Genomic DNA, 57,671 nt, shown 5'->3' with positions numbered 1-57,671 from the left:
TGACAAAAAGCGAATAAATCAATCTATAGGCTATTTTGATCTTTTCAAGATTAAAGAAGAATTCCGCGTAGTCGAAGCTTCTTTTCCAAAGTACTCGATTTGGGTTCTTCCTGTATTTCTTGCTTCTGGAGTATTCACTCCAATTAATCTTATCTTTTCATCTTTCCCATTAGGGTTCCTCACCCAAAAAGTATCTCCGTCTACAAATTTTGCGATTTCTAAGAACTCTGATTTGTTTTGAGCGATAGAATGGGCTGAGAAAATAACTAAAAAAAGGAGCGCTATTGGCCAACGGAGTATATTAATCACTTTTGTCTTCAAGGGGCTACTTTTTATAGCGTCAAAATTTAGATTGTTTTCAAATATAGTTTGCTTCCTGCTTGATTGGTGATTACCGATTTAATCTTGGTTGGAATTCCTTTTATTGCTATGCTAAGAAGGGCTAATGGTTGAGTGTTGTAATTTATACATGTAAGAAGGAGGGAAAGTTGGCTGCTCTTTATAACTGAAGAATATGCAAGCCCAGTTGTGTTCCAAGAAGAATTTGTAGTTCTTTAGACGCTTCAAAGCTAATACAGGGAATATTTTAATGATGTCCAGATACTTTGATCAGTGGTTTAAAGAATTTCAAATTAAACTCTTATTTTTAAACATCATCTATTTTTCTGAAATGCGCCAAGCCACTAAAAACACACTCTGGGTTATAGTAGACAAGACTAGTAGGTAAAATAGCGGCTGCCTAAAAAGTAAGAAAAGCTACAAAACGATGATAGACAATTAGGAATCTCAAATAAAGAGGAGAATTAATAACAAATGGCAATAAAGAAATCGGAATTATACAGCAGTCTTTGGGAAAGCTGTGACAAGTTAAGAGGAACTGGTGGCATGGATGCTTCCCAGTATAAAGATTACGTGCTCACCATGCTTTTTGTGAAGTATGTGTCCGATAAGTATGCTGGCAATCCAATGAGTTTGATTGAAATCCCTCAAGGGGCTTCTTTTGATGATATGGTGGCTCTTAAGAATCAACCAGATATTGGTGACCGAATCAACAAAGAAATACTTAGACCATTATTTGCTTCCAATGGATTAGAAGGTTCATTGGAAATTGTCGATTTCAACGATGATGAAAAACTAGGTAGCGGTAAGGAGAAGGTAGATTTACTGTCTAAGCTGATTGCCATTTTTGAGAATCCTGCTCTGAACTTTAAAAACAACCGTGCAGAAGATGATGATGTACTGGGTGATGCGTATGAGTTTTTGATGCGTCACTTTGCTACGGAATCTGGCAAGAGCAAAGGACAATTTTATACACCAGCTGAGGTATCTAGAATACTATCTAAAGTCATTGATGTACATAAAGCTGATAAGCCTTCTTACACTGCTTATGACCCAACCTGTGGTTCTGGTTCTCTATTGTTAAAAGTTGCTGGTGAAGCACCTAATGGTTTGACCTTATACGGTCAAGAAAAGGATGTAGGTACCAAAGGTTTGGCAATTATGAACATGTGGCTGCATGGTTATCCAGAGGCTGCTATTGCTGGAAAGAATACGATATCATCACCTCAGTTTACAGAAAATGGAAAGCTGAAACGTTTTGACTTTGTGGTTGCCAATCCTCCTTTTTCTGTAAAGAATTGGGACAGTGGTATTGTGCCACTGGATGATGAGTATAATCGTTTTAGAGGTTTTGGGGTGCCGCCAGATAAGAATGGTGACTATGCCTTTTTACTACACATTTTGGCTTCTTTAAAAAGCACTGGTAAAGGTGCTATTATTCTACCTCATGGTGTTCTATTTAGAGGAAATGCAGAAGCTGAAATTCGAAAAAACATCATTGAACGCAAATGGATAAAAGGTATCATCGGACTACCTGCCAACTTGTTTTATGGTACAGGTATTCCTGCCTGTATTATTGTGATTGATAAAGAAAACACAGAAGAACGCAAGGGCATCTTTATGATTGATGCCAGCAAAGGCTACATAAAAGATGGAAACAAAAACCGTTTGCGAGAACAGGACCTTCACAAAATTGTGGATGTGTTCAACTTCCAAAAACCAGTGGATAAATACGCTCGATTTGTCCCTTTTGAAGAAATTGAAAAGAACGAGTTCAACCTCAACATCCCACGATACATCGATACCCAAGAGGAAGAAGATATACAAGACCTGAATGCACATTTAAGTGGTGGTATTCCAAATAAAGACATTGAAGGGCTGAATCGCTACTGGGAGGTTTACCCAAGCCTTAAAGCGGATTTATTTGCTCCATTAAGAGAGGGTTATTCCAAACTAAATGTAGAAGCGACTGAAATTAAAAACACCATTTACAATCATCCAGAATTTACAGGCTATAGCGATAAACTGAATGCCGTATTTACTTCATGGAAGGATAAAGTGTACCAAGAATTGCAAGGTATAAACGATACTACTGCTCCTAAAAAGTTGGCTCATTTGGTTTCCGAAGCACTTTTGGATGAATACCACGATAGGCCATTGGTAGATAAATACAACATGTACCAACACTTGATGGATTATTGGAACGAGATCATGAAAGATGATGTGTACCTGTTGGTGGAAGATGGATGGGTTGCCAAAACCAAACGAGTGCTAGAGAAAAACCAAAAAGGGAAAGAGGTAGATAAAGGCTGGACTTGCGACCTTATCCCGAAGCAATTGGTAATAGACAAATATTTGGCTGCTGAACAAAGTGAGTTGTATGACCTAATGGCAAAACTTGAAAGTATTCAAGCCGAAATAACTACTTACCAAGAAGAACATGGGGGTGATGAAGGTTTGTTGAGTGATGCTACCAACGATAAAGGAAGTATTACCAAAACAACACTTGCCCAATTCATTAAAGAGATTAAAGGCAACCGAGATGAAAAAGAAGCCTTGACCATGGCAAACGCTTTGTTGAAACTCTTCACCGAAGAGGCGGAACTTAAAAAACAAATAAAAGCAAAAGAAACAGCCTTGGATGACTTAACCTTAAAGCAGTTTGGGTTACTTACCGAACCAGAAGTAAGAACCTTAGTGATGGATGATAAATGGATTGCCTCATTAAGTGCATTGATGCAAAGTGAAATAGATGCCATCTCGCAACGCTTAACTGGACGCATTAAGGAATTGGCTGACCGCTACGAAAACACTTTGGGAGAGTTAACCACAAGTACCAAAGCCCTAAAAGAAAAAGTAAGTGCTCACCTTGAAAAAATGGGATTGGTATGGAGTTAACTAAAACAAAATTCAAGAAAACCGAACTGGGGTTGATTCCAGAGGATTGGGATTCCTTAGACCTTAATGAATTAGGAGCAACAGGACGGCCTGTTATAAAAGCTGGTCCTTTTGGTTCTTCATTGAAAAAAGAATATTATGTTTCTGAAGGTTATAAAATTTATGGTCAAGAACAAGTTATAAAAAATGATGCGTTCTATGGTGACTATTTTATAAACCAAGAAAGGTATAGAAAACTTAAATCATGTGAAGTTATACCAGGGGATATTTTACTAAGCTTAGTTGGGACCTTTGGAAAGATTTTAGTAATCCCTGATAATGCCTTAAAAGGAATTATCAACCCTAGGTTATTAAGGATTTCAGTAGACAAGACTAAATTTCACATAGAATATATTTCACATTTTTTAAAGTCAACGAAAGCTTTAGAGTTTCTTGAAAGTAAATTGCAAGGTGGAACAATGGGCGTTTTAAATGCTGGTATTCTAAAATCTTTTCAAATCCCACTCCCTCCAACCCTCACCGAACAAAAAGCCATAGCCACTGCATTAAGCGATGTAGATGACCTTATTGCCAATTTGGATAAACTCATCACCAAAAAGAAAGCCATTAAACAAGGTGCTATGCAGCAGCTTTTAACACCGAATGAGAAGTGGATTAATACTTCTTTAATTGAGTTGGCTGAGAATAAAAAAAATCAATTTGATGATGGGGATTGGATTGAATCAGAATACATCATATCTCAAGGTGTAAGATTAATTCAAACTGGAAATATTGGTATAGGTGTATTCAAGGATAAGGGAAATAAAAAGTATATCTCGGAGGAATCATTTAACAAGTTAAACTGTAAAGAAGTCCTTAAAGGTGATTTATTGATTTGTCGCCTTGCTGAACCAGCTGGAAGAGCATGTGTAATGCCAAGTATTGGCGAAGATAAAGTGGTAACCTCTGTTGATGTGTCAATTTTTAGAGGTAATCCAGAAATAATTAACAGAGATTTTTTATCTCAACTTTTCACAACAAATGGTTGGTTTCAAAAAGTTATTGAAAAAGTTGGTGGTACAACACATAAGCGAATTTCAAGAGGTGCATTAGGAAAGATAAACATAGAAGTCCCTCTATTTGAAGAGCAAAAACGCATTGCTCTTGTCCTTTCCGATATGGACGCTGAAATCGAACAATTAGAAACTAAAAAAGCAAAATACCAAGACATCAAACAAGGTATGATGCAAGAATTATTAACGGGTAAAACAAGGTTGGTGTGAAAGATCGAATTTGTAATATGATATAACATAGTTAATATATGAGCAACAACTTACTGAAAATCTCACCGGTTCAAGATTTACTGTCAAAAAAATACTTTATCCCTGCATATCAGAGAGGTTATCGTTGGGGGCCTATGGAGGTAGAAGCTTTGCTAAAGGATATTGTTGAATTTAAAGATTCACCAAAAGGCCAATCAAACGAGGAAGGGAAGGAGCCTTTCTATTGCCTCCAACCGGTAGTGGTTAAAAAGTCAGGTAAGGATGTTTGGGAAGTGATTGATGGACAACAGCGCTTGACGACCATACTGCTTATCCTATTCTATTTTAATCAAACAGAATTTAAGAAACCCAAACCTCTCTATTCATTGAAATATGAAACGCGGGAGGATAGTGAGAATTTCCTAGCAAAGATTGAAGAAGAGGATTTTGCCAGAGATAATGTGGATTACTTTCATATTCATAGTGCGTACAAAAAAATTGATGATTGGTTTACTAAGATAGAAAAATCTAATCAGGCCATAAAAGGCGATTTTTATTCAAGCTTGATTAATCAGGTCAAAGTAATTTGGTATGCAATTGAAGATGACAATCAATCCGTTATTGATATTTTCACTCGCTTAAACATTGGGAAAATTCCTCTCACTAATGCGGAATTAATCAAAGCCATGTTTTTGCGAAAAGATAACTTTGATCAAGCAAGAGCCAGCCTAAAGCAAATTCAAATAGCTGCTGAGTGGGACAGTATCGAGCAAACGCTTCAGCAAGATGAGTTTTGGTATTTTGTTTATGACACATCTAACCCACTGAAATACGAGAACAGGATCGAATACATTTTTGATTTGATGTATCATCGAAAAAGGGAGCACGAATACTACTATACATTTTTGGAATTTGTAAAGGAAGTAGAAAAGACCAAAGACAAGAATGGAAAAGCGTTAATCGACACACTTTGGCTAGAAATTAAGGAGTACTTTCTGATCCTTGAAGAATGGTACAGCAACAGAGAATGGTATCATCTGATAGGATATTTAGTGGCTTGCGGCAAGAGTGTCAATGATTTGAAAAAGGAAACTAAGAATAAAACAAAAAGTGAGTTTAAGGTACATCTATATGATTTGATCAAGCAGCAAGTGAATTTTATAATTGACGATTTGGAGTATGGCAGATCAAAGGACAATGAGAAAATCCGGAAGGTACTCCTACTTTTCAATATTCAAACATTAGTAGTCAATTCCGGTGCAGATATGCGGTTCCCTTTTCATAGATACAAAAAGGAAAATTGGGATATAGAGCACATCTATTCCCAAACAGACCAGGAGCTGAAGGGAGTTAATCAAAAGAAAGCTTGGATAAAGGATATGCTGGAATATATCACCGGAAAATCGGTGAATGACCTTTCTTTTGAGGGTGCTTCTACCAATGAATCAGAACATCATTCTTCTTATGATCCTGTGGAATCCCTTACCAAGAAATTACTTGATAATTACCGAGAGGAGGGAATTACAAACGAAATATTCGATCTATTAAAAAAGGAGGTAGAGGCTCATTACAAGGTAAATACCGATGAAATAGAGTCAAAAGATGGCATTAGCAATTTGGCCTTGTTAGATGATTTCACCAACCGGAGCTATAAAAACGCTTTGTTTTTTATCAAACGAAAGAAGATTGTCGAAAACGATCAGGTAGGTAAGTTTGTGCCAATTTGCACCAAAAATGTATTCCTAAAATATTACTCCAAGCAACTGGACGAAGTGATGCATTGGAAATCATCGGATGCTGAGCACTACCTCAATGCAATACATAATACGCTAAGCGAATTTTTACCAAAAGAAGATAAGCGATGAATCCACCTAATACACAAATAGAAAGTGGTGAAAGGCTGTCCTTTTACCAGTTGTTCGCAGAAAAAAAACTAACTATTGAAATTCCAATTATACAACGAGACTATGCACAAGGAAGGAATACAAGCAAACAGGTTAGAGAAAGGTTTTTGGAAGCACTTTACGATTATTTAGAAGATAATGTACCAGGACGAGATCTGGATTTCATCTACGGAAGCATATCCAATATAGGAGGTAATGAAATATTCATTCCGCTTGATGGTCAGCAGCGTCTTACCACACTTTTCCTGTTGCATTGGTATCTAGCTGCTCTAACAGATAGGAAAGATGAGTTGAAAGCACATCTGGCAACAAACGTGAAGTCAAAATTCACCTACGAAACAAGAAGTAGTGCAAGAGAATTTTGTGATGCCTTGATGATTAAGGATTTAACGAAAGAAAACGATATCGAGGATCATAAACTTTCTGATATAATTCAAAATGAAAGTTGGTTTTTTCTTTCTTGGAAAAATGATCCTACCATTCAGTCAATGCTAGTAATGTTGGATGCAATCGAGCGAAAATTTAAAGGAAAAATTGATCATTTTGATAAGCTGATCAATCTTACACAACCAATAATTACTTTCCAGTTTCTTGACCTCAAGGAATTTCTCCTTACAGATGATTTATACATCAAAATGAACTCAAGAGGCAAACCTCTTACCCCTTTTGAGAATTTCAAAGCCAAACTGGAACAGAAAATAGAGGAACTATTCAAAGATGATTCAGAGCTGTTCGAACTTAAAATCAAAGATCATACTCGATCAGTTAAAGCTCATGAGTATTTCTCAAAAAAAGTCGATACAGTTTGGTTGAATTATTTCTGGGAATTTGGAGGACGGAACCCCAAAGCTGTAGATGAACAAATTATGAGTTTCATTAGAGTTATCTTTGCTAATTATATAGCAATTCGAGATTATGATAAAATAAGTGGAGAATCAATTCAAAGACCATATAATTTTAGAGTTTTAATCGATTCTCAAGACATAAGGAAGAAGAGAGATACAGAGAATTTATCATTTTTTGATTTTCTGGAGCTTGGGGCTATTTCAAAAGAGTCCATCCAGTACCTTATCAAGGCTTTTATTAGGCTTACAGAAATTGATTCTGACATAATTAAGAAACACATTGATCCTTTTCACTACAACTATGATTCTATTCTAAAGAAGGTTCTAAGCAATAGTTTAACGGCCCAAGAAAGAGTCAAATTCAGTGCCTTTATAGGTTATATTATCCAAAATGGTGATCAACTTGATGGGCTAAGGCAGTGGATGAGAGTGACACATAATCTAGCAGAAAATCATCGTATTGATGATGCAGATATTTTGATAAGCAGTTTGCAAGGAATAAATCAGATGGCTATTCATTCTCATTCTATTTTAAATAAGCTGCGCTCTAAAAAGTTTGTAATAGGAGGTTTTTACGGGCGACAAATTGAAGAAGAAAGAATTAAAGCTCGCCTCATTTTATGGAGGGATCATTGGGAAAAGGAAATTCATTCAATTGAACAGACTTCCTTTTTCAATGGTCAAATAGGGTTTCTCCTTGATTTTTGTGGAATCATAGAAGAGTTTCTTCGACCGGGGGATTTTGATTGGGATGATTCAGAAGATCAAGAGTATTTGGATAAGTTTTCCAATTACTCCAAAAAGGCTGTGGCCATTTTCAGTGAAATTGGTAGTGCTATTAATCAAGATTTTCTGTGGGAACGAGCCGTATTAACAAAAGGAAATTATTTATTGTCGACTACTTACAATCGCTTGAATTTCCTTCAATCAACAGTAAATATTCGAGACAATAGCTGGAAACGTTTATTAAGATTAAATCCAGAAAGCCAATCAGATGATACTTTAGTATCAGACAAAAGAAATTTTGTTAAGGATGTTTTTGATGACCCTCGTTTTGATGCCAATGATGCTTGGGGTTCATGTAATCAAATAATTAAAGATGAGGCAGATAATTGGCGTAAATATTTTATCACCAACCCGCGATTGATCAGAGTTTGTGAACATGGATTTATAAGGTTCGATGATGATTTAAATATCAAACTTCAAACTAAAACCAAGTTGACCTATTATTGTGAATTAAGAACGTATAACCTCTATACTCTAGTTATAGTTGACAAGTCTTTCCCTCCATTTAATGATTCGAAGTATAATTGGCTTTATGGCAATGAAGAAGGTATTTGCTCAATATTCTTTGGCCCTTGGACTTACCAACGTAAGGAATATGAGCTAAGAATATATTTTGAATCGTCCTACGGTTTTGGAATACAGTTTACCAAGAGCAAAGGAGATCGCAGTGAAAGCCAATACGATGATGATCTAGTTAAAATATTAAAAAATCAAGGCTATCAATTTGATCTTGAAGAATGGAATAGCTTCTATATCACTGATTTTACTGAAAGTGGTATCGTTAAGAAGTTAAATAATCTCTGTTTGCATTTAAATAAACTAAGCTGATGAGTTCAATAGGTAAATCAGAACTTGAGTCTCAAAATAGAGTGATTCAACTTTTTCAAGAGGAACTGGGATATACCTATATGGGAGACTGGGCTGAAGAAATTCGTACTCAACCCATAGAAGAGGATTTACTGTTAAAGTATTTAACCAAGGACAATAAATATTCCTCTGAGTTGGCACAAAAAGCAGTAGATACCATTGTAAAAGTAGCTACCAATCTTTCTGATGACTTATATGAAGCCAACAAAGAAGTCTACAAGCTGCTTCGTTATGGTGTTACGGCTCGTGAAGAACTTGGGCAACCAAAAGAAACGGTTTGGTTAATCGATTGGAAGAACCCAACAAATAATGATTTTGCCGTAGCGGAAGAAGTAACTGTAGCTGGTAAGCATAAAAAAAGGCCAGATGTGGTGCTATTCGTTAATGGAATTGCCATCGGTGTTATCGAGTTAAAAAGAAGTAAAGTTGGTGTTGAAGAAGGTATTCGCCAAAACTTAGATAATCAGAAGCCAGAATTCATTGAGAAGTATTTTACCACCATGCAACTCGTTATGGCTGGTAATGACACCCAAGGCTTACGATACGGGACTATTGAAACTTCTGAGAAGTACTATTTAAAATGGAAAGAAGAAAGCGATAAGGAATTCGATTACTTATTGGATAAGCACATCTCACAGCTTTGTGAAAAGTCCAGAATACTAGAGTTGATTCATGACTTTGTGGTATTCGATAAAGGGGTCAAAAAACTATGCAGACCTAACCAATATTTTGGAATAACAGCTGCTCAAGAAAACATCCGTACTAAAGAAGGCGGGATTCTCTGGCATACCCAAGGTTCTGGTAAATCCTTAACCATGGTTTGGTTAACGAAGTGGATTCGTGAAAATGTAAAGGATAGTAGAATACTTATCATCACAGACCGAGAGGAGCTGGATGACCAGATAGAAAAACTCTTCACTGGTGTAGATGAAAATATTTACAGAACCAAAAGTGGTAGAGATCTCATCAATGTCCTGAACCACAAAACCGAAATGCTAATTGGTAGTTTGGTTCACAAATTTGGAAGGAAATCAGATGAAGGTGATTACGATAGTTTCATTGAAGAATTAAAAGCAAGTTTAGGAAGTGACTTTAAAGCCAAAGGTGATATCTATGTTTTCGTAGATGAATGTCACCGTACCCAATCTGGGAAGCTCCATGATGCAATGAAGCTGATTTTACCAGATTCATTATTCATTGGATTTACAGGTACGCCACTGCTTAAAAAAGATAAGCAGAAAAGTATTGAGGTATTTGGACCATACATTGGTAACCCTTACAAATTCGATGAAGCAGTTGAAGATGGTGTAGTTCTGGATTTATTGTATGAAGCCAGAGACGTAGAGCAATTTATTACCGACCAGCAAAGCATAGATGAATGGTTTGATGCTGAAACCAAAGGCTTAACCGATGTTGCTAAGATTGAATTGAAAAAACGATGGGGAACCATGCAAAAAGTACTTGGTTCAAAATCAAGACTAGAGAAGATTGTTTTCGATATCGTAAAAGACTTTAAAATAAAACCAAGATTATCCACTGGAGAAGGAAATGCCATGCTGGTATCAGGTTCAGTTTATGCAGCGTGTAAATATTATGAGTTATTTCAGAATGCAGGATTTAAAAATTGTGCCATCATCACATCCTACCAACCCCATCATGCTGATATAAAAGGAGAAGCAACAGGAGAAGACAATCCTACCGATAAGCTATTAAAGTACGAAGTGTACACTAAAATGCTGAAAGGTAAAACCACTGAGGAATTTGAAGCAGAAGCAAAAGCCAAGTTTATAAAAGAACCCAGTAAGATGAAATTGCTTATCGTTGTGGATAAGCTTTTAACTGGTTTTGACGCACCATCGGCATCTTACCTATACATTGATAAGAAAATGCAAGACCATGGCTTATTTCAAGCAATATGCCGAGTTAACAGGGTTGACACAGAGGATAAAGAGTACGGATATATTATTGACTACAAAGATTTATTTAAAAGCCTTCAAAATTCCATACAAGATTATACCTCAGAAGTTTTTGACAACTACGATGAAGATGATGTAAAAGGACTGTTGAAAGACAGGCATACTGAGAGCAAAGAGCGATTAGAAACATCTTTGGAAGCAGTAAGAGCCATATGTGAACCTGTTCATCCTAAAGATGAGCCAACCTTCATCAAATTCTTTTGTGGCAATACAGAGAATCCACAGAACATTAAAGACACAGAAGAGAAGCGAGTGGCATTGTATAAAGCAGTGGTTTCGCTAATAAGAGCCTATTCCAATGTAGCTAACGAGATGCAAAAATTGGGTTATACCGACCAAGAAGCTAATTCAATTAAGGAAGAGGTAAAGTATTATTCTGATCTGAGAGAAACCATTAAGCAAGCCAGTGGTGATTATCTTGACCTAAAACGATTTGAACCTGGTATGCGTCAGTTGATGGATATGTATTTGGATGCTAAATCAAGCAACAAAATATCTGACTTTGAGAATAAATCATTGGTTGATTTGATTGTGAAGCTGGGTGATGAGGTAAACGGTACCCCAGAGGATCAAAAGAAAAAGAGACAAGAAGCTGTTGCTGAAACCATTGAGAACAATGTTAGGAAAGTAATCATTGAGGAGTCCCAGACTAATCCTAAGTATTACGAAAAGATGTCCCAGTTGCTGGATCAGATTATCCAATTGAGGAAAAAAGAAACATCAGATTACCAAGAATACCTTAAAAAGATAAAAGATTTAGCCCATAAGGTTGCAGAACCCTCTAGTGGTGAGTCTTATCCTAACTCAATTAACACCAGAGCGAAACAAGCACTTTATGATAACCTAGAAAATGATGAATCATTAGCGATGGTACTTGATGAAGCTGTGCACTATAATAAACTGGATGGTTGGCGTGATGGTGGAATCAAAGAAAAGAAGCTGCGAATTGAGGTGAACAAGATTATAAATGACCCAGAAAAAACTATGGAGTTAATGGCAATAATAAAAGCACAAAGTGAGTACTAGAATAGAAAAAATATCAGTTGCCAACTTAGAGATTGACATAGTTCGCAAGGATATCGAAAATATGCACTTGGCGGTATACCCACCACATGGGCGTATTCGATTGTCTGCTCCTGCTGCAACAGATGATGAGGTATTGAGGCTATTTGCTATCTCTAAGTTAGGCTGGATAAAAAAACATGTAAAGAATTTTAAAGAGCAAGCCAGAGAAACGAAACGTGATTATGTTTCTGGTGAAAGTCATTACTTCAGCGGTAAGCGATATCTGTTAGATGTGCAGCATCACGATGGTCGCAATAAAGTTAAACTCATAGGAATCAATAAAATCCAGTTATGGGTAAAACCAGAAGCAACCGTTCAGGATAAAGCTGCCATCATGAAAGAGTGGTATCGCAAACAACTTAAAAAACAATTACCTGAGCTTATTGTCAAGTGGGAAAAGGTGATTGGCGTGAAATGCAATGATTGGGGAGTAAAGCAAATGAAGACTAAGTGGGGTGCTTGCAACACCGATGACAAACGCATCTGGTTAAACCTTGAATTAGCTAAGAAACCGACTATTTGCCTAGAGTATATCTTGGTTCATGAGTTAGTCCATCTACATGAGAGAAATCACAATGATAGGTTCGTTTCATTAATGAATCAATTTATGCCTAAATGGAGATTATACAGGGATGAGCTAAATAGTTTACCTATCGTACATAATGATTGGGGGTATTAATTGGTGATACTTTATCTAGCGGTTTGGAGAACTTTTTATGTCAAATATTTATCCCTTCACTCAAAATCCCTCAACAAATCCACTCCGGCATTGAGGAGCATTTTTGAAAATTCAAGGCCGTCGATCAATTGGACTTGATTTAGAGCTGCTGTTTTTTGAGCTTCTGAATTAATAGAATCAGCAGTTGTGATGACCCAGGCTATTCGACTGTAGCCGTCATCCAATCGGTCTTGCTGGGATACATAATCCAGAACCTGATTTGCTGCCCATTGATTGATCTGCCCACTTAGGAATTTTGCCTGCACATAGATGATCAGCTTCATTTTCTCAAAGACAGCAATGATGTCTGCATCACCTTCTTTATCCCGCGTATTTTTGGCAGGAATAGTGACTTGGGTAGCTCCAATGGTCTTAAAATAAATGCTGATTACCTTTTCAAACTTACTCGGGTTGAGTTGTGTAGTGAGGGACTCCAGTACCAGCCCGGCTGTTTTTTCAAGTAGAATGGAGTGTAAGTGAATTGGTTTGTTTGCCTCATAGTTCTTGATGGCATTTTCGATATTCAATTTAAGATCTGAAATACATGAGTTTGTTTGACGGATTTTCATTCTTGCAGTAAGCGCTGCATCAGCAAATTTCTCTCTGGAAATATCTCGTTGCAGGATTTTCACTTTTCTCACAAAGCCCAAGTCAAATCTTACGCCTTGATTGGAGTATAGATAAGTACTTTCTGAATCAACAGGCTTTCCATCCCATGTTGTTAGTAGATCTAGTTTTAATTCTTGAATCAATAAGGGTGTGTCATCAATGATTTCACAAACGGTGAAGTTTCCTTTCCCGGGAATTAGAACCAAATCTCCTTTTTGAAATTGAAAAAATCTCCAAAGATTTTGGCGCATTTGCGGCACGTACCCCCAGTAATCTTGAAATTGTTGATCAAAGTATGATCTATTTCCCTGCAATGCCTGGGAGAGAAATTCCTTGCTGGAAAAATCAGAAAAACCAATGGATAAATATCCTTTATTTAAAAGTGGACGTGACAACTCTGCATGGTGAGAAATTCGATGAAGCCAATAGTTCATGTTAATTTATTTTTCAATGGAAAATAAGTTTGATTTGAAGGCTACTGATTCATACCCAGTTTTAGTTTTTTATAAAAACTTCAGTGTTTTCTTTCAACCAGTTCACTTGTTTTGGACTCTTTTTATGGAGATAATCTTTCCATTTTTGCCAAGGGAAGTACTTACTTGGATGCTTGATGAAAATCAATTCAATGGATTCCCCATTACCATTTTGGACCGTTGCAGTCTTTGCATAAGAAGTTCCAATGCGTTCCTCCCATCTCACTCCCTTTGTTGAAAATCCAGTTCCTTTAATTCCCAATTCCAATGTATTTGCGGCGGTGGTTCCAAGAAATATACAAGTAGTAGGTTTGGTCAGCCCAACCAAATGAAAAAAGGTCTTCCATCCACCGATATAATCCGTTTTTAAGGGTCTATCCACATTGGTAGAAAGCGTTCGCTGGATAAAATTATGGTAGGAAAGCATTGCCCAAAGTTTAGTGCTGTCAAACGCTTGGTTCCCAAAAAGCGCCCGATACAAATTGGGGAAGATCTTTGTTCCATAGTACAACCGATCAATTGCCAATTCTCTGATTACTGCTCTTGTATATTCAGGGTGATTGTGTTTTTCTATCGACTGAGGTGTATTGTCATGGTAATGGCTTTCACCAATAATCATTATTTTCTGATCTGAAGGGAGATTTGAAAAGGTATCTCCAATCCATGGAAGCCATTTTAAGCCATCTATTTTATTAAAAACTGAGTCGTTCATACTGATTTTTTGAATTGGTTTTATTTGATTTTTGATTCCATAATATTTTTAGCTTTCTCCTTTACCATCTCCTTCAATCGCTCCGGTTCTTCTACTTTGACCTCATCGCCATGTGACAAAATCACTGAGATCAACTCATAGTTGATTTTTACACGGAGACAGATTTTGAGGATGTTGCCGTCATCGACTAAAATCTGCTGGGTAGGATGTATAGGCATGGATTTGATATAGCGACCTTTGAACTCAGTAAAAGTCAGCACCACTGTTTCTACCGTTTCTTTGGAGTTATTGATAATTCCGATCGTTTCCAGAAATCTTGACTCTAAATCTGGGGCAGGAGGGATGCTGACCTTTCCGGGGATTAGTTCCAAAGATTTGATTCGATCCAAACCAAAAAAGTGGAGTTGATCCTTTTCGGTCCAAGCCATCACATACCAGCGATTCAGGTATTCCTTGAGTGCTACAGGGCGTAATTCCCGTATCTCAGATTTCCAAAGCCAGTATTTTTCATATTCCACCAGAATTACCTCCTGATTTTCGATGGCTTCTAAGATTGGCTTCAGATATTCCGTACCCCTAGCCAATCGCTTTTCAAAAAACACTTTTCCGCTCAGTCGATTAGCCCGCCTGAAAGCTTGAATCGTCTCAAAGGATTCCAGAAGCTCAAGATGGTTTTCGCTACTTTCCTCGATATTGATCCGATAGCGGGACGACTTGAAATCATATTCAATGATCAGCCCAAAAAGCTCTTCAATCTCCTTTAGATCCCTATTTAGGGTACGCTTAGAAATCAAGAGATCCATTTCCTTGTCATTGGATTTTTCTTCCAAATTACTTTGTAGCTGATCCCATGTAAATGGTCCTTTTTTAGCTGTTTTAATGATTTGAAGTTGACGATAAAGCGAGTTGAGTTTGCTCATAGTTCAAAGTAAGGGTTAGCTTCAGCCAATATGTGGCTGAGTATAGAAAAGTATCATTTTTTTTTAAGCAGGACATGTTTTGACTGAGGGTACTTTGACTTTAGGGGTATGAATGATATTTCCCATTTTCAAATGGCTAGAAAGGCCCTAAAAAAACTCTATCCTTCTTGGTTACTTTTCATAGATGAGGTGATGGATTTGATACAACCATTTTGGTTGGGACTCCAATCTAAAGAACATGCTCATTTCATTCATCTGATAGGATATGGGAAGAGGCAAAAAGCCAAAGAGATCATCATTGACTTGCTAGAGTTACTCGATTGGCAAAGCGATTCAATCTTTCTTTTGCAAAATTGGGATCTCCAATCTCCATCCTCTTTTGTCCAAGTGGTAGATTTCCAAGAAAGTTATCGTGTTTTCCCAAAGGTTGTAGTCACTGATTTCTTTTCGGAGTTTTTAGACTTGGTTAATGGAGAGGCAGCAACTTGTTCGTACTTACCTCAATTTAAAAACTTTCTGAAGGAGCGAAAGGAACTCCAGTTATTTGATGAGTCCCATCCATCCAGTGATGTTAGGGGTTCTTTGATTATAAGTTTTTTGGATTTCTTTGGAGATCAAGATTTTATTCAAACCCGGCTCCTTCTTAAGTTTCTATGGAATAATCCTATCGAAGGATTTAATCAGCTGAGGAAAACCTTTGTCCCTGAGGAGATGCAAAGAATGATCGAAAAAGAATATGTCAAGCAAGAAGAACTAATTTTCTTCTCCAAAGATTGCCCTTTTCATGCGCAAATGGCAATTGATCTTCAGGCAGTAACCTCGGCCATTGCAGTTAAAGGAAGTGAACTGTTGGGCATTCCTGTTTCAATAAGTTTCAATGCCATGGATTACTTTTTGGCTTATGTTTTTTACAAAAAATTAATCTACTCTAAACTACTTCAAGCGGGATTGGATTTTTTCCTACCCGTTTTTAGACAATACCCAAGAATGACAGGGAAAGTCAATATAAGACCAGAAAAGTTGGAGCTGGATTTTAAAGGAGGTTGGAAATTTAACTTAATGTTGGATTGATATGAATAGAAGAGATTTTGCAAAAAGGATACCCTTCCTCGCTGCCATGCCTTTGGCTTTGGGAGCAAGTAAATCTAAAACTCCATCCACTAAGCGGCATTTGATTGCTTTGGGTAGTGTAGCATCCAATCTGGTAGTTGAAAATAGGAATCTGCTCAGGTTTGATTCTTTCACTTTGGTCAGTGATCATAGTCCAGACCTTCAAGTGAAAACTGAGTTCATCTCCTATGTTCCCCCGGATCAAGCCTATTTTTTTTTGAATATGCGAAAGTTTCTAAAAAAAGAGCCATATCCCTTAATTGATCTTCCTGAAGAATTATCAGAGGTAATAAGAAGTAAGGAAGGTGAAGTGCTAATAATTGCAGCCCTGGGCAAATACACAGGAACCGTATTGAGTAATTCTATTGCAAAAGCTTTTGCCGGATCCTCTCACCTTAGCTTTGTGGTAACTATTCCCTTTTCTTTTGAGGGATCATTTGTAAGAAATGAAGCATTAAATGCTGCTATCAAAATCACATCTCTTCATCCCATACACTTCTTTGACTTTGAAGATATTCGGGAGAAGCATGGCAACATAAGTGTCCGAAGTGCTTTTGAAAAGGGGGATGAGGAGCTAATAAGACTTTTATAAGCATTACTCATAAAAGTAAAAAGCTCAGTGCATTAGTACTGAGCTTTTTTTGCAGAGAAGGAGGAGGGATTGACTACGTCGATCCCATTTTTGGGGAGAATCAAAAGAAAAGCCTTCTCTCTTCGTTCGATTGGGCTTTTTCGCTTATTAGTTCACTCAAGCAAGCTTGGCTCCTTAACGCAAAAAGCCCATCCGCTTCGCGGAAAGGCTTTTCTTTTGCAGAGGAGGAGAGGACTGAGCGTTAAAAAACAGTCCGGTGGACTGTTTTAGCGAAGGGCCAGCCAGCGGGTAGCCCTGACGACTCAAAATGAAAAAACCCAAGCATTTTGCTTGGGTTTTATATTGCAGAGGAGGAGGGATTCGAACCCCCGGTACCTCACGGTACAACGGTTTTCAAGACCGCCGCGATCGACCACTCTGCCACTCCTCTATTGTTTGATTCGTTTTCAAGTTCGTTGCTCCCGATAGCTATCGGGACGTCCACTCTGCCACTCCTCTAATTTTTAAACTTGCGTGGTCTCGCTTGTTTAGGTTTGCAAAAGTAAGGCTATTCTCTTTTTATGCAAACCCCTTTTTATGATTTTCTGCTAACCCCTTGATTTTATTAGGATTATTTTTTCATTTCTTCAAAAATTAATCACTCCATCCAAATTTTCAATGCGCTATTGTTACAAATACCATGGCGGCCCACTGCCTACTGCCACCTGCTCACTGCTCACTGCCCACTGCCTTCTGTTCCTCTACCCATTGCTTCACTACTTTTTCCAAGATATCCAATGGTAAAGCGCCGTTGCCGAGAACTGTATCATGAAAGCCTTTCAAATCAAAGTTATCCCCAAGTTCGGTTTCAGCCATTTTTCGGAGTTCTTGAATCTTTAGCATCCCAATTTTATAGCCTGTTGCTTGGCCTGGCATAACCATATATCTTCTGACTTCCGCTTGGATTGCCCCTGGAGCAATTGATGAGTTTTCAGAGAAATACTTGATCGCATCTGCTTCGGTCCAGCCTTTGGAGTGAATACCAGTATCCACCACAAGTCTGATCGCTCTCCAGATTTCATTTACCAATCGACCGAAATCGTAATATGGATTCTTGTATTGCCCCATTTCCTTGGCAAGGGCTTCAGAATAAAGTGCCCAGCCTTCCACATAGGCATTGAATCCCAATTGGGTACGGAACTTTGGAACTGATTCCAGCTCCTGAGCAATCGAGACTTGCATATGATGGCCTGGATTTCCTTCATGATAAGCTACGCCTTCCATGGTAGATTTTGGCATAGCATTCATGTCCGACAGATGGACATAATAAGTTCCTGGGCGGCTACCATCTGGAGTTCCCTGATTGTAATGTTGAGGAGCGCCGTCTTGCTCCCGAAAAGCCTCAACACGCCTCACTACCAGATCTGCCTTGGGTAAGATACCGAAGTAGTCAGGTAGTTTCTTTTTGATCTCGTCCAGAAATGCGGTGCTCTCATCAAGGTAGGCTTGTCTTCCCTCATCTGTGTTTGGAAAAAAGAACTGAGGATCGCTATTTACAAATTTGAAAAATTCCTTCAAATCTCCTTCAAAACCAACCTGGTCCTTGATCGCTAACATTTCTTCCTGAATACGCTTTACCTCCCTCAGACCAATCTGATGAATCTCATCCGCAGTAAGGTTAGTAGTGGTAGAGGTTTTTAGGCGATGTGCATAGAGTGCATTCCCCTTCTCATGTCTGCTAACACCCGTTGGTGTCTCTTCAAGATTTGGTAATTCGGATTCCAACCAAGCAATCAACTGCTGATAGGCTGGCTGAAATTCGTTCACCAGATTTTCTTGTGCTTGAATTCTAAAATCCGCGGCCTGTTCTGCAGTGATTTTGCCTTCTTTTTCAAGAGCCTCAATTTTGCCAAGTGCATCATTCCAGAGCGCAGCATTTTGCTCAGAATCTGTAAAAGGAGCTCCTTCAATTAAAGCCTTTGATTGTGATATAACATATTCATAAGCAAATTTCGGTGGTCGGATTCCTGCATCTGTTTGAAGTTTTGCCCGATCCAATAACTGAGAGATGGCTCTTCCGCCCTCCTTATATCTGGAAATTAAAGCTTCCATATCGCTTGCATCATCGACTTTGTGGAAGTTGATAATCATATTCGGTAGCTGTGTATGGGGCCCAGTCATCTGGTTGAAGACATAGTTCATACGACGAAATTCCTGATCCCCTTTCTCCATTTGATATTGATAAATCCAAAGGTCATAGGAAACTTTTGCCTCCTCACTTAGCAATTCGTAGGAGAATTTGTCCTTCATTTCCTGAACACTTGCTTCCATCCAAGCCAACTTTTTGTCCTCTGCTTCTTCGGACATATCATCAATCTCCCCATATCGGTCTTTTCTACCTTGTACAGTAAGTTGAAGAGGGCTCATTTGAAGGAGTTCTTCGTATTCTGAATTGAACCAGTCATTGATCTCAGTATCTGGGATCATTGTTGGGGCAGGTTCGGAACAGCTAAAAAGAAGCGCGAGTCCTATCAAAGGGAAAAAGAGAAATTGTTTATTGTGCATATTGAGTTGAATAATTGCTGGATAAAAACAGACTACTGAAATTTTATCTTTGAAAATAACTTGAATTAAGGAAAAGGCCTAATTCGGAAAAGTCATATTCCTTCCACCTAGAATTTTAATCATTTAGGTTCTGCCACGAATTTAATGGTACTATTACATTATTGTTTTATGATAATCAACTTTGTAGGATAGTATCCGGATGGGTGAGGCTTGCGGGATTTTCGGTTTTGTGTTGCTTTACGAACCGTTAAGAAAATGACTTAGCTCCTGAGGTACGAAGGAGATCCAGTCATTTTTAGGTGAGCAAGGCTTCACAAAATTCCGCTGTCTTCTCATTCAATATTATTGAACAAGCTTCCAACGGAAAGAAAAGGCCGAGTCTCAGGGCTTTTTGGTTACTTTTTGGCCGCCAAAAAGTGACATGGAAAAACCCATAGGTAATGGCTAAATAAATTTAGATGGTTGAAGGTTCTAATAGATAGTGAAGTTTTTATAGAATAAACATCCCTATTTATCTAGTATAGATATCATCTAATACTCAATATGCTTTTTCACTAAATTCAGGGTAGAACCATTATTTAATCTGTATATCCGCTCTTTTACCAGTGCCCTAATAAAATGAGTATTGAAGATCATTTGTACATGCTGTGGGCAGTAAACTGTCGTCTATGGGCGATTAACCGCAAGGTTGAGGCTAAAACATATCCCTACTGGCAGAATTGCGGATAATCAAATTTTTTTAAAATTTCTTCTTTGAAGTCTATCGGAATTGATTTCCTCTTACCTTTTTTTGAGTTTCTGAATGATTTGCCCTACATACTGAATGATATACACCATTCAAGACAATTCGGAATATGTACCTTTTAAACCAATTCAGAATCAATTCAATTTGGCTTTCGAAATTGAAAACATGCCAAAATTCAATAGATTCGCTTATTATAAACCCAAATGTTTAAGTTTTTACTGCTTTTATTCTGCTTGTATTTATTCGGGCTGCAGGGTTTTTCACAGCCCACACCACTTCAGGAGGAATATTCTATTGATGTACTGAATGTACGCAGGGGCTTACTCAGTAATTTTGTAACTAAGATTGTTTCAGATGAAAATAATCTGAAGTTTTTTGCTACCGAAGGCGGTATTTCCAAATTTGACGGATACAATTTTACTGACTACAGGCCAGGGGAGGAGTTTCCTGGATTGGAGAATGAGAACATCGAAATTCTCTTCAAAGACGCTACCAATCAGATTTGGATAGGAACTAAGGAAGGAGGGCTTTCAGTAATGGATACCCGAAAAAATAGTATTCGCGCGATGAATCATATTTTTGCTTCCATCACTGATCGAAAACTTAGGGTAATCTCCATTAATCAGGATGGGGCCGGAAATATCTGGGTGGGAACTTGGAGCAGTGGACTTTTTCTGATTGACCCCCTTAACGAGAAATTACTGAATCATTTTACCACAGATCAGCCCATTTATAATATCCTCCGGGATCAGCATGATAATATCTGGTTTATTGCAGGCAGAGAATTGAATAAATACGATCCTTCGGAAAGCAGAAGAATCCGCTTTTCCACCAATCGAATTTATTACAATCTGGTGGAGGATAGATCTCGGGATAAAATCTGGCTGGTAGGAAACAATGGGAAAAATATTGCTCTGGGCAATTTTGACTTTGATGATCAGCAGGTACATGAGGAGATTCTTCCCATAGAGGCCAGATTTGTGAAAAGCATAGCCATAGATCAAAAAAACAGAATTTGGCTGGGAAGCTGGGGAGATGGGCTTTTTATAAGCGATCAGGAGGTAAAGCACTTTAATAAAATCAATACCAATCCTCAGGGTGGAAATCTGGAAAATATCAATTACTCTATTATTCTCAGCATTGATATTGATGAAAATGGAATCGCATGGCTGGGCACTTCCCACGGTGGAGTATTGATCCTATATCCTAATAAGGGATTTGAAATCGCCCGAAACGTCGCTCGGGAAAATATTCCCGATCACAACGTCACCGCTTATTTCAAGGATCAGAAAGGTTTTTCCTACAAGGGAACATTGACGGAAGGACTCTTTAGTAATAGCTCAGGAAGCTTCTATTCCAGAGTCTCAAGTATTCTGCCAACTCGCATCAATTGTTTTTTTGAAAAGGATAATGACCTTTATTTTGGTACAGGAAGTGGACTTTTTATAGTTCGAAACCGTGATTTTGCTCGTCCGGAGCAGCATTTTAAAAATCAGAAAATCACAGCTATTTTGGTGGATTCCCAAAATAGACTCTGGCTTGGAACACAGCAGCTAGGACTGAAAATGATCGATTCTACCTTGGATTTAAAGGAAAAAAAATGGATGATATTTTCTGAAAACGCCATTGATCATAGCCTGAGCAATAACCGAATCAGTCAAATCAAAGAGGATCAAAAGGGAAGGATCTGGATAGGAACCTACTCTGGTATTAATCGCTACGATGAAAAAAATCAGCGCTTTATTTCTCAGCAGGAATTGATGAGCTCCTCGCTCATCCCAAGCATTGTCAATGACATGTATCTTTCCGGTGAGTTGATCTACCTGGGTACACCGAAAGGATTGCTGCTTCTGCGTCAGGAAAACGAAGGGTTGAGTTTTCAACAGGCCTTTGACAGACGATCTGGACTTACCAATGATTTTATCTGTGCGATGGAAGAAGATCAGCAGGGGAATCTCTGGATCAGCTCTACGACTTCCCTTTCCAAATTCAATCCCAAACTCCAAAATTTCATCAATTATGACCGTGAAGATGGAGTGATGATCAGTTCATTTCATATCAATTCTTCTTTCAAAGACCAGGAGGGGACGCTTTATTTTGGCGGTTCTGATGGCTTATTGTCTTTTGATCCAGGTAGGATATCAGATGGGATTCTAGTTCCGGAAGTAGTGTTGACCAAATTGATTGTCAATAATAAAGCCCTCAATGTGGGGGATGAGGTAGACGGGAAAGTTATCTTGGAATACACCATTCAAAATACGGATGAAATAGAGCTGAATTACAGCCAAAACCACCTTTCCTTGGTCTTCACGGTTAATGATTTTTTAGGGCCGGATAATATTTTTTATTCCTACAAGCTCAAAGGATTACATGAGGATTGGGTAAATCTTGGAGCTTCCAATCAGATCAGTTTTACTGGTTTGCGCTGGGGAGATTATGAGTTGATGATTAGAGCAAGTAGAAACAACAAGGATTGGAGTCCTGTCAAAGTATTGCAAATTCAAATCGGCACACCCCCATGGCTGACTTGGTGGGCCTTTTTAGCATATACTATTTTGACAATAGCCATATTGTTGCTGATCCGCTATATCTCAGCCAGACAGGCGAGATTGGAGGCGGAGCTTCGCATTATTCAGATTGAAAAGGAAAAGGAACATGAGCTGAGTGAAGCCAAAATCACCTTTTTCACCAATATTTCTCATGAATTCCGAACGCCTCTGACTCTGATTTTAAGTCCTATCACGGAGTTGCTGGGTAATTTTGACCTTCGGGAATCTGTCAAAGAAAAACTACTTCTGGTAGAATCCAATGGCAACCGGATGCTGAGACTGATCAATCAGCTTTTGGATTTCAGGAAGTCCGAACATGGCCTGCTCAAGCTGAATCCTACCCGATCAGATTTTGTAGGATTCAGTCAGGAGGTCTACCTGAGTTTTAAAAACCTGGCTATCAAAAAACAAATAGAGTACAGGTTTGATACCGACTTGGAGCATTTATATCTGGATTTTGATCGAAATCAGATGGAAATCGTGCTCTGCAACCTCCTTTCGAATGCTTTTAAATACACAAAAGAAGGCGGGGAAATCGTAATGTATCTGACCAAACGCGGCAATTTGGTTGAATTGATGCTTCGCGACAACGGAATAGGTATGACGCCCCAGGAATCGGAGCGGGTGTTTGATCGCTTTTATCAGGTCCAGAATGCTGAAACCTCCAACCTGGTAGGAAGTGGAATCGGGCTTGCCTTTTCGAAAAATATTGTAATGCTGCATGAGGGCAATATCGAGTTGGAAAGTGAGCGTGGCGTCGGTACTTGCATTCGCTTTACCCTGCCATTGCTGCACGAAAATGCAATTACTTCAGAAATAGAAAAGCCAGAAAAAGAGCTTCACCAAGACTTGGATGAGTTGAATTTTGAGCAGAAGGATATCCTTAAAGTTGACCAGTCTGGCAAAGAGATCAGTATATTGATTGCTGATGATAATGAAGACATCAGAGCTTATTTACGCTCGCTACTTGCAGAGGAATACCAGATATGGGAAGCCGAGGATGGGGAGCAGGCTTTGGAACTCATCCAAAAGGAAATGCCTGATCTGGTGATTTCTGATGTCATGATGCCGAAAATGGATGGAATTAGGCTTTGTCATGAAATCAAAAATCAAATAAACATTTCTCATATTCCGGTGATTCTCCTGACAGCCCGCACTTCTATTGCTTACGAAATGGACGGCTTGCAGACGGGAGCTGAAGACTACATCACCAAGCCATTCAATCCGGGAATTGTCAAAACCCGGGTAAAGAATATTCTGGAAAACAGAAAGAAACTCCGGGAGTACTTTTTGAATAAAATCAGATTCGAACCCGACACCAAAGCCGTGGTGGAAACAGATCTGGATGCACTGTTTATCGAAAAGGCCATTGCTCTTGTCAATGAAAATCTACTCAATGAGAATTTTGGGATTGACACCATGGTAGACCACTTAAATATGAGCCAATCCACCCTATTTAGAAAAATCAAATCACTGACTGGGCTTTCGATTACCGCATTTGTACGTTCGGTTAAGTTGAAAAAAGCTGCTCAGATAATCCTTCAAAAAGAATACAAGCTCAGTCAGGTGGCTTATGAGGTAGGCTTCAATGATTACAAGCATTTTAAGAAATCATTCCAGCAGCAATTCGGTTGCCTGCCCTCAGAATACAAGACTCTGATTATTCAGAAAATGGAACAGCAATAATTAAAAAAAGCATCCAAAAGGGTGCTTTTTTTAATTATTGAATGATTTGCCCAGCCTGTTGAATGATTCATACCCCATTAATCAAGCTGATAAAATCAAAATTTGGCCAGGATTTAATTAGTAATAACCCAAAATTTTCCTTTCATGGATAGAATACTTACAAAAGACCCGAACATCAAAAAAAGGTCGGGAATCGGGATTATTTCAAAAAGTAGCCTGCTGGTACTGGGGCTGTTTATATTGAGTTGCACTACAGTATTTGCACTACAGTCTTCAAGACTGGTCAAAGGTGTGGTTACCTCCAAAGAAGATGCATCCCCAATCCCGGGAGTAGTGGTCTTGGTAAAAGGGACCAGCCAAGGTGCGGTGACAGATTTAGATGGGGTTTTTTCCATTAATGCTCCCAGCAATGAATCTGTTTTGGTATTTAGCCTGATTGGGTACACCAACCAAGAAATCGTAGTAGGAAATCAGACTACCATTAACGTGATCCTAGCAGAATCAGAATCTTTATTGGACGAAGTTGTGGTCGTAGGATATGGAGAGCAGAAAAAGCTCAACCTTACTGGATCTGTCGAAACAGTAAGATTTGACGAAGCGGTCAATCAGCCAGTCACCAATTCCGCACAGCTGATGTACGGAAAATTTTCCGGGGTACAGTTGACTCAGTCTACCGGACTTCCAGGAGCGGATGGTTCATCCATTGTGATCCGTGGTATCGGTACGTTCGGAGGCACTAATCCGCTGGTGGTGATTGACAATATTCAGTACGATGGATTAGCGGAGTTCAACAACCTCGCGCCCTCGGATATCGAGAGCATCTCCGTGTTGAAAGATGCTTCTGCCTCTGCCATCTATGGTGCAAGAGGAGCCAATGGGGTCTTAGTCGTGACTACCAAAAAAGGGACAAAGGACAAATTTGCCGTGGACTACAATAACTACTTTGGCTTTCAAAGAGTGACTGTGGTTCCGGAATACTTGGATGCTGTAAATTATGCGCTTCTAAGAAATGAGCGTGACCGTAACAATAATGGTCCTAATGCTCCTTTAAGATTTTCAGATGAAGATATAGAGGCCATTCGAAATGGAACAAACCCTGATCAGTTTGCCAATACCAATTGGGCAAGTGTAGCCCTACGGGATGCGCCGATTCAGAATCATTACCTCTCTTTTTCAGGAGGCACTGATAGGACCACCTTCAGGCTATCCCTTGGTTACTTAAATCAGGAAGCGGTAGTTCGCGGAAAATTCAAATCTGACCGTTACAATCTGGGTATCAACCTGAGCGTGAAGCCAAGTGAGTGGTTGACCGTGACCAATGTGACCAATGCCTATTGGTCTAGATTTACGGGACCGAGTGGAGGAGCAGGAGCCATTACCGGAGAAACCGGAATTATCAATCAATTTCAGCGTTCATCGCCTGTAGTACCAGTTAGGTATTCGAATGGTGAACTTGCCATTGTGGATGGAGCGTATGAAAATGTCAACTTTTCATATCCGATCAACAACGTTTTGCTGACGGGTACGCTGGGTGATTATTCCAATGATAATATCAATATCAGTGAGCGAATTGGACTTTCTGCTCGAATCACTGAAGGATTATTTTTTGAGACCAGCGGAAGTGCAGTCATCAATTTTGCCAATATTTCTAATTTTCAACCAACGCTAACCCAGCGAGATTGGGAAGGGAATATAGTGCAATTGAGGGAGCTGAATGATTTGAACAACACTCTGAATTTCAATTACAGATTGCTTAATGAAAACATCCTACGTTATTCAACCAGTATCAATGAGTCCCACAATTTGGGGTTTATGCTCGGCTACTCTGTGATCTATGACAAAGTAGATGGATTTTCAGGTTCTTTACAGGGCTTTCCTTCCGATGCGATTCAAGAGTTTAATGGTGGAGGAGTAATCAATCCTTCCGTTTCTGGTGGAGCGTCCGAGGAAGCCTGGCAGTCATTTTTTGCAAGGGTAAATTATAACTACCAGGAAAAATATCTTTTCGAAGCGAACGTACGAAGAGACGGTTCATCTAAGTTCGGGCCATCCAACCGTTACGGTACCTTCCCTTCTTTATCTGCGGGTTGGAATATTGCCAGAGAGAGCTTTTTGGAAGGTTCTGAAACTTTGACGGAATTGAAATTAAGAGCAAGCTGGGGAATCTCCGGAAATGATCGGATTGGAAACTACATCTTTGAACAGACCTACAATACCGGTCTGGATTACCATCTGGGACAGGATGTGATTGTTCCGGCTGTTGCTTTGACTTCTTTGGCAAATCCATTTATCACCTGGGAGACCATTGAGCAATTTAATATTGGAGTAGATGCAGCCTTCTTCAGTAATAAGTTGGGGCTGACTGCAGATTATTTCAAGCGAGTGAGTTCTGACATCCTTTATACCAACTTCCCAATTCCAAATACCATTGGGGTGACAAACCTTGCTGCCCGAAATGCTGCAGGAATGGAGAACAGTGGCTTGGAGATGGCTATCAATTACCGAGAGACAATCGGAAAATTAAAAATGACCATCTCTGCCAATGTCACCAAAATGGCGGATAACAAAGTGACCGAATTGGGACCAGGAGGTGAAGAAACCATTAGTGGAAATAGCATTATACGAATAGGGGCGCCCTTTAATTCTTATTTCGGATATGTAGTAGATGGAGTTTTCCAAAGTCAAGAAGAAGTCAATAATGCTCCTCGACAATTTGGAAGCAATCTGACCGCTCCAGGTGACCTTCGATATGCGGATATTTCAGGTCCGGATGGAGAGCCAGATGGTGTAGTCAATGCATTTGACCGAACGATCATTGGTAATCCTTTCCCGAAGTGGATTTACGGATTCAATGCAAATTTATCGATAAGAGGATTTGACTTGAACATGGTATTCCAAGGTATTGGAAGAGTCGATCGTATTTTGGACAGCAATGGACAGACGCCTATGGAAGGTGATCGAAATAATGCTCTTAGCTATTGGATAGATCGTTGGACTCCAGAGAACCCTTCGGCAACACTTCCTCGATTGGGTGGTGTAAACAATGCCGTAACCTCCACTTTCTATGTACAGGATATGTCTTACCTACGATTGAGAAATATAGAAATTGGTTACACCCTGCCAGTGGCAATTTCCCAGAGAATGCTGATGCAGAAAGCAAGGATATTTGTCAGTGGACAGAACCTACTCACGTTTACCAAGGTGAAAAACTTTGACCCTGAAAGACAGCGAGGTGGTAGCACTGACTTGACTACGCCATTGTATAAGGTAGTATCTGCAGGTATCAACATCAAATTTTAATTGATATGGAATCTAGCTTGACCAGGACGTCACATGCTGTGATAATTGCTCTTAATGCGAGATTCCATGTGGCCAAATAAAAAAATTATAAACACATGAAAAAGCTTATATACATTCTTTGTTTTATTGGGTTGGCTTCTTGTTCTGAGGATTATTTGGAACGGGGATCTTTGACTCAACTCGCCGAAGGCAACTTTTGGCAAAATGAAAAAGATGCGCTCTTGGGTATCAATGGTGTCTACGAAGTATTACAGGATAGAGTATTATACAGTGGTAACCTCAACGGAATAGCAGGTATTCCTCAGCATGATAGTTTCGCAGACAACACCTTCAACAATTTTAAATTTGAAGGTCCTGGAAACTTTGTTGAGGGAAGAGCAGATCCCGCATTTGGATTTTTCAATTCGTTCTGGACGTCACTTTACAGAGGAATAGGCCGTGCAAATGTAGCAGTTGAAAATATTTCCAGAATTCCGGATAGCAATATTGAGCCTGATTCCAGAGCAGCTTTGGTAGGACAGGCTAAGTTTTTGAGAGCCTTGTTCTACATGAATTTGGCAGTTTATTTTGAGGATGCGCCTTTGATTACGAATACACAAACCTTGGAAGAAGCTTATGTCCCTAAAAACAGTTATGAAGAATTAAGGGCATTCATCATCTCTGAATTGCGAATGGCAGCTGATGCACTTCCGGAATCTTATCCTGCCAGTCAGTTTGGTTATGCCACCAAAGGCGCTGCTTTATCGCTCCTAGCCAGATTTGAACTGTATAATAAAAACTATCCAGAGGTTATCCGATTGACTACCGAAATCATGAGCTTGGGGTATCAGCTTCACCCAAATTATGCGGAGCTCTTTACAGAGGCAGCCGAACAATCTCCAGAGGTGGTGTTCTCCGTACGATTCATTCAGGATCAATCCAATAATGGGGAAACTTTCTCTTCGACTTTCTTGGGAATTCCTAAGACAAATGTACAACCAATGCCGAATATGGTGAATGCCTACTTGTGTATTGATGGTTTGCCGATTACAAGCTCCCCACTTTATAAACCTGCAAAGAGAAATGAAAACCGAGATCCGAGGCTTGCTGCTTCAGTTTATTTCGAAGGAGATATTTTTGTACAGCACCTGAATAGACCTTTCAGGGGAAATACTGCCACTAAATTTGGTTTGAAAAAGTACGTGAGGGATAATATCTCCCCTGAAGGAATCGACATCTTTGCAGCCGGCGGTCAGGATTTTTATGTAATTCGCTATGCAGAAGTTCTACTGATGCGGGCAGAAGCACTAGCTGAAACAGGGCAAGTGGCCGAATCCATAACTCTCTTGGACCAATTACGCACTAGAGCTAAAATGCCAACAGTCACTACTGTAAATGGAAGTAATATTCCTCAAGAAGAGCTGATCAATCTGGTGAAATTGGAGAGAAGGGTAGAGTTGGCTTTTGAGGGACTTAGATTTTTTGACGTCAAAAGATGGTCAGAAGTGGAAGCAGCCTATGCCAGAGCAAAGGCAGATCCTGTGGGACCTTACAATCCTGAATACAGAGGAAGGCTTTCAGAGGTCTTTGCTATTCCCCAATCGGAGATTGATGCTAATCCTAGCTTAGTTCAAAACCCGGTTTGGAATTAAAAACAACAGAAGATAAATCGTAGATAGGTTGAATTCAACGCTTCCGCTTGGTAACGGGTGGAAGCGATGTCTTATTCCGAATTGAATAATATGAAGTCTATTTTCTCTTTCTTGATCCTGCTTTCATCCGCTGTCTCATCGCCTGCTCAAATTAGAAAGTCTGAAAACCGCCCGAATATCATCGTGATTCTGACGGATGATCAGGGCTATGCAGATGTGGGATTTAATGGGAGTAAAGATATTCCAACTCCTGGCATAGATCGGATAGCGAGTAATGGGACTGTTTTTACCTCTGGCTATGTGTCCTTTGCAGTCTGTGGACCAAGTAGGGCAGGATTGATCACAGGGAGGTATCAAGACAGATTTGGCTTTGCCAGAAATCCCCTTTTGGCACCTAAGGATTCGACGATGGGTTTGCCTTTGACCGAGGAAACGATGGCTGATTTATTAAAAAAAGCCGGGTACAAAACAGGCGCGATAGGGAAGTGGCATCTGGGAGCTCATCCAAGTTTGATTCCAAATCGAAGAGGATTCGATGAGTTTTATGGCTTCCTCTCCGGTGGTCATCAATACTTTCCGGAAAAACTGGACCTTAATGACCTTTCAGAGGCAAAAAGCCAATTCGATGGGTATAGAACCAAGCTCCTGAAAAATCAGGAAAGAGTAACCGAGCAGGAATATCTGACCGATGCATTTTCTAGAGAGGCCTTAAACTTCGTAAAGGCAAATCGTGATCAACCTTTTTTTCTCTATCTCGCCTACAATGCGCCTCACGCTCCCATGCAGGCGACGGAGAAGTATCTAAATAGGTTTCCTAATATAAAAGATTCCAAAAGGAAAACCTATGCCGCAATGGTCAGTGCAGTAGATGATGGTGTAGGAGATTTATTGGATTTACTTCAGGAGCTTCAGATCGAAGAAAATACGCTCGTGTTTTTTCTATCTGACAACGGTGGCCCTACGAAAGACAATGCCTCCGATAATAAACCGCTTCGCGGATTTAAAGGAGATTTCTTTGAGGGTGGTATCCGAGTGCCTTTCGCGTTGCAGTGGAAAGGTCATGTGCCAGCCGGATTGAGGTATGATGCACCAGTGATTTCCTTGGATATTTTCGCTACTGCAGCATCCTTGGCTCAAGTCGAACCCAAGAACAAATTGGATGGGGTAAACCTGCTTCCTTATCTCAGCGGCCAAAAGAAGGGAGTTCCACATGAAGAACTCTATTGGAGAAACTATAATGCAGATCGGTATGCAATCGTATCGCATGAGAACAAACTAATCATACAACCTAAACAGGAATTTCTCTTTGATTTGAAGAAAGATCTTTCAGAAAGCAAGAATTTGTTTTCGGAAGAAAGCGAACAGGCTAAGCGACTGTCGAAGAAGATTGAAGAGTGGAAAAAGCAACTGATGGATCCGATTTTCCTCGGGCTTTTGGAAGATGAGACTTACAATCGCCTGAATCCGGACCGATATACCCCTGTTCAAAAAGATAATTAGTAATCAGAATTTTTAATTGACAAGTAACCCAAGCATGACATTTCAAAGTAAACTCGTTCTCTGTCTTTTTTTCTGTGTCAGCTACTTCGGATCAGCTAGTGCCACAGATTATTATTTTCATCCCCAGTCAGGAAATGATCAAAATTCCGGTACTAGTCATTCTCAGGCTTTCCAAACTTTGGAAAAGGTAAAATCAATGATTTTGCAGCCGGGAGATCGAATTTTATTGGCAGGAGGAGAGATTTTTAAAGGAAGCCTGGAGTTGAAGGGATTCAAAGGTGATGCTGAAAATCCATTGAAGGTAGATTCTTACTATCCGCAGGGAAATAAAGGAAATAAACTAGCTCTAATAGAAGCGGAAGGATATCTGAATGGGATCTTAATCGAGGGCTCAAGTCACATACAGCTAAGAAACTTGGAAATCACCGCAGATGGCTATGGAGATCAGGCTCCTGAAGGTGATATGCGAGTGGGGATAATGATCCGTGCTAAAGGAAATAAAGGTGTGAAGGGGATTACTTTGGATCGGCTAAAGCTCCATCGGATATTTTTTGAGGAGAAGGGTATTCAACGAAGTGTCGAAGAGGTCAAATCCGCAAACGGTACTCAGAAATATGGATGGGGTATCCGGATCATGAATCAGACCGAATCCGAAATGATTGAAGACATTGAAATTCTCAATTCCAGTATTTCTGACCTTAGCCATACCGGAATCAAGCTCACCGGGAATATGAGCCAAAATATTCGGAGCGTAACTATTCGAGGAAACGAGATCTTGCATACCGGAGGTCCGGGGATACAGATGTCCGGGGTGAAATTTGTACATGTAAAGGATAATACCGTGAGCCATTCCGGAAGTGATGACGATGGCCGGAAGTGGGGTAGAGGTAGTGGACTCTGGACCTGGAGCTCCTCCATGGTATTGATTGAGCATAATAAATTCATGTATGCAAATGGGCCGGGCGATTCCGCCGGGGCTCATATTGATTTCAACTGTGACAACATCGTCTTGCAGTATAATTTCTCGGCTTACAATGCCGGAGGTTTTGCTGAGATCCTAGGTAACAATTATAACTGTGCCTACAGGTATAATATCAGTGTCAATGACGGGCATAGGGTCAAGGGACAGGATGGCGCTTTTCAAGAAGGGAAAATCTTTTGGCTGAGCGGGTATCAAGGAAATCAAAAGGAGAGAAAAGGGCCTGTGAATTCCTACTTCTACAACAATACAATCTATGTAAGTGAAGACATTGTCGCCAAAATAGCCATTGACAACAGATCTAAGGGAATTCTCATAGCCAATAATATTTTTCACATCATGGGAAAATCAGAATTGGTTGCCGGAGATCAGTACCGTCCGGATGACGATACTCAGGGAAGTATGGATCGCGTGATTTTTGAAAATAATCTCTTCTTAAAAGCAGACAGCTGGCCAAGACTGGCGATGATCCAAGACACTAATCCTATTTTCGGTCAGGCGGCCTTTCAGAATGCAGGTGGCCTTAAAGCTGAAGACTATATTCCGATTAATCGTAAGTATGTTCAGGAAGGTAAAGCGATTAACTATATTCCAGGTGATGAATTTGGGTTGATCTATGGTTTAGAGATGGAAAAGGACTTTTTGGGAAATACGATCTCTGGAAAACCTGGAGTAGGTGCGATCAAATTTGTGGAAAACCAAAAGTGAATTTAGTATGATTTTGAACGTAGTAGGTTTTTATTTTTTAATGCTCCTCTCATGGCTAGATGTCAGATATGAACAGTTCTATCCGGGTCAGGAGTGGAAAGATGATCAAGGAATACATATCAATGCCCATGGCGGTGGATTTTTAATTCATCAGGACACCTATTATTGGTTTGGAGAGCATAAAATCGAAGGCAAAGAGGGGAATAAAGCACAGGTGGGCGTAAGGGTGTATTCTTCGAAAGACCAATATAATTGGAAAAAAGAAGGGATTGCTTTGGCTGTACACGAAGATGCTAACTCGCTGTTGGATAAAGGATGTATCATCGAGAGACCCAAAGTCATCTACAATGAAAAGAGCGGAAAGTTCGTCATGTGGTTCCACCACGAGTTGAAAGGCAAGGGGTACGAAGCAGCCTTGACTGGATTAGCAGTCCGCGACCATATTACCGGCCCCTACACCTATTTGAAAAGTCTGAATCCGAATGCGGGCCATTGGCCGATGAACTACCCGGATAGCTTGAAGGCACTACCTTTCGAGAGGGAGGGATTAGAAACTTGGTCCACAGAGTGGAAAGCAGCAATAAAGGATGGCTTATTTTTAAGAAGAGATTTCGAACGCGGTCAAATGGCCAGAGATATGACACTTTTTGTGGATGATGATGGGAAAGCCTATCATTTCTATTCGTCTGAAAACAACCAAACCTTGCACGTAGCGGAATTAACGGAGGATTACCAGGATTTTACCGGGCGGTACACCCGAGTATTGGAGGGGCAGCAAAATGAAGCTCCGACGATTTTCAAGAGAGACGGGAAATATTATATGTTTTCCTCTGGACTTACTGGCTGGAAACCTAACCCCGGCAAATCGGCGGTGGCAGATCACCCCATGGGACCCTGGACAGCTTTGGGGAATATGAGTGTGGGGACAGAAGAAGAAATGAAGACCACATTCTGGTCGCAGAGCACCTACGTGATACCAGTGATAGGTCAGAAAGATGCATTTATTTATGTAGGAGATCGATGGACTCCCGAAAATCCAATTGATGGAAAATATATTTTCCTCCCGGTAGAGTTTGAGGATTCCAAGCCTAAGATCAGTTGGCGAGACCAGTGGGATCTTTCTTTTTTGGGGAAAAATAAACGAGTTGAATGAAATCGAGCAGGATGAGAACTTCACATACTGAGATGATAATAAAAGAGAGATTCTCCCGAAGCTAGTTCGGGATGTCAATTAAAAAGTAGTATATAAACACATGACTAAGAGTGGATTCTTTTTGTTTTTTCTTATTCTTGCCCTTGGTAAATCAGTTCAGGGGCAAAACAAAGCGCCGAATATCATTCTGATTCTGGCAGACGATTTAGGCTACGCCGACTTGAGTATACATGGGAGTAATCAGATCAAAACTCCCCACATAGACGCCATTGCCAAGGAAGGCGTCCAGTTTACACAAGCATATGTTTCCGCACCGGTGTGTAGTCCATCCAGAGCAGGGCTTTTGACCGGAAAAAATCAAGTTTCTTTTGGCTACGATAATAATCTGGCAGAAAACCAGCCAGGTTTTGATCCCTCCTTTGCAGGCTTGCCTGTAGATCAGAAGACTATGGCTGACTGGCTCAAGGAAGCAGGATATGTGACCGGATTAATCGGTAAATGGCATCTGGGAAGTCAGGATCAATTTCATCCGATAAAGCGTGGATTTGACGAGTTTTGGGGTTACTTGGGTGGAGGTCATGATTATTTTAATTCCAAAACGGATGGGAAAGGGTACATGGGGCCTTTGGAGAGTAATTACAAAGAGCCACAGAAAATCTCGTATCTGACCGACGATAAAGGGGATGAATGTATTGACTTTATCAAAAGGCACAAAGACCAGCCATTTTTTCTCTATGCTTCTTTCAATGCTCCTCATGCGCCGATGCAGGCTTTGGAGGAAGACCTTAGCTTATTTTCTCATATCGCTGATTCCAACCGAAGAACGTATCTCGCAATGGTCCATCGATTGGATCAAAACGTGGGAAGAATCTTGTCCACACTCAAGGAAGAGGGCTTGGAACAAAATACGCTAGTCGTTTTTTTGAGCGATAATGGTGGTCCTGTAGATCAAAATGCTTCCATCAATGCTCCACTAAATGGACAAAAAGGTATTTTGTATGAGGGAGGACTGAGGGTTCCTTTTTTGATGAAGTGGCCCGCTAGAATTCCTGCTTCCAGCAAATTCGATTTTGCAATCAGCTCGCTGGATTTACTCCCCACTTTTCTGGGGATATCAGGGATCCAAGTGACCGATAGGGATGAGTTGATTGGAAAAAATCTGATTCCCTACATTTTAGGAAATGACAATACTATACCGCATCCTTCTTTGAAATGGAGATTTACCATCAGTGCAGGTATACTCGAGGATCAATTTAAACTAATACGGTTACCGGATAGATTACCGATGCTTTTTGATCTATCAAAAGATATCTCTGAGCAGATTGATATTTCACTTCATTACCCCGAAATTACCAAGAGACTGCTCAGGAATTTGGGAGACTGGGACCTTGCTTTGCCTCATCCGGTTTTTTTGGAAGGAGCGGAGTGGAAGGTTAGACAACGAGATTTATATGATAAAATCTATCAAGTCAATCAACCTAATAATTAATCAGGAATTAACCTTATAAAATTAAAAATCAACCCAAAGCATATGAAAAGAGAAAAACTTAATGTTCTTATTCTTTCCATTTTGACCGTGATTTCTGTCAGCTGTCAAGGCCCGAAAGAAAGTGAAACCGCTGAGGAGAAAAAACCCAATATTGTCCTAATCTATCTTGATGATTTGGGATATGGAGATGTAAGTGCCTATGGTGCGGGAACGCTTCAGACTCCGAATATGGATATGTTGGCTAATGGGGGGATACGGTTTACTAATGGATATGCTTCCTCAGCCACTTGCTCGCCGAGCCGCTATGCACTTTTGACAGGGACTTACCCTTGGCGGAATAAGAATGCCAAAATCCTGCCCGGAACAGCTCCGCTTTTGATTGACACTGCTCAAGTCACACTTCCGAAAATATTGAAGGAACAAGGCTATCATACCGCAGTGATTGGAAAGTGGCACATGGGGTTGGGAGCAGGAGATGTTGACTGGAACCAGGAAATTTCACCGGGGCCTAATCAAGTGGGCTTTGATTATTCTCATATTTTGGCAGCTACGCAAGACCGTGTTCCTACTGTATATATTGAAAATGGGAGGGTAGTCAATTTGGATCCAAATGATCCAATCCAGGTTGATTATGATCAAAACTTTGAGGGCGAACCTACTGCAATCACAAATCCGGAAATGCTAACCATGAAATGGCATCATGGTCATAACAATAGTATTGTCAATGGTGTGCCTAGAATTGGTTTTATGAAAGGTGGCGAAAGTGCCAAATGGAGTGATGTGGATATGGCCGATCATTTTTTGGATAAAGCAAAAGCCTATGTTGGCCAGCGTGCTGAGTCCGGCCAGCCATTTTTTCTTTTCTATGCTTTGCAACAGCCACATGTACCGAGAACTCCTCACCCAAGATTTGAGGGAAAATCCGGTATGGGTCCAAGAGGAGATGTGATTTTGGAAGCAGATTGGGTGATTGGAGAATTCATCAAAACACTAGAGGAGCAAGGGCTTTTGGAAAACACCTTGATCGTTTTTTCAAGTGATAACGGTCCAGTTTTAAATGATGGCTATTATGATGATGCGGTAGAACTGCTAGGTGATCATACCCCTGCAGGTCCGTTGAGAGGGGGGAAATACTCACTCTTCGAAGCCGGTACACGAGTTCCTTTTATTACGTATTGGAAAGGGACCATCAAGCCTGGCGTATCAGACGCGATGGTGACTCAAATCGATTTGCTATCCTCCATCGGAGCTTTAGTGGGAAGTGAAAAAAGTTCGGCTGACAGTCAAAATCTTATGGAAACTTTTCTCGGAAAAAGTCAGGTTGGAAGAGATGCCTTTGTATTGGAAGCTACTTCAAGGACTGCTTTGCGTCAAGGGGATTGGTTGATGATTCCTCCTTATCCAGGACCTGAAGTTCAGACTCAAGTGAATATAGAGCTGGGAAATTCTACTGCATACCAGCTATACAACTTAAAGGAGGATATCAGTCAGCAGAATAATTTGGCTACAGCTAATCCTGATAAATTGCAGGAAATGATTTCTCTTTTTGAAAGTATTCGTGGTTTAAATAGTCAACAGATTCAGCAATTGGAATTGAAATAGCTCCATATAACACCAGGAGAAAGGTCTGAAAATCAGACCTTTTTTCTTGGTAACTTATTTTTCCTCTGATTCTACAGCAAAAACCTTCCTTCGGTTTTCGCGCTCGCGATTTTTTTCCTCTGCCAAGTCAAAACTCACATTGACTTCAAAGCAAACCAAAACAATCATTGAGGTGATGAACAGCCAAAGCATCAAGGCGAGCAAAGTGCCAATAGAGCCATAAAGTTTATTGTAGCTGGAGAAATTTTCCAGATAAAAGATAAACCCGTAAAATGAAAGTGTGATTAACAAACCTGAAATCTGGGCCCCTATGGAGAAGAAGTTCCATTTATCATGTACCGCAGGAGCAAATCTGAAAATGAATGCAGAAGTAATATAGAATACCAGCAAAAGGATAAAAAACTTCAGAATACCGAAAAGGAAAATGGAGAATCCACTATTAAAAATCTGCATCTCATCTAGCCTATTAATAAGATGCCCCCCAAAAATCATAACGCTACTCGCTGTAATTATCGTGAGCACCAAAGCCACTACAATGCTAACCGCTATCAATCTTGTCTCAAAAAAGCCCCTGGTTTCTTTGGTCTTATAGACAGAATTGAAAGAATCCATCATCGATACCACTCCCTGAGTAGTAGCAAATAATGCAAAAAAGAAACCGAAAGAAAGCAGGCTTTGTCGGGGTTTTGAGACGATGTCCATCAGCGTAGATTCCATATTGATGTAAATGTCCTCTGGAATGATTGTCTGCACAAAACCCAAGATGTTTTCTGTAGTTACAACCGGAAAGAAGTCCTGCAGATACGGAATCAGATTTAAAAGGAATAGAATCAGTGGAAAAAGGGCAACAGTATAACTAAAGGCCATAGATCCTGCTCGCTCTGTGATATCATCTTTTTTTAGCTGCTGGATAAATATCCTGATTACATCATAGAGATTCTTGTCAGGATGACCAAAATGGATTTTTTTCAAATGCCTGGCCTTTAACTGAAAGCGGATTCTCCATTTGAAAATTTTATTTCTCACAGTACTTGGGCTGAAGTTGAAAAAAATGGTTTCAATAAATCTAACAAATTCTGAGGAGGGCGGGTAGGAGTATGGCTGTCTTTTTTGAGAAAAGCCAAAGTTGTCCATCCTTCCGTGATCAATTCATCGGATTCATTTATTACTTGATATTCAAATCGTATACGTACTCCAGGAATCGTCGGGATAGTGGTTTTAATAGTCAATAGCTCATCGTACTTGCCTGGTTTGAGGTAGCGGAAGTGACTCTCCAATACAGGCATCATGATGCCGTCATCTTCCATGCCTTTGTAAGAAAAACCAGCAGTTCGCATGGCCTCTACCCGAGCTACTTCGAAATACATCGCATAATTACCATAATAGACATAGCCCATTTGGTCAGTTTCTGCATATCGGACGCGGATTTGAGTTTCAGCTTGGAACATCATCAATAGATTTTCGCAGCGTTCAAAGCGGCTTGGTACCTTCTGGCGTTTGCGTTGTGCTGCGCAAGATTTGTGGCAAATGAGTGGTAGCCTGAAAAATCCTCCTTAGCACAGAAATAAAGAAAATTATGATTTTCAGAGTTTAAAACAGCATCTAGAGAATTGATATCTGGAAGGTTGATGGGACCTGGAGGCAGCCCAGCGTACTTATAAGTATTGTATGGACTGTCGGTTTCTTTGTGGATATTCAAGACGCGCTTGAGACTAAAATCTCCCAAAGCAAAAACAAGGGTAGGGTCTGCCTGAAGTGGCATTCCAAGCTTGAGTCGGTTCAGGTATACGCCGGCAATCTTAGGGCGTTCATCCGATTTTTGACTTTCTGCCTGTACTATACTTGCCAGGGTGCTGACCTCCTTCTGAGAAAGTCCCAACTCAGCTGCTTTCTGCTTTCTGTTTTCGGTCCAAAAGCTTTGATATTCTTTATACATTCTGTCAAAAAGAGCCTCAGCACCTGTATTCCACCATACTTCGTAGGTATTTGGGATAAACATACTCATGACCGTTTCTTCATTGAAGTCATATTTTCGAATAAATACCGAATCCTGAAGCAAAGCGAGGAATTGTGATTGGTCGATTTCCAAGTTTGTGGTGATCTTTTCGGCTAAATCTTCCTTTGTGCGCACATTATTAAATGTGATTCGGATAGGGGATTGATTTCCCGATCGAAGTTGTCTTACAAGTTGCAGATTAGTCATCTTTGGCTTGATCACATAGAGCCCCGGTTTTACAGCTTCCTGATAATCGAGCACTTTTGCTACGAAGCTAAAACTCAATACGTCATTGATTACGCGATCTTCAAATAGCTTATCCGAAACCGTCTTAAAAGTGGAGTTACTCGGGATTTTTAAGGTATAGGATTGATCCGAATCGATCAGCACATTGGGGCTGAAGAATACTTGGTAGAAATAAAAACTCATCGAAATCGCAATCACAGAGACTGAAATAATGAGCACCAGGTAGATATTTTTCTTTTTATCACTTAGCATAGCAGGTCCAAAAATAAGGATTAAACGTAGAAATTTTTTTCAAAGCCTCTGATCTTGCTTAATAAGCGGCATCTTTTTAGGATATTTTATAGTTTTAAATGAATTAACTCACTTTGTTGCTTTGAAATAACTCTTGTCTATGAATAACTTCTTCAATTCCGCTTTTTCCTTTTTGGCTATTAGTTTCCTCTTCTCATGCAATTCAGCAGCTGATCCAGAAGCTGTTTTTATCCAGGCCAAGCAAAAAATTCAGGATTCCAATTACCTATCCTTCGATTTTACTATGATCTGGGAAAATCCGTTGATGGATGAAGTAGATACGACCGAGATGAGTTTGGAGTTAGAGAAGTTTGCCAATGATCTGTTTGATTATAACTATATCGGAAAGCGTGAGGGATTTGAACTTGTCTATCAAAACAATCTACTCTTACAGGTTAATCATTCTCAAAAAACAGTCGAAGTACTTGATAGTCCGGAACGGTTAAATGCTGCTTCAGAGAATACTTTTTTAGGCTTTTCACCAATAGGTCTTTTCAAAAAAGAAGGTTGGTTTTATAAAAGTGATACTACTGTTGGAAATAAACTTTACCATAATTTTGTGCAAATAGAGATGGATACGATTATTGATAAAAAGTATGTGTTGCTTGAGAATCACATTCTAATCAATCCCTCTAATGCACTCGTTGATTGGTACGAAAGAAGGCTTTACCACGATGGCAAGCATCAACAATTTATTGGAGTTTCTTTTTCCAACTTTTCCTTTCCCGAGAAAGGCAAAATGGAAGAATATCTTCCACCAAAGGGCTATGTCTCGAAGGTAGAAACAGAAAAAGAACCAGTTTTATTGTTGGAGTCTGGTTTTCAAGCACCCGATTTCGAATTGCTTGATCAGAATGGGAGCGCGGTTCGCCTCTCTGATTTTATAGGAAAAAAAGTCCTGATTGATTTTTCGATGATTCGATGCGGTTGGTGTAAAATTGCATTGGATAAGTTCAATGATCCAGATTTTAAATTAAAAGAAGGTATAGTAATGATTTACATCAATCCCGTGGATAATGCTGATGATATGAAAAAATACCTTGTAAAGAATACGATTCCTTTCCCCATTTTACTCAATGCTGATGAAGTCGGAAAATCTTATGGGGTCACGGGATATCCTTCTTTTTTTCTGATTAATGAAAGTGGGAAAATTGAATTTTCGGCCGCAGGATTTGATGACTCCATGCTTCAATTGATTTCAGACTAGGTTCTTGAAAGATACGGACAGTGATTTTTTCAATCTGCGGTAAGAATTCGTTCCTTTGTAATCATGACTTTTTCTTCTCCAAAAAATATAATTTCAGTGACCTGCATTTTGCTTTTTCACCAGGAAAAAGTTCTTGTTGCTCAGCGATCGTTAGAAATGGACTTGCCTTTATTGTGGGAGTTTCCCGGCGGAAAAGTTGAAAAAGGCGAAACGGAAGAAGTCTGTATCGTTAGGGAGATTCGGGAGGAATTGGGGATTGAAATCGGAGTAGTTGAAAGACTCGAGGCATTCGATCATAATTATAATGATCGTAAGATTATTCGATTGATTCCACTTTTGGGATACTGGGTGAAGGGGGAAATCAGCCTTCTCGAGCATAGTCAAGTGACTTGGTTGGCTCAAACTCAGCTAAGTGAGGTAGAATGGGCTCCCGCAGATTTGCCAATCGTTAAGCAATTGGAACGATATTGGAACAATTATCACGAAAAAGTGCTTAATTTTCAAAATAACCACTAAATCATGGCAGCTGAATTCATTCGACTATACGAAGAAAATCCGGATCCTAACAAAATAGCTCAAATCGTAAATGTGCTTCGGGAGGGGGGTGTCGTAATCTATCCAACTGATACTGTTTATGGAATGGGATGCGACATCACGAACCTAAGAGCGGTGGAGCGGATTTGTAAGATTAAAGGGATCAATCCCAAAAAGCATAATTTTTCCATGATTTGCGCTGATCTGAGTAATATTTCACAATTCACCAGAGTAATCAGTAAGCCTGTGTTTAAGATGATGAAAAAAGCCTTTCCCGGACCATTTACTATTATTTTGGAAGCCAGTACACAGGTCCCTAAAATACTTCACAGTAAGAAAAAGACGATTGGTATTCGGGTGCCTGATCACAATGTGCCGCGTATTCTTGTGGAGGAACTTGGCCAGCCGATTCTTACCACATCGATCCATGATGAAGATGAGGTGGTGGAATACAGCACCGATCCAGAATTAATTTTTGAAAAATATGAGAATCTAGTCGATATCGTCATTGATGGGGGATATGGGCAAAATGTTGCTTCTACGATTCTGGACTGTACAGGAGATGAAGTGGAGGTGTTAAGGCAAGGTCTGGGTAAGTTGGAAGATCTTGAATAAGATGAATCGAATACTTGTTGATTTACATTATTTCCCGAGTTTGGAGTTTTTTGCAGCGATTCAAGGAATGGATGAATTGATTTTTTCTCCCCAAAATCAGTATCAAAGACAATCCTATTTTAACCGTACGAGGGTTAGACTTGCCAACAAAGTAGAAACTTTGAGTGTGCCAATAATTGGGAGAAGACCAAGGATTGCCCAACGAGATATTAAAATTGATTTCACTCAGAATTGGCAAAAAAATCATCTTCGAGGGATTCAAAGTGCCTATGGAAAGGCTCCTTTTTTTGAATTCTATTTCCCCTATTTTGAAAATCTTTTTACTCACAAACAGGAATCTCTATGGGACTTAAACTGGAAAATACTGACAATTTGTCTCAAATTACTAGGATCCTCTGCCAAGATGAGGGTTTTAGAAGAGGGTGCTGATTGTATGGATATTTTAGATATAAGAGGTCAAATCAAGCCCTCAAGTGATTTTTCGCTGCAAAGCTTTTATCAACCTGTGCCATACTTCCAACTTTTTGGCTTAGACTTTGATCCCAACCTTAGCATTCTGGATTTGTTGTTTTGCGAAGGACCCGATGCAAAAAGCATTTTATTAAAGTCTGCAAAAAAAGACTGAACATTCTGTAAAAGGATTGTGTTTTTGAAACAAATTCGGTAACATACGTACAGGATTATTAAACAATCAGAAAGGAAATAAATGGAAGCAAAATTTTCGAATAGAGTCAAAGAGGTTATCTCTCTCAGCCGCGAAGAAGCACTTCGCCTGGGACACGATTACATCGGCACAGAGCACCTCTTACTAGGGATGATTCGTGAAGGGGAGGGCGTAGCTGTTTCCATTTTAAAAAAACTTGGAGTACCTATGGATGAGCTGCGAAATGCAATCGAGCGAGCAGTGAAGGGTACAGCCAATCATAATGTGAAAAATATGGCAAATATTCCGTTGACACGTCAATCGGAAAAAGTGCTTAAAATCACGTATTTGGAAGCTAAAATTTTCAAAAGCCAACTAATCGGAACAGAGCATTTGCTCTTGTCGATCCTTCGGGACGAGGATAATATTGCCACTCAAATATTGAATAAGTTTGAAATAAACTATGATTCAGTAAAGGAAATGCTTGAAATGTCAGGTGATGGGGCTTCGCCGCGGGCACGTGCTGAAGCAGAAGATGGTGATGACGATGGTTCAAAATTATTTGGATCATCAGGTAGTGGTTCTGGCACTTCTAAGCCCGGAGCCGAGAAATCCAGAACTCCTGTTTTGGATAATTTCGGAAGAGACCTCACAAAGATGGCAGAGGATGATAAGCTTGATCCCATCATTGGTCGTGAAAAAGAAATAGAGCGAGTAGCTCAAATTCTTTCTAGAAGAAAGAAAAATAACCCTATTCTTATCGGTGAGCCTGGTGTAGGTAAGACTGCAATAGCAGAAGGTCTTGCACTTCGGATCGTTCAAAAGAAAGTATCTAGGGTGTTATTTAATAAGCGTGTTGTAACACTTGATCTGGCATCTTTGGTTGCTGGTACAAAATATCGTGGTCAGTTTGAAGAGCGAATGAAAGCTGTAATGACTGAGTTGGAGAAATCTCCTAATGTAATTCTGTTCATTGATGAGTTGCATACGATAGTTGGGGCTGGAGGAGCATCAGGTTCATTGGATGCTTCAAATATGTTTAAGCCAGCTTTAGCAAGGGGAGAAATCCAATGTATTGGAGCTACCACATTAGATGAATATCGTCAATACATTGAAAAGGATGGCGCACTTGCCAGAAGATTTCAAATGGTGATGGTGGATGCCACCACTCCTGAGGAGACGGTCCAAATTCTTCATAACATCAAAGACAAATATGAAGATCATCATAATGTCAATTACACTGATGAGGCGATTGAAGCTTGCGTGAAGCTATCGGACAGATATATCTCTGATCGATTCTTACCTGATAAGGCGATCGATATTTTGGATGAAGCAGGAGCAAGGGTGCACATCAATAATATTCATGTTCCAGAGGAGATCTTGAAGCTTGAAGCGGAAGTTGAGAATATTAAAATCGAGAAAAATCGAGTAGTTAAATCTCAGAAATATGAGGAGGCGGCTCAGTTGCGAGACAAAGAAAAGAAACTTCTTGAGCAGCTGGAAAACGCTAAAAACAAGTGGGAGGAAGAAAGTAAATCAAAACGATTCACTGTAGAAGAAGATAATGTAGCTGAAGTAATCGCAATGATGACAGGAATTCCTGCTAAGCGTATTGCTCAAAAAGAGGGTGCTAAACTGCTTAATATGAATACTGATCTTGCCGGAAAAGTGATTGGGCAGGAGGAAGCTATTAAAAAGTTAACCAAAGCTATTCAGCGGACAAGAGTGGGTCTGAAAGATCCTAAAAAACCGATCGGCTCATTCATCTTCCTTGGCCCGACTGGGGTTGGTAAGACTGAATTGGCTAAGATGCTTGCGAATTACTTGTTTGATAAAGAGGATTCCCTGATCCGAATCGATATGTCGGAATACATGGAGAAATTTTCTGTATCAAGATTGGTAGGAGCGCCTCCAGGCTATGTGGGATATGAAGAAGGTGGTCAGCTTACAGAAAAAGTGAGAAGAAAGCCTTATTCGGTAGTACTTCTGGATGAGATTGAAAAAGCACATCCAGATGTGTTTAACATCTTACTACAAGTTCTGGACGATGGGATTCTGACGGATGGTCTTGGTAGAAAAGTTGATTTTCGAAATACAATTATCATCATGACTTCAAATATCGGAGTTCGAGACCTGAAAGATTTTGGAGCTGGTATTGGATTTGCCAACAAAGCCAAGAATGATAACATGGATGATGTAGTAAAGTCAACCATTCAGTCTGCGCTTAAAAAAGCATTCAGTCCAGAATTCCTGAATCGTTTGGACGATGTGGTGGTGTTCAATTCCTTGACCAAAGAGCATATATTCAAGATTATTGACATCAGTTTAGGAAAACTATTCGCTAGAATCACTGATCTCGGATATAAGATCGAACTCACTGATAAAGCAAAGGAGTTTTTAGCAGAGAAAGGCTATGATCAGCAATATGGAGCTAGACCACTTAATCGTGCAATCCAGAAGTACCTGGAAGATGCTGTCGCAGAAGAGATTTTGAAAGGAGACCTTTCCGAAGGTGATATCATTCTTGCAGACTATTCTGGAGAAGGTTCAGAGCTGAATATTGTAGTCAAAAAGAAAGAAAAAGCGGAATAACTCGCAATTTAATAAAAAGTAAAAAGCCCAAATCTTAATTGATTTGGGCTTTTCTTTTATCTGGTAAAAAACATTCTAGTGATAAATATTCCTTGACCATCTGCTGTTCCTGCATCACTCTCAACCCCGCTGGTGACAAATGCAAGGGTCCAACCCTCGATCAGCATAGCGTTTACTTTTGAAGAGATTACAGCATCGTTTGATGCAATATTTTGGAAATTAATACCTGTGGCAGAGAAAAAGTTGAGCAACTTGGTCTCTTCCATTTCATCGACTCGAAGATCTTTTCGATCTACTTCTTTCATTTCGCTTTTCTTCCCGTCTGTTCTTTCAGTAGTAAAGAAAGATGCATCAACTTCTGCCTTACTATCAATTATTCTGGATCTACCCAGACCCATCGGGACGATTGATTCTACGACGGTGATGATTTTAAATTCCTTTTGAGAAACTGTAGATTCTTGTGCTTTGCTGCCAAATGCAACAAGGAAAGCTAAAACGACCATCAATGATTTTTTTGACATAGAGTTATAGGTTTTAGGTAAAAGAAAAGGATTTAGAATTTTAGAAAATCACAGGGATTAAATTTAATAGAGAAAATATCAAATAGAAAGCACAAAAAACAAAAGCGAAACGCCTAATACTAGTACCATTTTTTGAGCTTTTTCTTTGTTTTCCACTTCTAATTTCCGTTTTCTCAGCGCCAAAACAGCAAGACTCAAACCTATCAATTGAAGTAATAAACTGACACCATTGAGCGGCCCCATTGGAACTTGAAAGTGAATCAGTTTACTGTTCAATATTGAAATCGTACCCAGAACGATTCCAGTGATTCCGAATAAAAAAGAGCGTTGGAGAAGCACTTCTACAGGTTGATCAGTCCATTTCATAAAGTTGATTTTTAAAAGCTGACGAAGATAGGGAAGAAATTACAAAACAGTTTTTTGCTGACTTGCCAATCTATTCCAATTCATTTGAGCTTGATTTTTGAAAGAGGTTTAGGTGATTTTTTGTTTTTTTCGCTTCTCAAAGTAGTTGGCAATTTCATCAACCGAAAGGGTGTTTAAAGTCATAGCTTTGGTAAGACCACCTTTTCTCCCAATTAATACGCCATATTTCATGTCGTCGTATCCATCCATTTCATGAGCATCCGGATTAATCGATAATTTGACATTTTGCTCCATCGCATAGTGAATCCATCGCCAATCGAGATCCAAGCGCCAAGGATTAGCATTGATTTCAATGACTACGTCATTTGCAGCGCAGGCATCGATTATAGCTTTATGATTTATTGGGTAACCGGCTCTTCGAAGCAAAAGTCTTCCGGTCGGGTGTCCAAGAATTGTTGTATAAGGATTTTCGATTGCTGTAATCAGACGATGCGTTGCCTTTTTGATTTCCATATTCAAAATCGAGTGAATTGAGGCTACGACAAAATCAAATTTCGCCAAAATATCATCTGGATAATCCAACTTACCATCAGCCAAAATATCGCTTTCGATCCCTTTAAAAATTCGAAATGGAGCCATTTCTTTATTTAAGGCATCAATTTCAGCGTGTTGTTTCAACACTTTTTCGATCTCTAGCCCGCCCGCATAAAAGGCCGTGCGACTGTGGTCGGAAATTCCCAAATATTCAAAACCCAAAGCTTTGCAATGCTCAGCCATTTGCCGAAGGCTATGTTTTCCATCACTATACGTGGAGTGATTGTGGAGAATTCCTTTTAGATCTCTTTCCTCCAAAAGTTCAGGAATTGCATTGGCTTTTGCCAAAGCTACTTCACCTAAGCCTTCACGCATTTCTGCAGGAATAAACTGTAGTTCGTTGACCTGAAAAAATTCTTCTTCTGAGTTATAATTTCTTTTAGCAAGCTTTTCAGAAATATTCTCTTTTTCATCCACTAATTCTGCCAAGTGACTTGGGGCAGCAATCAAAGAAAGTTTCTTCCAAAGAAAATCCTTTTTGGTAGTAAAATGAATTGTCATTTTTAGGTTCAACTCTGTCAAAGTTCCTTTCCAGGAAAAAGGACCGGATTGACTCATGTCCCAAACTACAGTTTCCAGCGATTTCAATTTTTCCTTTCCGCCAAAAAGAGAATCCAAACCGATTAAAAATTCCCCTTCCGAAATGATTTCCATTTTTCTGGCAAAATCTCCGACAATAGCAATCAAAGCTGAAGGATAGATTCGTTCAAGTTCTGAGGTGAATTTCTCTATAGTCTCTTCAATATCTGCATAAAGCCACTTTCCTTGATTCGAGGCTTTAAATTCAAGGTTTTGGATAATTGTATCTTGAGTTTTTTCTCCAAATCCTTTCAGTTTAGCAACTTTCCCAGATTGGCAGGCTTCCATAAGTTCATGTGTGGAGGTTACCCCAAGTTCCTCCCAGATTACTTTTACTTTTTTTGGTCCAAGACCCTTGATTTGTAGAATCTCCAAGATTCCCTCAGGAGTTTTTTCCAAAAGATCCTGTAGAGCAGTAAAAGTTTCTTGCTCTTTGAGTTGGGAAATTGCTTCCAAAATACTTTTTCCTACTCCTGGAATTTTGGAGAGCTCCTCTGTGCTGAGATCCATAATGTCCTGATCTCCACGTTCCAGAGAAGTCAGCGCGCTTTGGTAGCTTCTGATTTTAAAGGAATTTTCATCATGCAGCTCCATCAATTGAATGGCGAGCTTCAGTTTTTTGAGTAATGTTTTATGATCCAAAATATTTAAAATTCGTTAGTCAATTAGACAAATGTCTTGAAATAGTGTTTCAATTTAGGCTACTAAGCTTTAACTTAAAATTGAAATCAAAGATTTCCCGAAACCTAAATTCAAAAAATATCAAATGAACTATTGGTTAGTAAAATCCGAACCGGGCTCCTATTCATGGGATGATTTGGTGGCAAAAGGCGAAGATGTCTGGGATGGGGTACGTAACTACCAGGCAAGAAATTTTCTACGTGAAATGAAGAAGGGGGATTTGGTTTATTTTTATCATAGCGGAAAAGAAAAAGCAATCGTTGGAGTGGCCGAGGTTTCTGAGGAAGCATTTCCTGACCCAAAGGATTCGGATTGGGTGGCTGTAAAAATTAAGGAGAAGAAAAAGTTGAAAAAACCAATCACTTTGAGCCAAATAAAATCAGAGGATTTGCTTTCTGAGATGTTGCTAATCAAGCAAAGCAGATTGTCTGTCATGTCCTTGACAAAGGTCGAATTTGACACAATTCAAAAAATGTGCATATGATTAGATTGATAGTTTTTTTGATTTTATGCTCGGTTTCAGTTCAGGTAAATGCTCAGGTAAAATTTGTCAATCGATTTGAAATCGAATCTGATTTATATGATCCTGGTTTTCAGATGAGCCCTTTACCCGATGGAATTGTTTCTTTTCGCACCATTCCTGAAAAATCCCTGAGTTTTAAGCGGGTCTTCCAATATTTTGTTTCAGATTTCAAGCTAAATACCAAGGATGGCTTGGTTGAATTTCCCGTGAAAGAGGGTTTTGATATGCTAGGGTTTGATACAGATGGCAATCAGCTTTTTGTGCTATTTCAAAAAGGATATTCCTTAAGCTCAGAAAAATACATCCTAAACATTGATTTGGAGACCCAAAAGGGATTTGAATTTAGTGCTGATAATCTTCTGGAAATGGATTTAATCGAATTTCTCGTAGTCAACAGAAAGGTGCTTTTTTTGGGAAATACGGATGGGCGCCCAGTGATACAGATTTACGATTTGGATAATAAAGATTTGTACACCGTGCAGGGTATATATAATAATGATACTCAAATTCTACAAATCAAAAAATTACCTGAACTCCAAGCAATGGAAGTGGTCTTGAGTAGAAAAACACCCTATCGAGAGCGGGAAGTCAGTATTAATACCTATGATTTTTTCGGGAATCTGATTCGTGAGATTAAGGTGGATAATTTTGGAGATGAGGGTCAAGAGATAATGGATGCTCTTTTGGTTCAAAAATCAGATTATCAATCGGCTATGATTGGTGCTTTTGGAAGAGATCGAAGTGATTCATACCAAGGGATGTATATTATGGAAATTAATGAGTTTGGCGAGTATGAATTCAAACTTTACACCTTAGCAGATTTCCCTAATTTTTATAATTACTTAGGCGAAAAACCAAAAGAAAGGAAGGCTATAGAAGTGGAGAAAAATTTGGGAAAAGGAAAAATCCCTTCTATTCGAAACTACTATGCAATCAGAGATATTCAGCAAACTCCTGACGCCTATTATATCTATTTTGATCAATTCTCGATTAACAATTCCAGAGGGTCGAGTAGCCTTTATTCCCCTACATCCGGTTACCGAAACAATGGATGGAATCGAACTGGCTATGACCCCAATGTTAGGGATTTTATTACCTCAAATGGAGGTTCTCGTCCTCCCACGATCTATCAAGTAGTTCCAGAATATCAATATGTCTCAGCCCATTTTTCGAAAATTGCAAAAACAGGACAGGTAATTTGGGACAATGCGGCAACCTATGATGGATTGATCACTACTTACCCAGAAGCATTTGGAGAAGTAGCAGTAGTGGGAGATGAGTATTATCATATGTATGTGCGTGACCAGACGATCAAGCTCAGCTATTTTAAAAATGGAGAGAAAGTTTTTGAACATCTAGATTTTGAACTCGAACTTCCTGACGAAAATGAGCGAATTGTAGAGACGAATCCTTCAAGTCTTCGGCTGGTGCATTGGTACGATCGATATTACTTACTTAGCGGAACTCAAAAAATCAGATTCCTCAAACCTTCGGGTGGACAGGATACCAGAGAGGTTTATTTTTTGACCAAGGTTTTGGTCAATGGTGATTTGTATATGCCGGAAGGACCTTCGGACTAGAATTATTTTTATATTTACCCGCAAATCTACCCCATGCAAAAAAGACTAGTCTTAGACCAAGGACAGATTGAGATCGTACTCAGAAGATTCTGTCACCAATTGATCGAAAATCACGATAATTTTGACAATACCGTTTTATTGGGTTTGCAACCTCGGGGACCTATTTTGTTGGATAAAATTGTGAAACTTCTGGAAGAAATCTCAGGACAGAAAGTTCCTTCAGGATACCTTGATGCCACTTTTCATAGAGATGACTTCAGAAGGAGAGATTTTCCCTTGAAAGCCAACGAAACCAAAATAGATTTTTTGGTGGAATCGAAAAAAGTAATCCTTGTCGATGATGTGCTCTATAAAGGCAGATCAGTAAGAGCGGCGATGGATGCAATGATTGCTTTTGGTAGACCTGCCAAAGTAGAATTGATGGTCTTGGTAGATCGCAAACTCACCAGAGACTATCCTATTATGCCAGATTATTATGGCGTGAGAGTTCATACCCTAGAAAGCCAATATGTAGTAGTAGAATGGGCTGATCAGGGTTTTGAAAAAGACGCGATTTGGATCACAGAGAAAGTTAAAGCCTAATTATGTCGCAGCTCAGCACCAAACACTTACTAGGAATCAAGAATCTCACAGAGGGAGATATACATCTTATATTAGAGACTGCGGCCAACTTTAAAGAAGTGATCAACCGTCCGATCAAGAAGGTACCTTCGCTACGGGATATCACCATCGCCAATGTTTTTTTTGAAAACTCAACTCGGACTCGATTATCTTTTGAATTGGCAGAAAAGAGACTTTCTGCAGATGTAGTTAATTTTTCCTCAAGCAACTCCTCGGTAAAGAAGGGGGAAACTCTTGTAGACACGGTGAACAATATCCTTGCGATGAAAGTCGATATGGTGGTGATGCGTCATTCAAGTCCAGGGGCGCCGCATTTTCTTTCACGGAATGTGAAAGCCAATATTGTGAATGCCGGGGATGGAACACATGAGCATCCAACGCAAGCCCTTTTGGACGCCTATTCCATCAAGGAGAAATTTGGAGATGTAGCAGGGAAGAAAGTCGCTATCATCGGAGATATTTTGCACTCCAGAGTAGCACTATCGAATATCTTTTGTTTGAAAAAATTAGGTGCTGAAGTGATGGTTTGTGGACCAATTACACTACTTCCCAAATACATTGAAAGTCTTGGGGTCAAAGTCGAATTAGATGTCAAAAAAGCACTTCAATGGTGTGACGTTGCCAACGTGCTTCGAATTCAATTGGAGCGGCAGCAAATCAAATATTTCCCAAGCCTTCGGGAATATTCACTCTATTACGGAATCAATAAAAAACTACTCTCTGAGCTGGATAAAGAAATTGTGATTATGCATCCAGGCCCTATTAACCGAGGAGTGGAATTGAACTCTGATGTAGCAGATTCAGATCAAGCCATTATTCTTGACCAAGTAGAAAATGGTGTGGCAGTCCGAATGGCGGTTTTATACTTGCTTGCCGGAGCCAAGGGATAGAAAGATTGTGTGATTCACATCTAACCAAAAAAAGGATGTATGGATTAGAATGAATAATCCATACATCCTTTTTCATTTTCTAGAAATTGGAATTATTTCTCCATTTCCCTCCTCCTACATAAAATCCTAGTGTGAATCCAAAATACTGATTGCTAGCTTCCCCTATGACTTGCCCAGAGGTATTTTGGAGATCACTTTTTGGTACAAAATTGTATTCAGCACCCATTCGGAATTTTCCTAACTCTACTCCGGCGCGTACCATTGGAGCCCATTTGAAGTCTGCATCTAAGTTTCCGATATCATCAGGATTATCAAAGTCACCATTTTCTACATCCAAATTACTTAATGCGTAATACCCATATCCTACACCGATGAATGGAGCTGCATTGCTTTTGCCATTATTGAAATAATAATCAAAGGTTCCTGAAACAGAAACATTTGCAGAAACTTCGCCATCGTAGTCTTCATTAAAATCATAATAAGTGACATCTTTGGCTATACCTGCCACTCCAAAGCGTATTCCTACATTCATTTTATTATTTAGATTGACTTTTGGTTCCAAGTTTACAAGTGCACCAATACCCCCTCCCTGAGGAATTGCTGGTCCAAGATCCATACCCATACGGAATCTACCCGCTTGCTGCGCAAAAGTAGTTTGTGCCAGAGCCAAAGTGAGGATGGCAATTAAGAGCTTTTTCATAGTTATTTCTGAGTTAAATTATTTTTTAAAAAGATTGATCTATCAAAAAGAAGTCCAAAATCATGTAACCTATTGATCATTCCTGTAGTTTTAGGCTCAAATCCCTTTTTATGCTGATCGTAAATAACCTCATTAAAAAGTATGGCAAGCAAAATGCCGTCGATGATATTTCTTTTGAACTACAAGGTGGCGAGGTAGTCGGGCTTCTTGGACCTAATGGTGCTGGAAAAAGTACTACGATGAAATGTATCGTTGGACTTCTTCGAAAAACTTCCGGTGAAATTACCCTAGGTGGGTATGATCATTTGAGCGTTGAGGCAAAGCGGCTCTTTAGCTATATCCCTGAGACACCTTATGTCTATGATCTTTTGACTGTGCGAGAGCATCTTCAATTCATCGCGCAAGCTTATAATGTGAAGGATTGGAAGAAAAAGGGAGATGATTTACTGGATCTTTTTGAACTGGATGATAAAGCAGAAAAACTCGGGAGAGACCTTTCCAAAGGCATGCGGCAAAAAGTATCCATTTGCTGCGCCCTATTGCCAGATCCTCAGGTACTCTTCTTTGATGAGCCCATGATTGGTCTGGATCCCAAGGCGATCAAAAACACAAGACAGGTTTTTAGGGAATTGAAAAACCAAGGAAAGACAATCCTTGTGAGTACTCACCTGATTGATAGCGTAGAGAGTATTGCAGACCGGATAATGATCTTGAAAGATGGCCGAATCATTGGAAATGATTCAATCTCAAATTTGAAACAACAAGCTTTGCAAGGCGAAGGAACTTCTCTGGAGGACCTGTTTTTAGAATTGACCAAAGATGCGTGAGATCAAACTTCTTCTGAGGAAGGATCTGCTGATCCTTCTTAATAATATAAAGCTCATTCTGAAAAACCCACTGAGGCTTTTACCTTATGTAGCAATAGTCGGGTATTTTGCTTTTATGTATTGGCTTCGATTGGGGAATCGGGAAGATTCTACACAACAGATTCCAGAATTTGATCCTAATGCAATACCCGAGGTGAATTTTGCTGGGCAAAATATTGTGGGAGGAGTGACCATTCTGGCTCTTTCATTACTGATTTATCAGCTTTTTCGTGCTACCAAAAAGAACGTCAGTTTTTTCAAAATGGCTGATGTGAATCTGCTGTTTACAGCACCTGTGAAACCTGAAAACCTCCTTATTTATTATATGGGGAGATCGATTCTACCTTCTTTAGGTGGTGCCATCTTATTTACATTTTATGGGATAAGTCAAATAGCGGATAAATTTGAACTGAGTTTCGGAAATCTGTTTTTCACCATTCTTGGATTGGGGTTCTTCCTGTTTATGATTCAGCCAATTCGGTTTTTGGTTTATACACTGCATACCCGATTTGGTGTCATGGAGTATATCAAAAATGGAGTCATCATTCTAGCGATTTTACTAAGTGCGATGATTTTGATTCCAGGTTTAATGGCGGATAAATTTTGGCAGGGAATGTTTTCCTGGATTGGCTCGCCTTGGTTTGATTTCTTCCCAATAGTAGGTTGGAGTAGAGGGATCATGTCTTTTTGGGTGCATAGCAATTGGATTCTCTCCTCTGCTTTTGTGGTGCTCTATGGACTGTCCTACTTTGTGGTGTTAAAGTTGGTGATTCAGTTTTCAGGCTATTATTATGAGGATGTTTTGGAAGCGACCAAATCCAATGAAGAAAAGCTCGAAAAAGTAAGGGGGAAAAAGGAACAAAGCGAAGCAAATTTTAGCCTTAACTCGAAGAAGAAATTGGCTTTGCCGGATTTTGGGCCAGGAGCAAAGGCTTTCTATTGGAGAAATTACATCCATGCATCAAGACAGGATTTTCATCCTTTGTTTGGAATTTATTCCTTGATTTTGGCTGGCTTGGGAATCCTGTTTGCGATCCTCTCTTTGTTTGATTGGTTTTCGCACATTGTGATTTATGTCTATTTGATTATCCTGATCTTGATTTATTTCCTTGCGGGCACGGGAAGGGCGAATATTGGAGATTTGAAAAAGCCATTTTTCTACCTGGTACCTGCCAGTTGGAGTTCTAAATTTTGGAACATGATCAAGTTGGACTTGGTGCAGATCCTTCTCTTTTGTACCGTTTTGATTGTGCCGACAGTGTTTATTGCAGGATTGGATTGGCTGGTGATTCCAAGTTTCCTGATCGGGATTTTGGCATTTTACCTTACAGGTCTCGGCATCAATCTGATTCCTCAGATCGGATTGGATGAAGGTTGGGATCGAGTGCTGATCAAACCATTAATGATTGGAGGGATTTTGCTTTTCGGATTGGTTCCTGCTGGAGTAGCTTCGATTATCGCTTTTGTGATTAGCAAACAGTTTGTGTGGGCGCTTTTGACCTTATCGGTTGGAATGACATTTATCGCCCTTATTCTGATCCATGTGACATTGGATATTCTGAAGCGACTTGAGTTTAAGGAAATCTAGTGTGCCGAATTTTATTTTGTTTTAAACGAATAGAATTCCAGTACCCTAAAAAAATCCTGTAATTTTGGCCTACCAAATGTAACTGACTATGATTTACAATTCCATAATAGAAACCATCGGAAATACCCCGATGATCCGTCTCAATAAACTTGCAAAAGACATCCAAGGAGAAGTCCTGGTGAAAGTAGAATACTTCAATCCGGGTAACTCCATGAAAGATCGTATGGCGATCAAAATGGTAGAAGATGCTGAGAAAGCAGGTTTGCTCAAGCCAGGAGGAACAATCATCGAAGGAACCAGTGGAAATACAGGGATGGGATTGGCGCTTGCAGCTGTAGCCAAAGGTTATAAGTGTATTTTCACCATGGCTGATAAGCAGTCCAAGGAGAAAATAGACATTCTAAAAGCTGTTGGAGCAGAAGTGATCGTTTGCCCAACAAACGTTTCTCCTGAAGATCCAAGATCTTACTATTCAGTGGCCCGTAAACTGAATGCCGATATCCCGAATTCATTTTATCCAAATCAGTATGATAATATGTCCAATACTGCGGCTCACTATGAGACCACAGGTCCGGAAATATGGAATGATACTGACGGAAAAATCACCCATTATGCAGCTGGTGTAGGTACCGGTGGATCTATGTGCGGTACAGCGATGTATTTGAAAGAGCAAAATCCAAATGTTGTAACCGTGGGAATTGATACCTATGGGTCGGTTTTCAAGAAATACAAAGAGACAGGCATTTTTGATGAAAAGGAAGTTTACCCTTATTTGACTGAAGGTATAGGGGAAGATATTCTACCGAAGAATGTCAACTTTGATATGATTGATCATTTCGTCAAAGTGACTGATAAAGATGCTGCAGTGATGACACGTCGCTTGGCCAAAGAAGAAGGGCTGTTTGTAGGCTGGTCTTGTGGATCCGCAGTTCACGGCGCTTTGGAATGGGCTAAGGAAAACCTGGAAGAAGGCGATCAAATGGTCATTATCTTACCAGATCACGGAACTCGCTATTTAGGAAAGGTCTATAATGACGAGTGGATGCGAAATCATGGATTCTTAGAAAACAGGACTTATTCCACAGCAAGAGATATTATTGCACAGCGGAATGGAAGCTATACTTTGGTTTCTACTCAGAAGTCTGATTCTGTGAAAGAGGCAATCGGCCTGATGAATAAAACCAGTGTATCCCAGATTCCTGTTTTGGAAAATGGAGAGGTCGTGGGTAGCTTGACCGATAATAAATTGTTGGCTAGAATCATCGAAAATCCAACACTTAAGGATGCTCATGTGTCTGATGTGATGGAAGATTCGATGAAATTCGTGGCTTTGGATAGCACTTTGGATGTGCTATCGTCTATGGTAGAAAAGGAAAAAGCAGTTTTGGTTCGTGACGCTACTAACCAAGTGCATATCATTACCAAACATGATATTTTAGAGGCCTTTACCAAATAATCAACCAAAATGGATCCCCGGAAAATTCAACAAATCATCGACACCGGAGTTGATTTTGATATTCAGGAAATTCTTCAAACAGCCTGGGTCCTATTCAAGGCCCGGGCTTCCTTTCATATTGGTTTCATGTTTATTATTGGAGCTACCCAGGCATTTTTCGCCTATTACTTAGAGGATTTTGTTTCCATTTATTCTATCCTGTTAGCTCCGGCTTTAATTGCTGGATTTTATTTGGTAGCAAATCGCCTGAGTCAGGAAGAATACGTCGATTTTCAAAATTATTTTGATGGTTTCAAGTATTGGCTTCTTGTGGTTACTATCAATTTGATAAGTGGGATTTTGACAGTATTGGGGATTTTTGCTCTTATACTACCGGGAATATATTTGGCTGTCGGTTATATGTTTGCCATGCTTTTTGGGATTTTCGGAGGATTTGACTTTTGGACCTCGATGGAGATGAGCCGGAAACTGGTCACCACAAATTGGTGGAAGTTTTTTGGATTCGTTTTGATTTTGTTGCTCCTTAATATTGCTGGTCTATTGACATTTATTATTGGAATATTGATTACAGTGCCTGTCACTTACTTGGCGATCTATGTTCTTTTCGAACAATTGACAAAGGATGCTGTAGATGAATCGTCAGAAGGCGAAAAAACGATTACTCATTTGTAAGAATCATTGCTTCAACTCTGTCTCTAACTTTTTCGCAAAACTCACTTACTGCATTTTCAGATTGAATAGGAGGGGTCATGGCTTTTGAAAAATAGATTCGGACTTTTCCAGGACTTAGGAGAAGGGAGCCTCTTTTCATGATTTTGTCAGCACCGAGGACTGCCATAGGAAGGATGGGGATTCTGGTCTCTATGGAAAGCCGAAATGCTCCTTTCTGGAAAGGAAGTAGGGTTGAAGAAGTGTTATTACGTGTTCCCTCGGGAGCGACGACAACTGATTTTCCATTTTCCAATAGTTTGATCAATCTGGCCACGCTTTCTCTTCTGGATTCGGTGGAGGTGCGATCCACCCAAATGGCAAACTTTCCAACGACGTAACCAAATACGGGAATCTTTGAAAGTTCTTTTTTTCCCAAAGCCCTTAATTCCTGCGGAATCGACATGGGGATCACTGGTGCATCAAGAAATGATCGGTGATTAAAAATATAGATATAGGGACGACTTTTATCAATGTATTCCAAACCGTGAACTTCGTATCTAATACCTGAAAGAAATGACCATATCCCTGCCCAGAGTCTGATAAAAAAAAACGAAATCTTGTCGCCTCGGTCGCTTATTAATATCGGTACTACTATAAAAACACTTAGTAAAAGCATTAATAGAATAAAAATCGAGACTGAATAGACCGTATAAATGACTTGGAATACTTTCATTTGGTTTGAAAATGACTAATTTTACAGCGATAAATAAATCTTCACTCTTTGCTTGCATAAGCCTCCGAGCGTTCGGAGGCTTTTTTTGTTTAGTTGCCCAATTTTAAAGCAGTTAGTTCAGAATTGCAACCTTTTGATTTTGAAGTCTTGCTAGTGATTTTTCGCAGATGGACTATATGAAATTACAGAAAATCCCTACCTTTGCAATCCGTTCGAGTGAAAGGGGTGTGTTAGATTTTCTAATGCATTGATTTACA

At 39.6% G+C, this 57,671-nt stretch carries 43 protein-coding genes and 1 tRNA gene (1 of these 44 running past the window's edge); 29 read left to right on the top strand and 15 right to left on the bottom strand.

Annotated features, from left to right (window positions below; translation table 11 throughout):
* Positions 1-148, bottom strand: the 5' portion of a protein-coding gene (locus BVC88_RS05655; protein WP_175574386.1) for an LA2681 family HEPN domain-containing protein. The gene continues 347 nt to the left of window position 1, outside the view; only the first 148 of its 495 coding nucleotides appear in the window; it begins with the start codon at positions 146-148; its stop codon lies off the left edge, out of view.
* Positions 31-309 (bottom strand): thermonuclease family protein, encoded by a 279-nt coding sequence (locus BVC88_RS05650; protein WP_175574378.1) that lies wholly within the window; start codon positions 307-309, stop codon positions 31-33. The genes BVC88_RS05655 and BVC88_RS05650 overlap by 118 nt, the downstream gene beginning before the upstream one ends.
* A 504-nt stretch (positions 310-813) precedes the next feature.
* On the opposite strand from BVC88_RS05650, the gene BVC88_RS05645 reads away from it, so the two are divergent.
* From BVC88_RS05645 to BVC88_RS05620, 6 genes are read left to right on the top strand one after another with little or no spacing between them, the layout of a single operon-like run.
* Complete coding sequence (locus BVC88_RS05645) at positions 814-3,237, top strand: type I restriction-modification system subunit M (protein ID WP_075349676.1); 2,424 nt, start codon at positions 814-816, stop codon at positions 3,235-3,237.
* Complete coding sequence (locus BVC88_RS05640; RefSeq protein WP_075349675.1) at positions 3,228-4,499, top strand: restriction endonuclease subunit S; 1,272 nt, start codon at positions 3,228-3,230, stop codon at positions 4,497-4,499. The genes BVC88_RS05645 and BVC88_RS05640 overlap by 10 nt, the downstream gene beginning before the upstream one ends.
* Before the next feature lie 38 nt (positions 4,500-4,537).
* Positions 4,538-6,343, top strand: coding sequence for a DUF262 domain-containing protein (locus BVC88_RS05635; RefSeq protein WP_075349674.1), 1,806 nt, complete (start codon positions 4,538-4,540; stop codon positions 6,341-6,343).
* Positions 6,340-8,841, top strand: a complete 2,502-nt coding sequence (locus tag BVC88_RS05630) for a DUF262 domain-containing protein (protein WP_075349673.1) — start codon at positions 6,340-6,342, stop codon at positions 8,839-8,841. Before BVC88_RS05635 ends, BVC88_RS05630 begins: the two co-directional genes overlap by 4 nt.
* A complete protein-coding gene (locus BVC88_RS05625; protein WP_075349672.1) occupies positions 8,841-11,882 on the top strand; it encodes a type I restriction endonuclease subunit R in 3,042 nt (1,013 codons plus the stop codon). The genes BVC88_RS05630 and BVC88_RS05625 overlap by 1 nt, the downstream gene beginning before the upstream one ends.
* Positions 11,872-12,600: a M48 family metallopeptidase gene (locus BVC88_RS05620; RefSeq protein ID WP_075349671.1), complete on the top strand. Its 729-nt coding sequence runs from the start codon at positions 11,872-11,874 to the stop codon at positions 12,598-12,600. Before BVC88_RS05625 ends, BVC88_RS05620 begins: the two co-directional genes overlap by 11 nt.
* Positions 12,601-12,656: 56 nt before the next feature.
* Here BVC88_RS05620 and BVC88_RS05615 read toward each other — a convergent pair whose 3' ends face one another.
* The 3 genes from BVC88_RS05615 to BVC88_RS05605 all read right to left on the bottom strand — a co-directional run bounded on the left by BVC88_RS05615 (position 12,657) and on the right by BVC88_RS05605 (position 15,353).
* A complete protein-coding gene (locus BVC88_RS05615; RefSeq protein WP_075349670.1) occupies positions 12,657-13,682 on the bottom strand; it encodes a restriction endonuclease in 1,026 nt (341 codons plus the stop codon).
* Positions 13,683-13,743: 61 nt separating this feature from the next.
* Positions 13,744-14,433, bottom strand: a complete 690-nt coding sequence (locus tag BVC88_RS05610) for a hypothetical protein (protein WP_075349669.1) — start codon at positions 14,431-14,433, stop codon at positions 13,744-13,746.
* Between the two features lie 20 nt (positions 14,434-14,453).
* A complete protein-coding gene (locus BVC88_RS05605; RefSeq protein WP_075349668.1) occupies positions 14,454-15,353 on the bottom strand; it encodes a helix-turn-helix transcriptional regulator in 900 nt (299 codons plus the stop codon).
* A 108-nt stretch (positions 15,354-15,461) separates the two neighbouring features.
* On the opposite strand from BVC88_RS05605, the gene BVC88_RS05600 reads away from it, so the two are divergent.
* Positions 15,462-16,424: a hypothetical protein gene (locus BVC88_RS05600; RefSeq protein WP_075349667.1), complete on the top strand. Its 963-nt coding sequence runs from the start codon at positions 15,462-15,464 to the stop codon at positions 16,422-16,424.
* Position 16,425: 1 nt separating this feature from the next.
* Positions 16,426-17,055 carry an FtsZ/tubulin family protein gene (locus BVC88_RS05595; protein WP_075349666.1) on the top strand — a complete coding sequence of 210 codons (630 nt, stop codon included), beginning with the start codon at positions 16,426-16,428 and terminating at the stop codon, positions 17,053-17,055.
* A 345-nt stretch (positions 17,056-17,400) separates the two neighbouring features.
* Here the strand turns inward: BVC88_RS05595 and BVC88_RS05590 are convergent.
* Positions 17,401-17,485, bottom strand: a tRNA-Ser gene (locus BVC88_RS05590).
* A gap of 278 nt (positions 17,486-17,763) precedes the next feature.
* Positions 17,764-19,521 carry a DUF885 domain-containing protein gene (locus tag BVC88_RS05585; protein ID WP_245803599.1) on the bottom strand — a complete coding sequence of 586 codons (1,758 nt, stop codon included), beginning with the start codon at positions 19,519-19,521 and terminating at the stop codon, positions 17,764-17,766.
* A 1,026-nt stretch (positions 19,522-20,547) separates the two neighbouring features.
* Here BVC88_RS05585 and BVC88_RS05580 point away from each other — a divergent pair.
* The 8 genes from BVC88_RS05580 to BVC88_RS05545 all read left to right on the top strand — a co-directional run bounded on the left by BVC88_RS05580 (position 20,548) and on the right by BVC88_RS05545 (position 36,941).
* Complete coding sequence (locus BVC88_RS05580) at positions 20,548-24,579, top strand: hybrid sensor histidine kinase/response regulator transcription factor (RefSeq protein WP_083639017.1); 4,032 nt, start codon at positions 20,548-20,550, stop codon at positions 24,577-24,579.
* A gap of 144 nt (positions 24,580-24,723) precedes the next feature.
* Positions 24,724-27,879, top strand: a complete 3,156-nt coding sequence (locus tag BVC88_RS05575) for a SusC/RagA family TonB-linked outer membrane protein (RefSeq protein ID WP_075349663.1) — start codon at positions 24,724-24,726, stop codon at positions 27,877-27,879.
* A 95-nt stretch (positions 27,880-27,974) separates the two neighbouring features.
* Complete coding sequence (locus BVC88_RS05570; RefSeq protein ID WP_075349662.1) at positions 27,975-29,510, top strand: RagB/SusD family nutrient uptake outer membrane protein; 1,536 nt, start codon at positions 27,975-27,977, stop codon at positions 29,508-29,510.
* Positions 29,511-29,600: 90 nt separating this feature from the next.
* The gene (locus tag BVC88_RS05565) at positions 29,601-31,010 is read left to right on the top strand and encodes a sulfatase-like hydrolase/transferase (protein WP_075349897.1); all 1,410 of its coding nucleotides are present in this window, start codon (positions 29,601-29,603) and stop codon (positions 31,008-31,010) included.
* Positions 31,011-31,044: 34 nt separating this feature from the next.
* Positions 31,045-32,697, top strand: coding sequence for a right-handed parallel beta-helix repeat-containing protein (locus tag BVC88_RS05560; protein ID WP_075349661.1), 1,653 nt, complete (start codon positions 31,045-31,047; stop codon positions 32,695-32,697).
* 7 nt (positions 32,698-32,704) lie between these two features.
* Complete coding sequence (locus BVC88_RS05555; protein WP_083639016.1) at positions 32,705-33,850, top strand: glycoside hydrolase family 43 protein; 1,146 nt, start codon at positions 32,705-32,707, stop codon at positions 33,848-33,850.
* Between the two features lie 100 nt (positions 33,851-33,950).
* Positions 33,951-35,339 (top strand): sulfatase-like hydrolase/transferase, encoded by a 1,389-nt coding sequence (locus BVC88_RS05550; protein ID WP_075349660.1) that lies wholly within the window; start codon positions 33,951-33,953, stop codon positions 35,337-35,339.
* Between the two features lie 42 nt (positions 35,340-35,381).
* A complete protein-coding gene (locus tag BVC88_RS05545) occupies positions 35,382-36,941 on the top strand; it encodes a sulfatase family protein (protein ID WP_075349659.1) in 1,560 nt (519 codons plus the stop codon).
* A 54-nt stretch (positions 36,942-36,995) separates the two neighbouring features.
* On the opposite strand, the gene BVC88_RS05540 is transcribed toward BVC88_RS05545, so the two are convergent.
* Genes BVC88_RS05540 through mltG form a run of 3 tightly spaced genes read right to left on the bottom strand, consistent with a single transcriptional unit; the run spans position 36,996 to position 39,435 of the window.
* Positions 36,996-37,967 carry a YihY/virulence factor BrkB family protein gene (locus tag BVC88_RS05540; protein ID WP_075349658.1) on the bottom strand — a complete coding sequence of 324 codons (972 nt, stop codon included), beginning with the start codon at positions 37,965-37,967 and terminating at the stop codon, positions 36,996-36,998.
* Positions 37,964-38,389, bottom strand: a complete 426-nt coding sequence (locus BVC88_RS05535) for an acyl-CoA thioesterase (protein WP_075349657.1) — start codon at positions 38,387-38,389, stop codon at positions 37,964-37,966. Before BVC88_RS05535 ends, BVC88_RS05540 begins: the two co-directional genes overlap by 4 nt.
* A gap of 2 nt (positions 38,390-38,391) precedes the next feature.
* Complete coding sequence (gene mltG / locus BVC88_RS05530; RefSeq protein WP_075349656.1) at positions 38,392-39,435, bottom strand: endolytic transglycosylase MltG; 1,044 nt, start codon at positions 39,433-39,435, stop codon at positions 38,392-38,394.
* Positions 39,436-39,574: 139 nt separating this feature from the next.
* Between mltG and BVC88_RS05525 the strand changes: the two genes are divergently transcribed.
* From BVC88_RS05525 to BVC88_RS05505, 5 genes are all read left to right on the top strand, one after another.
* On the top strand, positions 39,575-40,681 hold the full coding sequence (locus BVC88_RS05525; protein WP_075349655.1) for a peroxiredoxin family protein: 1,107 nt from the start codon (positions 39,575-39,577) through the stop codon (positions 40,679-40,681).
* A 63-nt stretch (positions 40,682-40,744) separates the two neighbouring features.
* The gene (locus BVC88_RS05520; protein ID WP_083639014.1) at positions 40,745-41,197 is read left to right on the top strand and encodes a (deoxy)nucleoside triphosphate pyrophosphohydrolase; all 453 of its coding nucleotides are present in this window, start codon (positions 40,745-40,747) and stop codon (positions 41,195-41,197) included.
* Positions 41,198-41,200: 3 nt separating this feature from the next.
* Positions 41,201-41,830, top strand: coding sequence for an L-threonylcarbamoyladenylate synthase (locus BVC88_RS05515; protein WP_075349654.1), 630 nt, complete (start codon positions 41,201-41,203; stop codon positions 41,828-41,830).
* A 1-nt stretch (position 41,831) separates the two neighbouring features.
* Positions 41,832-42,455, top strand: coding sequence for a WbqC family protein (locus BVC88_RS05510; RefSeq protein ID WP_075349653.1), 624 nt, complete (start codon positions 41,832-41,834; stop codon positions 42,453-42,455).
* An 81-nt stretch (positions 42,456-42,536) separates the two neighbouring features.
* Positions 42,537-45,065, top strand: a complete 2,529-nt coding sequence (locus tag BVC88_RS05505; protein ID WP_075349652.1) for an ATP-dependent Clp protease ATP-binding subunit — start codon at positions 42,537-42,539, stop codon at positions 45,063-45,065.
* Between the two features lie 56 nt (positions 45,066-45,121).
* Here the strand turns inward: BVC88_RS05505 and BVC88_RS05500 are convergent, their stop codons facing one another.
* From BVC88_RS05500 to BVC88_RS05490, 3 genes are all read right to left on the bottom strand, one after another.
* Positions 45,122-45,586 (bottom strand): hypothetical protein, encoded by a 465-nt coding sequence (locus BVC88_RS05500; RefSeq protein ID WP_075349651.1) that lies wholly within the window; start codon positions 45,584-45,586, stop codon positions 45,122-45,124.
* Positions 45,587-45,664: 78 nt separating this feature from the next.
* Positions 45,665-45,952 (bottom strand): hypothetical protein, encoded by a 288-nt coding sequence (locus BVC88_RS05495; RefSeq protein ID WP_075349650.1) that lies wholly within the window; start codon positions 45,950-45,952, stop codon positions 45,665-45,667.
* 108 nt (positions 45,953-46,060) lie between these two features.
* A complete protein-coding gene (locus BVC88_RS05490) occupies positions 46,061-47,767 on the bottom strand; it encodes a DNA polymerase/3'-5' exonuclease PolX (RefSeq protein WP_075349649.1) in 1,707 nt (568 codons plus the stop codon).
* A gap of 124 nt (positions 47,768-47,891) precedes the next feature.
* Between BVC88_RS05490 and BVC88_RS05485 the strand changes: the two genes are divergently transcribed.
* The 4 genes from BVC88_RS05485 to BVC88_RS05470 are packed head-to-tail and all read left to right on the top strand — an operon-like array spanning position 47,892 to position 51,420.
* Positions 47,892-48,290, top strand: coding sequence for an EVE domain-containing protein (locus BVC88_RS05485; protein ID WP_075349648.1), 399 nt, complete (start codon positions 47,892-47,894; stop codon positions 48,288-48,290).
* Entirely contained in the window at positions 48,287-49,909 is a 1,623-nt protein-coding gene (locus BVC88_RS05480) for a hypothetical protein (protein WP_075349647.1), read from the top strand. The genes BVC88_RS05485 and BVC88_RS05480 overlap by 4 nt, the downstream gene beginning before the upstream one ends.
* A 33-nt stretch (positions 49,910-49,942) precedes the next feature.
* Complete coding sequence (gene pyrR, locus BVC88_RS05475; protein WP_075349646.1) at positions 49,943-50,491, top strand: bifunctional pyr operon transcriptional regulator/uracil phosphoribosyltransferase PyrR; 549 nt, start codon at positions 49,943-49,945, stop codon at positions 50,489-50,491.
* 2 nt (positions 50,492-50,493) lie between these two features.
* On the top strand, positions 50,494-51,420 hold the full coding sequence (locus BVC88_RS05470) for an aspartate carbamoyltransferase catalytic subunit (RefSeq protein WP_075349645.1): 927 nt from the start codon (positions 50,494-50,496) through the stop codon (positions 51,418-51,420).
* 79 nt (positions 51,421-51,499) lie between these two features.
* Here the strand turns inward: BVC88_RS05470 and BVC88_RS05465 are convergent, their stop codons facing one another.
* Positions 51,500-52,120, bottom strand: coding sequence for an outer membrane beta-barrel protein (locus tag BVC88_RS05465; RefSeq protein ID WP_075349644.1), 621 nt, complete (start codon positions 52,118-52,120; stop codon positions 51,500-51,502).
* Between the two features lie 110 nt (positions 52,121-52,230).
* On the opposite strand from BVC88_RS05465, the gene BVC88_RS05460 reads away from it, so the two are divergent.
* The 4 genes from BVC88_RS05460 (at position 52,231) to BVC88_RS05445 (ending at position 56,702) form a co-directional block, all read left to right on the top strand.
* Complete coding sequence (locus BVC88_RS05460; protein WP_075349643.1) at positions 52,231-52,947, top strand: ABC transporter ATP-binding protein; 717 nt, start codon at positions 52,231-52,233, stop codon at positions 52,945-52,947.
* Positions 52,940-54,574, top strand: coding sequence for a putative ABC exporter domain-containing protein (locus tag BVC88_RS05455; RefSeq protein ID WP_075349642.1), 1,635 nt, complete (start codon positions 52,940-52,942; stop codon positions 54,572-54,574). The genes BVC88_RS05460 and BVC88_RS05455 overlap by 8 nt, the downstream gene beginning before the upstream one ends.
* A gap of 88 nt (positions 54,575-54,662) precedes the next feature.
* Entirely contained in the window at positions 54,663-56,030 is a 1,368-nt protein-coding gene (locus tag BVC88_RS05450) for a pyridoxal-phosphate dependent enzyme (RefSeq protein ID WP_075349641.1), read from the top strand.
* A 9-nt stretch (positions 56,031-56,039) separates the two neighbouring features.
* Complete coding sequence (locus BVC88_RS05445) at positions 56,040-56,702, top strand: hypothetical protein (RefSeq protein WP_075349640.1); 663 nt, start codon at positions 56,040-56,042, stop codon at positions 56,700-56,702.
* On the opposite strand, the gene BVC88_RS05440 is transcribed toward BVC88_RS05445, so the two are convergent.
* Complete coding sequence (locus tag BVC88_RS05440) at positions 56,689-57,414, bottom strand: lysophospholipid acyltransferase family protein (RefSeq protein WP_075349639.1); 726 nt, start codon at positions 57,412-57,414, stop codon at positions 56,689-56,691. The two genes, BVC88_RS05445 and BVC88_RS05440, sit on opposite strands and share 14 nt — an antisense overlap.
* Between the last annotated feature and the right edge of the window lie 257 nt (positions 57,415-57,671).

Source organism: Algoriphagus marinus, from assembly GCF_001936475.1.
GTDB classification, from domain to species: domain Bacteria; phylum Bacteroidota; class Bacteroidia; order Cytophagales; family Cyclobacteriaceae; genus Algoriphagus; species Algoriphagus marinus.
The sequence above is the reverse complement of the archived record's forward strand: the minus strand, read 5'-3'. Positions and strand labels throughout refer to the sequence as shown.

Coding starts and splice junctions, on each gene's coding strand:
- BVC88_RS05525 (WP_075349655.1), top strand. CDS start 39,575: ATGAATAACTTCTTCAATTCCGCTTTTTCCTTTTTGGCTATTAGTTTC.
- BVC88_RS05500 (WP_075349651.1), bottom strand. CDS start 45,586: ATGTCAAAAAAATCATTGATGGTCGTTTTAGCTTTCCTTGTTGCATTT.
- BVC88_RS05585 (WP_245803599.1), bottom strand. CDS start 19,521: ATGATCCCAGATACTGAGATCAATGACTGGTTCAATTCAGAATACGAA.
- BVC88_RS05535 (WP_075349657.1), bottom strand. CDS start 38,389: ATGTTCCAAGCTGAAACTCAAATCCGCGTCCGATATGCAGAAACTGAC.
- BVC88_RS05520 (WP_083639014.1), top strand. CDS start 40,745: ATGACTTTTTCTTCTCCAAAAAATATAATTTCAGTGACCTGCATTTTG.
- BVC88_RS05545 (WP_075349659.1), top strand. CDS start 35,382: ATGAAAAGAGAAAAACTTAATGTTCTTATTCTTTCCATTTTGACCGTG.
- BVC88_RS05460 (WP_075349643.1), top strand. CDS start 52,231: ATGCTGATCGTAAATAACCTCATTAAAAAGTATGGCAAGCAAAATGCC.
- BVC88_RS05515 (WP_075349654.1), top strand. CDS start 41,201: ATGGCAGCTGAATTCATTCGACTATACGAAGAAAATCCGGATCCTAAC.
- BVC88_RS05550 (WP_075349660.1), top strand. CDS start 33,951: ATGACTAAGAGTGGATTCTTTTTGTTTTTTCTTATTCTTGCCCTTGGT.
- BVC88_RS05600 (WP_075349667.1), top strand. CDS start 15,462: ATGAATGATATTTCCCATTTTCAAATGGCTAGAAAGGCCCTAAAAAAA.
- BVC88_RS05605 (WP_075349668.1), bottom strand. CDS start 15,353: ATGAGCAAACTCAACTCGCTTTATCGTCAACTTCAAATCATTAAAACA.
- BVC88_RS05440 (WP_075349639.1), bottom strand. CDS start 57,414: ATGAAAGTATTCCAAGTCATTTATACGGTCTATTCAGTCTCGATTTTT.
- pyrR (WP_075349646.1), top strand. CDS start 49,943: ATGCAAAAAAGACTAGTCTTAGACCAAGGACAGATTGAGATCGTACTC.
- BVC88_RS05560 (WP_075349661.1), top strand. CDS start 31,045: ATGACATTTCAAAGTAAACTCGTTCTCTGTCTTTTTTTCTGTGTCAGC.
- BVC88_RS05465 (WP_075349644.1), bottom strand. CDS start 52,120: ATGAAAAAGCTCTTAATTGCCATCCTCACTTTGGCTCTGGCACAAACT.
- BVC88_RS05580 (WP_083639017.1), top strand. CDS start 20,548: ATGTTTAAGTTTTTACTGCTTTTATTCTGCTTGTATTTATTCGGGCTG.
- BVC88_RS05595 (WP_075349666.1), top strand. CDS start 16,426: ATGAATAGAAGAGATTTTGCAAAAAGGATACCCTTCCTCGCTGCCATG.
- BVC88_RS05450 (WP_075349641.1), top strand. CDS start 54,663: ATGATTTACAATTCCATAATAGAAACCATCGGAAATACCCCGATGATC.
- BVC88_RS05615 (WP_075349670.1), bottom strand. CDS start 13,682: ATGAACTATTGGCTTCATCGAATTTCTCACCATGCAGAGTTGTCACGT.
- BVC88_RS05645 (WP_075349676.1), top strand. CDS start 814: ATGGCAATAAAGAAATCGGAATTATACAGCAGTCTTTGGGAAAGCTGT.
- BVC88_RS05455 (WP_075349642.1), top strand. CDS start 52,940: ATGCGTGAGATCAAACTTCTTCTGAGGAAGGATCTGCTGATCCTTCTT.
- BVC88_RS05485 (WP_075349648.1), top strand. CDS start 47,892: ATGAACTATTGGTTAGTAAAATCCGAACCGGGCTCCTATTCATGGGAT.
- BVC88_RS05625 (WP_075349672.1), top strand. CDS start 8,841: ATGAGTTCAATAGGTAAATCAGAACTTGAGTCTCAAAATAGAGTGATT.
- BVC88_RS05480 (WP_075349647.1), top strand. CDS start 48,287: ATGATTAGATTGATAGTTTTTTTGATTTTATGCTCGGTTTCAGTTCAG.
- BVC88_RS05555 (WP_083639016.1), top strand. CDS start 32,705: ATGATTTTGAACGTAGTAGGTTTTTATTTTTTAATGCTCCTCTCATGG.
- BVC88_RS05640 (WP_075349675.1), top strand. CDS start 3,228: ATGGAGTTAACTAAAACAAAATTCAAGAAAACCGAACTGGGGTTGATT.
- BVC88_RS05630 (WP_075349673.1), top strand. CDS start 6,340: ATGAATCCACCTAATACACAAATAGAAAGTGGTGAAAGGCTGTCCTTT.
- mltG (WP_075349656.1), bottom strand. CDS start 39,435: ATGCTAAGTGATAAAAAGAAAAATATCTACCTGGTGCTCATTATTTCA.
- BVC88_RS05570 (WP_075349662.1), top strand. CDS start 27,975: ATGAAAAAGCTTATATACATTCTTTGTTTTATTGGGTTGGCTTCTTGT.
- BVC88_RS05495 (WP_075349650.1), bottom strand. CDS start 45,952: ATGAAATGGACTGATCAACCTGTAGAAGTGCTTCTCCAACGCTCTTTT.
- BVC88_RS05575 (WP_075349663.1), top strand. CDS start 24,724: ATGGATAGAATACTTACAAAAGACCCGAACATCAAAAAAAGGTCGGGA.
- BVC88_RS05565 (WP_075349897.1), top strand. CDS start 29,601: ATGAAGTCTATTTTCTCTTTCTTGATCCTGCTTTCATCCGCTGTCTCA.
- BVC88_RS05505 (WP_075349652.1), top strand. CDS start 42,537: ATGGAAGCAAAATTTTCGAATAGAGTCAAAGAGGTTATCTCTCTCAGC.
- BVC88_RS05635 (WP_075349674.1), top strand. CDS start 4,538: ATGAGCAACAACTTACTGAAAATCTCACCGGTTCAAGATTTACTGTCA.
- BVC88_RS05445 (WP_075349640.1), top strand. CDS start 56,040: ATGGATCCCCGGAAAATTCAACAAATCATCGACACCGGAGTTGATTTT.
- BVC88_RS05470 (WP_075349645.1), top strand. CDS start 50,494: ATGTCGCAGCTCAGCACCAAACACTTACTAGGAATCAAGAATCTCACA.
- BVC88_RS05610 (WP_075349669.1), bottom strand. CDS start 14,433: ATGAACGACTCAGTTTTTAATAAAATAGATGGCTTAAAATGGCTTCCA.
- BVC88_RS05510 (WP_075349653.1), top strand. CDS start 41,832: ATGAATCGAATACTTGTTGATTTACATTATTTCCCGAGTTTGGAGTTT.